General features: G+C 37.2%; 47 protein-coding genes and 1 pseudogene (1 of these 48 running past the window's edge). 14 read left to right on the top strand and 34 right to left on the bottom strand.

The window, feature by feature from the left end:
• A pseudogene (locus CD138_RS06115) lies at nt 1–542 on the top strand (metal-dependent hydrolase); the annotation flags it as partial.
• An 879-nt stretch (nt 543–1,421) separates the two neighbouring features.
• On the opposite strand, the gene CD138_RS06110 reads toward CD138_RS06115, so the two are convergent.
• The 5 genes from CD138_RS06110 to sgtB all read right to left on the bottom strand — a co-directional run bounded on the left by CD138_RS06110 (nt 1,422) and on the right by sgtB (nt 5,877).
• Nucleotides 1,422–2,225, bottom strand: a complete 804-nt coding sequence (locus CD138_RS06110) for a teichoic acid translocation permease (RefSeq protein WP_241538846.1) — start codon at nt 2,223–2,225, stop codon at nt 1,422–1,424.
• A 3-nt stretch (nt 2,226–2,228) separates the two neighbouring features.
• A complete protein-coding gene (locus tag CD138_RS06105) occupies nt 2,229–3,758 on the bottom strand; it encodes an ATP-binding cassette domain-containing protein (RefSeq protein ID WP_019169379.1) in 1,530 nt (509 codons plus the stop codon).
• 15 nt (nt 3,759–3,773) lie between these two features.
• The gene (locus tag CD138_RS06100) at nt 3,774–4,088 is read right to left on the bottom strand and encodes a YfhH family protein (protein ID WP_019169378.1); all 315 of its coding nucleotides are present in this window, start codon (nt 4,086–4,088) and stop codon (nt 3,774–3,776) included.
• Nucleotides 4,081–4,884: a recombination regulator RecX gene (gene recX / locus CD138_RS06095; RefSeq protein WP_019169377.1), complete on the bottom strand. Its 804-nt coding sequence runs from the start codon at nt 4,882–4,884 to the stop codon at nt 4,081–4,083. The genes CD138_RS06100 and recX overlap by 8 nt, the downstream gene beginning before the upstream one ends.
• Nucleotides 4,885–5,070: 186 nt before the next feature.
• Complete coding sequence (gene sgtB, locus CD138_RS06090) at nt 5,071–5,877, bottom strand: monofunctional peptidoglycan glycosyltransferase SgtB (RefSeq protein ID WP_019169376.1); 807 nt, start codon at nt 5,875–5,877, stop codon at nt 5,071–5,073.
• 199 nt (nt 5,878–6,076) lie between these two features.
• Here sgtB and CD138_RS06085 point away from each other — a divergent pair, with 199 nt between their 5' ends.
• Nucleotides 6,077–7,822, top strand: a complete 1,746-nt coding sequence (locus tag CD138_RS06085; protein WP_019169375.1) for a pyruvate oxidase — start codon at nt 6,077–6,079, stop codon at nt 7,820–7,822.
• Between the two features lie 722 nt (nt 7,823–8,544).
• Here the strand turns inward: CD138_RS06085 and CD138_RS06080 are convergent.
• Together CD138_RS06080 and CD138_RS14155 are read right to left on the bottom strand one after the other, a co-directional pair.
• On the bottom strand, nt 8,545–9,060 hold the full coding sequence (locus CD138_RS06080; protein WP_096560026.1) for a type 1 glutamine amidotransferase domain-containing protein: 516 nt from the start codon (nt 9,058–9,060) through the stop codon (nt 8,545–8,547).
• A gap of 74 nt (nt 9,061–9,134) precedes the next feature.
• Complete coding sequence (locus CD138_RS14155) at nt 9,135–9,296, bottom strand: SE1561 family protein (RefSeq protein WP_019169373.1); 162 nt, start codon at nt 9,294–9,296, stop codon at nt 9,135–9,137.
• 115 nt (nt 9,297–9,411) lie between these two features.
• On the opposite strand from CD138_RS14155, the gene yfkAB reads away from it, so the two are divergent.
• A complete protein-coding gene (yfkAB, locus tag CD138_RS06075; protein WP_019169372.1) occupies nt 9,412–10,551 on the top strand; it encodes a radical SAM/CxCxxxxC motif protein YfkAB in 1,140 nt (379 codons plus the stop codon).
• Between the two features lie 119 nt (nt 10,552–10,670).
• Here the strand turns inward: yfkAB and CD138_RS06070 are convergent, their stop codons facing one another.
• Genes CD138_RS06070 through CD138_RS06060 form a run of 3 tightly spaced genes read right to left on the bottom strand, consistent with a single transcriptional unit; the run spans nt 10,671 to nt 12,655 of the window.
• The gene (locus CD138_RS06070) at nt 10,671–11,180 is read right to left on the bottom strand and encodes an acyl-CoA thioesterase (RefSeq protein ID WP_019169371.1); all 510 of its coding nucleotides are present in this window, start codon (nt 11,178–11,180) and stop codon (nt 10,671–10,673) included.
• Nucleotides 11,181–11,197: 17 nt separating this feature from the next.
• Nucleotides 11,198–12,430 (bottom strand): aminopeptidase, encoded by a 1,233-nt coding sequence (locus CD138_RS06065; protein WP_019169370.1) that lies wholly within the window; start codon nt 12,428–12,430, stop codon nt 11,198–11,200.
• Nucleotides 12,431–12,451: 21 nt separating this feature from the next.
• A complete protein-coding gene (locus tag CD138_RS06060; RefSeq protein WP_019169369.1) occupies nt 12,452–12,655 on the bottom strand; it encodes a DUF1128 family protein in 204 nt (67 codons plus the stop codon).
• A 132-nt stretch (nt 12,656–12,787) separates the two neighbouring features.
• On the opposite strand from CD138_RS06060, the gene CD138_RS06055 reads away from it, so the two are divergent.
• The 4 genes from CD138_RS06055 to CD138_RS06040 all read left to right on the top strand — a co-directional run bounded on the left by CD138_RS06055 (nt 12,788) and on the right by CD138_RS06040 (nt 15,715).
• Nucleotides 12,788–13,246 carry a low molecular weight protein-tyrosine-phosphatase gene (locus tag CD138_RS06055; protein WP_019169368.1) on the top strand — a complete coding sequence of 153 codons (459 nt, stop codon included), beginning with the start codon at nt 12,788–12,790 and terminating at the stop codon, nt 13,244–13,246.
• A 7-nt stretch (nt 13,247–13,253) separates the two neighbouring features.
• The gene (locus CD138_RS06050; protein WP_019169367.1) at nt 13,254–13,541 is read left to right on the top strand and encodes a YtxH domain-containing protein; all 288 of its coding nucleotides are present in this window, start codon (nt 13,254–13,256) and stop codon (nt 13,539–13,541) included.
• A 213-nt stretch (nt 13,542–13,754) separates the two neighbouring features.
• Nucleotides 13,755–15,101, top strand: a complete 1,347-nt coding sequence (locus CD138_RS06045) for a YihY/virulence factor BrkB family protein (RefSeq protein WP_019169366.1) — start codon at nt 13,755–13,757, stop codon at nt 15,099–15,101.
• Between the two features lie 32 nt (nt 15,102–15,133).
• Entirely contained in the window at nt 15,134–15,715 is a 582-nt protein-coding gene (locus tag CD138_RS06040; RefSeq protein WP_019169365.1) for a beta-class carbonic anhydrase, read from the top strand.
• 408 nt (nt 15,716–16,123) lie between these two features.
• On the opposite strand, the gene vraR is transcribed toward CD138_RS06040, so the two are convergent.
• The 5 genes from vraR to map all read right to left on the bottom strand — a co-directional run bounded on the left by vraR (nt 16,124) and on the right by map (nt 19,745).
• On the bottom strand, nt 16,124–16,753 hold the full coding sequence (gene vraR, locus CD138_RS06035) for a response regulator transcription factor VraR (RefSeq protein ID WP_019169364.1): 630 nt from the start codon (nt 16,751–16,753) through the stop codon (nt 16,124–16,126).
• On the bottom strand, nt 16,743–17,786 hold the full coding sequence (gene vraS, locus CD138_RS06030) for a sensor histidine kinase VraS (protein WP_019169363.1): 1,044 nt from the start codon (nt 17,784–17,786) through the stop codon (nt 16,743–16,745). The genes vraR and vraS overlap by 11 nt, the downstream gene beginning before the upstream one ends.
• Nucleotides 17,783–18,484: a cell wall-active antibiotics response protein VraT gene (gene vraT / locus CD138_RS06025; RefSeq protein WP_019169362.1), complete on the bottom strand. Its 702-nt coding sequence runs from the start codon at nt 18,482–18,484 to the stop codon at nt 17,783–17,785. Before vraT ends, vraS begins: the two co-directional genes overlap by 4 nt.
• Nucleotides 18,485–18,496: 12 nt before the next feature.
• Nucleotides 18,497–18,886 (bottom strand): hypothetical protein, encoded by a 390-nt coding sequence (locus tag CD138_RS06020; protein ID WP_019169361.1) that lies wholly within the window; start codon nt 18,884–18,886, stop codon nt 18,497–18,499.
• A 97-nt stretch (nt 18,887–18,983) separates the two neighbouring features.
• Nucleotides 18,984–19,745: a type I methionyl aminopeptidase gene (map, locus tag CD138_RS06015; RefSeq protein WP_019169360.1), complete on the bottom strand. Its 762-nt coding sequence runs from the start codon at nt 19,743–19,745 to the stop codon at nt 18,984–18,986.
• Nucleotides 19,746–19,841: 96 nt separating this feature from the next.
• Between map and CD138_RS06010 the strand changes: the two genes are divergently transcribed.
• The gene (locus CD138_RS06010; protein WP_019169359.1) at nt 19,842–20,840 is read left to right on the top strand and encodes an FUSC family protein; all 999 of its coding nucleotides are present in this window, start codon (nt 19,842–19,844) and stop codon (nt 20,838–20,840) included.
• Between the two features lie 670 nt (nt 20,841–21,510).
• Here CD138_RS06010 and gatD read toward each other — a convergent pair.
• Nucleotides 21,511–22,236, bottom strand: coding sequence for a lipid II isoglutaminyl synthase subunit GatD (gatD, locus tag CD138_RS06005; protein ID WP_019169358.1), 726 nt, complete (start codon nt 22,234–22,236; stop codon nt 21,511–21,513).
• A 1-nt stretch (nt 22,237) separates the two neighbouring features.
• Entirely contained in the window at nt 22,238–23,548 is a 1,311-nt protein-coding gene (gene murT, locus CD138_RS06000; protein WP_019169357.1) for a lipid II isoglutaminyl synthase subunit MurT, read from the bottom strand.
• A 195-nt stretch (nt 23,549–23,743) separates the two neighbouring features.
• Between murT and CD138_RS05995 the strand changes: the two genes are divergently transcribed.
• Together CD138_RS05995 and CD138_RS05990 are read left to right on the top strand one after the other, a co-directional pair.
• On the top strand, nt 23,744–24,247 hold the full coding sequence (locus tag CD138_RS05995) for a ferritin (protein ID WP_019169356.1): 504 nt from the start codon (nt 23,744–23,746) through the stop codon (nt 24,245–24,247).
• Nucleotides 24,248–24,513: 266 nt separating this feature from the next.
• The gene (locus CD138_RS05990; RefSeq protein WP_019169355.1) at nt 24,514–25,074 is read left to right on the top strand and encodes a 3'-5' exonuclease; all 561 of its coding nucleotides are present in this window, start codon (nt 24,514–24,516) and stop codon (nt 25,072–25,074) included.
• Here CD138_RS05990 and dinB read toward each other — a convergent pair.
• The 7 genes from dinB to gatC form a co-directional block, all read right to left on the bottom strand.
• On the bottom strand, nt 25,069–26,139 hold the full coding sequence (gene dinB, locus CD138_RS05985) for a DNA polymerase IV (RefSeq protein WP_019169354.1): 1,071 nt from the start codon (nt 26,137–26,139) through the stop codon (nt 25,069–25,071). The genes CD138_RS05990 and dinB overlap by 6 nt on opposite strands.
• A gap of 114 nt (nt 26,140–26,253) precedes the next feature.
• Nucleotides 26,254–26,784 (bottom strand): metalloprotease family protein, encoded by a 531-nt coding sequence (locus tag CD138_RS05980; RefSeq protein ID WP_019169353.1) that lies wholly within the window; start codon nt 26,782–26,784, stop codon nt 26,254–26,256.
• A gap of 93 nt (nt 26,785–26,877) precedes the next feature.
• Complete coding sequence (gene rlmD / locus CD138_RS05975) at nt 26,878–28,239, bottom strand: 23S rRNA (uracil(1939)-C(5))-methyltransferase RlmD (RefSeq protein WP_019169352.1); 1,362 nt, start codon at nt 28,237–28,239, stop codon at nt 26,878–26,880.
• A gap of 172 nt (nt 28,240–28,411) precedes the next feature.
• The gene (locus CD138_RS05970; RefSeq protein WP_019169351.1) at nt 28,412–29,344 is read right to left on the bottom strand and encodes a diacylglycerol kinase; all 933 of its coding nucleotides are present in this window, start codon (nt 29,342–29,344) and stop codon (nt 28,412–28,414) included.
• A gap of 684 nt (nt 29,345–30,028) precedes the next feature.
• Nucleotides 30,029–31,456, bottom strand: coding sequence for an Asp-tRNA(Asn)/Glu-tRNA(Gln) amidotransferase subunit GatB (gene gatB, locus CD138_RS05965; RefSeq protein ID WP_019169350.1), 1,428 nt, complete (start codon nt 31,454–31,456; stop codon nt 30,029–30,031).
• Between the two features lie 13 nt (nt 31,457–31,469).
• Nucleotides 31,470–32,930, bottom strand: a complete 1,461-nt coding sequence (gatA, locus tag CD138_RS05960; RefSeq protein WP_019169349.1) for an Asp-tRNA(Asn)/Glu-tRNA(Gln) amidotransferase subunit GatA — start codon at nt 32,928–32,930, stop codon at nt 31,470–31,472.
• Between the two features lie 2 nt (nt 32,931–32,932).
• Nucleotides 32,933–33,235, bottom strand: coding sequence for an Asp-tRNA(Asn)/Glu-tRNA(Gln) amidotransferase subunit GatC (gatC, locus tag CD138_RS05955; protein WP_019169348.1), 303 nt, complete (start codon nt 33,233–33,235; stop codon nt 32,933–32,935).
• A 364-nt stretch (nt 33,236–33,599) separates the two neighbouring features.
• Here gatC and putP point away from each other — a divergent pair, with 364 nt between their 5' ends.
• Complete coding sequence (putP, locus tag CD138_RS05950; RefSeq protein ID WP_019169347.1) at nt 33,600–35,153, top strand: sodium/proline symporter PutP; 1,554 nt, start codon at nt 33,600–33,602, stop codon at nt 35,151–35,153.
• 230 nt (nt 35,154–35,383) lie between these two features.
• Nucleotides 35,384–35,593 carry a hypothetical protein gene (locus CD138_RS14015; RefSeq protein ID WP_142302760.1) on the top strand — a complete coding sequence of 70 codons (210 nt, stop codon included), beginning with the start codon at nt 35,384–35,386 and terminating at the stop codon, nt 35,591–35,593.
• 117 nt (nt 35,594–35,710) lie between these two features.
• Here CD138_RS14015 and CD138_RS05945 read toward each other — a convergent pair whose 3' ends face one another.
• The 10 genes from CD138_RS05945 to CD138_RS05900 form a co-directional block, all read right to left on the bottom strand.
• Nucleotides 35,711–36,916, bottom strand: a complete 1,206-nt coding sequence (locus CD138_RS05945) for a CamS family sex pheromone protein (RefSeq protein ID WP_019169344.1) — start codon at nt 36,914–36,916, stop codon at nt 35,711–35,713.
• Nucleotides 36,917–36,927: 11 nt separating this feature from the next.
• Nucleotides 36,928–38,931 (bottom strand): NAD-dependent DNA ligase LigA, encoded by a 2,004-nt coding sequence (gene ligA, locus CD138_RS05940; protein WP_019169343.1) that lies wholly within the window; start codon nt 38,929–38,931, stop codon nt 36,928–36,930.
• A gap of 3 nt (nt 38,932–38,934) precedes the next feature.
• Nucleotides 38,935–41,127, bottom strand: coding sequence for a DNA helicase PcrA (gene pcrA, locus CD138_RS05935; protein WP_019169342.1), 2,193 nt, complete (start codon nt 41,125–41,127; stop codon nt 38,935–38,937).
• Nucleotides 41,127–41,816, bottom strand: coding sequence for a heptaprenylglyceryl phosphate synthase (pcrB, locus tag CD138_RS05930; protein ID WP_019169341.1), 690 nt, complete (start codon nt 41,814–41,816; stop codon nt 41,127–41,129). The genes pcrA and pcrB overlap by 1 nt, the downstream gene beginning before the upstream one ends.
• A 274-nt stretch (nt 41,817–42,090) precedes the next feature.
• On the bottom strand, nt 42,091–42,393 hold the full coding sequence (locus CD138_RS05925) for a YerC/YecD family TrpR-related protein (RefSeq protein ID WP_019169340.1): 303 nt from the start codon (nt 42,391–42,393) through the stop codon (nt 42,091–42,093).
• 67 nt (nt 42,394–42,460) lie between these two features.
• Nucleotides 42,461–43,756, bottom strand: coding sequence for an adenylosuccinate lyase (purB, locus tag CD138_RS05920; protein WP_019169339.1), 1,296 nt, complete (start codon nt 43,754–43,756; stop codon nt 42,461–42,463).
• Nucleotides 43,757–44,177: 421 nt separating this feature from the next.
• Complete coding sequence (locus CD138_RS05915; RefSeq protein ID WP_019169338.1) at nt 44,178–44,366, bottom strand: NETI motif-containing protein; 189 nt, start codon at nt 44,364–44,366, stop codon at nt 44,178–44,180.
• Nucleotides 44,356–44,925, bottom strand: a complete 570-nt coding sequence (locus tag CD138_RS05910) for a DUF2179 domain-containing protein (RefSeq protein WP_019169337.1) — start codon at nt 44,923–44,925, stop codon at nt 44,356–44,358. Before CD138_RS05910 ends, CD138_RS05915 begins: the two co-directional genes overlap by 11 nt.
• Before the next feature lie 58 nt (nt 44,926–44,983).
• The gene (gene nadE, locus CD138_RS05905; protein WP_033193866.1) at nt 44,984–45,817 is read right to left on the bottom strand and encodes an NAD(+) synthase; all 834 of its coding nucleotides are present in this window, start codon (nt 45,815–45,817) and stop codon (nt 44,984–44,986) included.
• Entirely contained in the window at nt 45,810–47,285 is a 1,476-nt protein-coding gene (locus CD138_RS05900; protein WP_019169335.1) for a nicotinate phosphoribosyltransferase, read from the bottom strand. Before CD138_RS05900 ends, nadE begins: the two co-directional genes overlap by 8 nt.
• A gap of 647 nt (nt 47,286–47,932) precedes the next feature.
• Between CD138_RS05900 and CD138_RS05895 the strand changes: the two genes are divergently transcribed.
• Nucleotides 47,933–49,003, top strand: coding sequence for a nitric oxide synthase oxygenase (locus tag CD138_RS05895; RefSeq protein ID WP_019169334.1), 1,071 nt, complete (start codon nt 47,933–47,935; stop codon nt 49,001–49,003).
• A 43-nt stretch (nt 49,004–49,046) separates the two neighbouring features.
• Nucleotides 49,047–49,108, top strand: partial view of a prephenate dehydratase gene (locus CD138_RS05890; RefSeq protein WP_019169333.1) — the start only. The gene runs 742 nt beyond the window's last position; the window shows 62 of its 804 coding nt (coding positions 1–62); its start codon is at nt 49,047–49,049; the stop codon falls past the right edge of the window.

The following is a 49,108-nucleotide window of genomic DNA, read 5'->3' as shown; positions in this document are numbered from 1 at the left end:
CTATTTGGGCCATAGGTGTACATCCTTATATTGTATTTATGCCAGTTTTAATCATCCTCATTGTGTATTATATATTAAGATTTCAAATGCGCAGTTGGTTAAAAAAACAAGCTTTAAATCAAGTGGAACATCTCGGCACGCCTATTAAAGTTTTTGTAGCACCGACCCTTCGTTTTATGCAATGGCGTATTGCAATTCAAACGGAAAAGCATGATTACGTTGGTCGTAGTTTTGGACGTAATATTGTGTTTAGCGACAAAGTAGAGCGTCAACCTTTTCCAAGTGATGCGATAATGAAGCATGCGCAATATGATGAAAATGTGATGGCCTTTTTGAACTTTTCTTCTATTTATCGTTGGCATGTGAGACATATTGATTCGCATACGACTGAGTTGCGTTTTATTGATTTGCGTTATTTGAAGGATGGGCATTATCAGTTTGTGGCTATTTTACATCTTGATGATGAGATGAAAGTGAAACATTCGTATACAGGATGGGTATTTAGTGAGGAGAAGTTGATGAAAAAATTACTTGCACATTAATACAAAGTTTGTGAGCATTAATATTTGCACAATGTATGGATACAGTTCTCCGATTGTAAGAACCATTCTTTGCCATATTTTTTATAGCCTTTTAATTGCCATCTTAGGCTCGCGTTCCTAGGCGCTGAAACTACAACTTACTAACGCTTTGATTTTGCTATTACATTGGTTGTAGCGTTAGTAGATTTTGGGAGCTGTACAGAAATCTCTTGTGCAACAAAGATTTCGTCGTACTGCCCCCGCAAGGCTGACTAGACTTCTCAAAAGCACACGCATTGAGAAGTCAGACAGCTACTGCGATAAACAGTAGTCACTGTTAAATATTAGAAATCATATTTAAAACTTTGATTCATCCCTAAGGAGTCTCGCCTGATTCGCAATTTTAAAAGGCTTTTTTATATAGTTGAAGAATCGTTCTTACCTTCTCTTAAATAGGTAACCATACTTATTTCTTTAATTTAAACAATCACTTGTATTCATTCTACTTTTCTTATGAATGAAAAATTTTTTCTCAGGAGTCATGCTCAGCTTTGCACCTATAAAGGCTTTTTGTTTTCGGAGTGAAGCATCGTTCTTACTTTCTCTCATTGTGTTTTCAATATCGTGACTTTATGTTAAATAGGACACCCTGTATTTATTGTTGCTCGTTGTCCTCTTTATTAAGTCACGAGCCACAGTTTTGATAGTTTTCTAATCGATACATACGACTTAACTATTGAGTCTCTTGTAAAAATTCATTTATATCAGTTCATGTGTACCTATACCATCATGATTCCACTCACTCGAGATATCTTTAATATTGACACTCTCATTCAAAAGAATAGTGCTAATCAAAAAAGCTGTATGTAACGTTGGTATGTCGTTACATAACAGCTTTTGTTAATTTGATTCATCTTCTTTTAATTTAGACTGATGGTGTTCGTTAGGTCTGAGTTGTGAAACATAATCTTTCAATGCAAAGCAAAAGACAACCATTAACCCAATGAAACAAATGAAATAGATGTGGTAACCGATGTGATTCATCGCTTCACGACCAACGATTACAGCTTGTTGCATGCCATTAACTAAGTAATACATTGGGTTGAGCATCATGATATGAGTCACAATACCGTTACCATTCGGTGGAATATAAAGGATTGGCACGAGTAAAAATGTCAATATCAGAATCAAAGTAAAAACACGATCCAGTTTTGGGTATAACACATACACTAACCCAAGTAAAAATGACATAATAACGATAAAAATGAATGACATCACACTATAAAAGAAGACGCCTATCCATGTTGTATCTGTATTGAGTGGTTTTAGCCACCCCATGACACTCATTAATACAATTAATATCACCGTATGCATCAGACTCGATAAGACGATATGAAAAAAAGGACTCGTATTAAAGTGACGGGTAACATAATAATCTCTTGGAAAAAAGCGATAATGGATATAAATTGTAATCCATATCACACCAAAAACAATAAGGCCTGTTAAGCGATAGTCAAATGTCGCTTGTGTCACTTCCACGATATCTAAAAATTGAAAAGCAATCGCGCTTAAAATCATTAAACCGAAAGCGATTAAAAAAGTAAGTGCCGTCCATTTGCGATGTTTTTGAAGGCGATATTGGCTGTGTCTGAACAATCTCGTACGATTTTGAAAAAAATGAATTAAGTTTTCTAACACGCTCATCACCTACAATTCTATGTAAATCCATTTGGAATGTTTAAGATCCGCAATGAAATAACCTGAATCTGTTTTACTCATCCAAATATCGGATTTAATATTAAATTCATCTTTAAATTTATCTTGCTTCACAATTGGAAATGTATACCCGATTAAATGATTGCGATCATCAAACAACATAGCAATCGGTTGTTCCACAATCGGTTCTACAAATCGTTGTTGATGTTCGGGTACGAGTGTTTCGTTCACCTTTTGATGCGATTTGTGTAGTGCACTGTTAAAATAATCGACATAGTTAATATAATTGTCTTTCATATAAGGTGCTAACTGTTTACGATCGACTTCTTTATAAAGTGCGGCAGGATTCAAATAAAGAAATTTATCTTTGTTTGCTTTATAGCTTTTTCCATCGACTTCGATTCGGTATGTCGTTTTGTTCTCACCTGTAATCAGCGCAACTGCATCTTGTGGTAGTTGCACATCTTTCCCTTTATGATCTAATGCTGATATTGTCAATTTGTTTTCATTCACAATGCCATAAGCTAATTTATCAACATACGGATCAGATGTCGATTTTGAAATGGTTGCTTGCGTTGCTAATGGTGCGCTCGCAATTTTACCTAAGTTGGTAAATATCAACACACTCGCCATACACATGCCTATAAAAAACAGAGCCAACCATGTCCAAATCCGTGACAAAAAGACAGGTGGTTGCGCGTGTCGATAACGTTCAATACGTCTAAAATTATATGTAAGCTCTGGCATGCGTAAACGACTTCGCTTCCAATCTTCATCAAAATGTTCGCGTTCCTCTGCGGTTGTTAATGATGCCATATCACGTTGATGTGATATGAAATACGGTAAGACTTGTTTGATTGAGCCTTCTTTACGTAGTTGCCCATGTGATATCCAAGCGAGATAGTTACTCACCGCTTTTACTTTTTCAACATCATTATCTATCGTCACCCAAGTCCATTCTCGATCGACATAATCCTCTACCATTAGTTTTGCTTTTTCAAAAAATCCTTCATCTAAATAACTCAATATATGACTTAAAATCACAATTTTCGCTTCTGATGCGCGCGCTAAACTGAACAACAACTGTGCATACTGTGCATCAGTTAAATCTTTCACCGGTTGTTCTTGCACATCTTCTAAATGCGCATATTTAATCACTTGTATGGCTTTATGGTCTGGCGCATCGTAAGGATACAGTTGAATGACATCTTTCACATAATCAATGACTTGAATATTTTCAACTGATTTTTGATTCATATTCGCATAAAACATTGATGCTGAACGTGCGATTCTTCCTTTATCTGGTTCAACAGTTCCAGCCAATATTTCACCGATTAATGATTTAGATGATTCAGCTTCACCGATTATCCCTAACGCTTCTCCTTCATAAATATGTAGAGAAATGTTATTCAACTCAATATCTTCAGGTTGATAACTAAAAGGTTTAAGCACATTTTGCTTTTTTTGATTGCGATAATAATGTGTGACATTAATCATCTTCAAGACAATTGAACTACCCATGCGCTAAAATCCCTTCTATATGTGTAATAATGAAATTGGTAAACCTTCTTCAGCTTCCGCACCATTAATACGGTAGCCCCATGCGAATACACCTTTGAGACGTTCTACTTTAAAATAATTTCCAGTTCCATCTTTAAGACGATAAATTTTACCCATTTCAATTTCGTTCGTATCGACTAAATAACTTTCTGCAATGACGACTTTATTCGCATATACATCATATTCATTCATGATGCCGTTCATTTCAGCTTTTCGCATTTTTTCTTTGCTTGTCTGGATGACATGTAAAATTTCTTGTCTATCCATCTCGCTTAAACGTTTTTCAATCATGATCAATACCACTTTCTGTCAGTTTTCGTTGGATATCATCATACGAATACCCTTTTCTTAACAACGCTTCAATCGTTTTGTTATATAAAGTCTTTCCTTCATATTTCTTCTGATATTTATTATAGACTTTCTCTAAATCACGTTGCAATAAATTATCCACTGTTTCTGGATCTTGTGTAAAATCTAATGCATTCATCACTTTAAATATTGTATCTAAGTTGAATCCCTTTTGTTGTAATGATTGCTGTACTTTCACTTTCACCTTTGAAACAGGTCCCTTTTTCTGGTCCATTATTTTTTGAGCAATTTGCATGATGCGCTCGAAAGATTGTTCGTCTTCATATAATCGAACGCCTTCATCGATCAAATCCGCTTCAATCCCTGCCTGGTGTAACTTTTGACGAAATACTTCAGGACCTTTATCTGTTGTACGAAGCATCGTATTTTTTAAACTCAACATATAGTCACGATGATCAATCAGTTTGAGTCGCTCACAATAGGCAATCGTTTCATGGATGATGTCTTCTTCATAACCTTCTTTTTTGAGCTGTGTCGCAATTTCTTTACGCGTTCTTTTGCGATATGACAAATATTGAATGGCGTGATTGTTCGCTTGCTGTTGATGCTCACGTTGGGCCAAAGCCTTAAGTTCTGCAGTGTCCACTTCATCGCCTTTTTTGATATTAAATGCCACTAGCGTATCCATTGAAATGCCTAGCGCAAATTCGTTATCGATATAAATGTTAAAACGCTCATGGTGATTTTTTTGCACTTCAATTTTTGTGATTTTTGACATCGTTTCACCCCTTTAAATAACAAAAAAGGGAAGAGCTCAAATCTAAAAATATAATTAGATTCCAATGCTCTACCCCACTCTGATAATAGCGTCGTTAACAGCATTAAAGTTTGTGTAGTCATAGAAGTCATAATTAATCTCGTATTCTCTCTACACTTCATGTCCTTATTATGCCATAATCATGCATTAAGCACCAAGCTGTTGCAACGCTTCAGTATATTGTTGTTCATTAATATATTCTTGTTGTTTCATTTTTTCTAAGGTCATTTTCGTACGATTAATAAATGAAGGAGACATGTCATTTACATTGTACACAGAAGGCGCATTGACTTTACTCGCTAAAATTGCACTTTGTAACACTGTAATATGTGGTAATGTATAATTTTGTTCATTCGTTGTGACGCCAAAATAATAATTGGCAGCTGATTCAATCGTATAATGATTATCGCCGTAATAAATATTATTCATGTAGTAACTTAAAATTTCATCTTTATCGTAATGGCGTTCAATACGTTTTGCGACAAACATTTCTTTCAATTTACGTGTCACGGTCTGTTGGTTGTCATAATAATAGTTTTTGGCAAGTTGTTGCGTAATGGTACTTCCACCTTGCAGACGATCACTGTCACGCACTGATGCAAAAATGGCACGTAAGCTCCCTCGATAATCTACACCAGAATGTTTATAGAAGCGACGATCTTCGACAGCAATAAAAGCCCCTTTTGTATAGTCTGGCATTTGAGCAGCACTGACATAACTACTTTTTTGTTCAATACTTTTTAAGTCATCTATATCCGCGCGTTGGGCCATGAAATACATCGCGCCAATAAATAATGCCCCCGCTAAAACAAGCAGCAACAATAACGTACGAAAAATACGACGTGGCTTTTGCTTCTTAGGTGGTTGTCCGACGGGTTGATAATACGTATTATGATACGGCTCATTGTTTGGTGAATGCTTGGACTGCTGGGCTATTCGGTCTCTTCTTTTCATACATGTTGACCTACTTTCTCATTTTCAAATCACTTATTAATGTGAGTTTACCAAGTCCTTTAAAAATATGCTATATGTTTCGGCAAAAATCAGTCTGTAGAACGAGCTTGAGCACGAACATTGAAGTATGTTACTGAACGTGAAAAAATGGGTATGTAAATACATTAGAGAATACAAACAGAAGGAGCATTCATAATTTATGGGAAAAGTAAAAGCAAATATGGCTTTAGTGAAAGCTTTAAAAGCATGGGATATTGATCACGTTTATGGTATTCCAGGTGACTCTATCGATGCAGTAGTAGATGGATTAAAAGCAGTAGAGGACGAAATCGACTTTATTCATGTTCGTCACGAAGAAGTCGCGAGTCTTGCAGCTGCTGCTTATACAAAATTAACTGGTAAAATTGCAGTCTCACTTGCAATCGGTGGACCAGGTGCTATCCATTTGTTAAACGGGATGTATGATGCAAAAATGGATAATGTGCCACAACTTGTGTTATCAGGACAAGCAGACAGTCATAAGCTTGGAACAAAAGCATTCCAAGAAGTTGACTTACCAAAAATGTTTGAAGATGTTGCAGTTTATAACTATCAATTGAAAGACAGTGATGCATCACGTGTTTTCGAAATTGTTGACGAAGCGATTCGTACAGCATATCGCGAAAAAGGCGTTGCAGTATTAACTTTACCAAACAACATTTTAAATACAAAAGTTGAGGACAATTTCCCAACAGAAGTTGAACCGTATGTACCTGAACGTCGTCAACCTTTGAACCACGAAATTCAAAGAGCGGCACAGTTGTTCAATGAAAGCAAAAAACCTGTTATTTTAGTCGGTAAAGGAACAGAACATGCGAAAGCGGAAGTGCGTCAATTTATTGAAAAAGGTAAAATCCCAACAATCGTAACGTTACCTTCAAAAACTATTGTCGGTGATGATCACCCTTATAATCTTGGTAACCTCGGTAAAATTGGCTCAAAACCATCTTACCAAGCGATACAAAATGCAGACTTATTGATTTTAGCAGGTACAAACTATCCGTATGTCGATTATTTACCGAAGAAAAACATTCCAGCGATTCAAATTGATGAAAATCCTGATGCAATCGGTCACCGTTTCGATGTGGATGCGCCTATCGTTGGAGACAGTCAGCTAGCATTGCGTGCTTTAACTGATGCAATTCAACCTGTCGATAAGCGACCATTCTTAAATGAAATGTTAGATCATCTAGACACTTGGAAAGGCTGGATGACTGAAGATAAAAATAATGATGCTTCACCAATTCGACCTGAACGTTTGATGGATGCGATAAATAAAGTCATGACTGATGATACTGTCATTGCAGCAGATGTTGGTACATCAACTGTATGGTCAACACGTTACCTTAACTTAGGTGTGAACAACCACTTCATCATTTCAAGCTGGTTAGGTACGATGGGTTGTGCCCTTCCAACAGCCATCGCATCACGTATCGCCTTTCCTGGACGTCAAGTCATTGGTATTACAGGTGATGGTGCATTTGAAATGGTCATGCAAGACTTCTCAACAGCTGTGCAATACAATTTACCAATGGTGTTGTTCGTACTTAATAACAGCGAACTTTCATTTATTAAATATGAACAACAAGAAGCCGGTGAATTAGAGTACGGAATTGACTTTAGCGATATTGACTTTGCGAAATTTGCCGAAGCTTGTGGCGGTGTCGGTTACACATTGAAAGATCCAAAAGATATTGATTCAATCGTACAAACAGCAGTACAACAACATAAACCAACAATCGTGAATGTTTATGTTGATAAAAACGCTGCACCACTTCCAGGTAAAATCGTACCTGAACAAGCTATTAATTATGCAAAATGGGCATACCGTAGCTTAACAGAAGATCGCAAGTTTATCTTCAATGAAATGCCATCATTAACAACTGCAGTAAGACGTTTCTTATAATTGAAGTTTTCCACAGCATGGGTGAAATCACCTGTGCTGTTTTTTTATTGGAGTTTTAAATTACATTTTCACTGTTCCATTCAATGTAGATTTTAGAAATACTGAAGATACGTAAAGTCTAAAAATTTCATGTTCGGACGACCTAACCTAAAATGGTAATATCAGCAAAATATAAGCAACTAGAAAAATAGGAACGGATCAAGTCACTACCAGATAAAGATAAGAAGATATGGATTGTGAAAGTTACACACATGACTTAAGTCTTACTACACATTTTTACGACGTCAACCATGATTGCAAGAACTTCCCGAGACTCTTGAGGGATTATACACACCACATAGTTTGAGACAAAAGCACTAAAAAACACTCGACAATATATAGTGCAATCAACATCTATTAAAATAAGTAAGAAAGGAGTGAGCAATTAAAATATTTTGTTTTCGTATTGCCCCTTTCTCGCATTTCAGGTGTCACTCAAGATTGCAAGAACCGCGCAAGACTCCTAAGGCATCAGCTGAATCTGAAAATCCAATTCAGCTTCCTTGAATTATTCACTCAATAAAGCTGAATTTAGTTGAGGATTCAGCGCCTTGGAAAGCGTAGCACGGTTCAAGCAATCTGGTAATCCAGCCCACTCTAAATGTTACAAAATGTATTCAAAATAACATATATTAAAAAAGCGAACACTAGACAATGCTAGCGCTCGCTCAATCTATCACTACTTATTTAAATTGATTCACAATCTCTCTATTAAAGTCATCTAAATCATCAGGTGTACGACTTGTCACTATATTCTTATCCACAACAACAGATTCGTCAACAACATGTGCACCTGCGTTCGATAAATCTTTACGTACATTCAACACTGCAGTTAAAGTACGACCTTTTAACTCATCTGTGTCGATTAAAATTTGTGGGCCGTGGCAAATTGCGAATGATGGTAAATCCTCTTTAAGGAAATACTTCGCGAAAGTACCAAATCTTTGTTCTGCATCACCACGTAATAAGTCTGGTGAGAAGCCACCTGGTAATAATAAGCCATCGTAATCTTCTGGTTTTGCATCAGCAATCGATACGTCCACAGTCACTTTAGTACCGTGTTTACCTACAACTTCTGCATTGGCCGTTGTACCAATGACTACCGTTTCATGGCCCGCTTCTTCAAGTGCTTCTTTAGGGCTAGTGAATTCAATATCTTCAAATTCGTCTGCTAATAATACAGCTACTTTTGCCATAATTTGCATCACCTTTCATTTAAATATCTCGTTCTTGTTTACCCCAAAGAAAATCATCAAAACATATTGACCCAAGTTTATTTGCGTAATTGACTCACTTTCGCTTCAAGTTGGTCCAATAACTGAATCCATTCGTCAATATCCGCTACATTGACCTCATTCGGATCCGCACTTTCAATCTCTTCTAAAAATTGAGAAAGTCTCTCTTTCACTTGATTCATAGTTTGTGGCTCTTTCATACTTAACGATTCTCCTTTATAATTGCAGTTGTCATAGTTATATTAACATGAAATTGATATTCCTCAATGGTAAATATCAAATCTTCATGTATTTTAAGATGAGGAGTTTTTAAAGATGTTAACGACCCAAAAGGAGCCTATTTCAATATTTAATGACCCGTGGGAGCCTTATACAGATATAGAACAATACGGTCAATTGACGCTAAGCAACGTTGAATTCACGACAACGAATTTATGTAATATGCGTTGTAGTCATTGTGCTGTGGGCTATACATTACAAACGAAAGACCCCGATACATTACCGATGTCATTAATTTTACAACGTTTAGATGAAATTCCAACGTTGCGTACCATTTCTATTACAGGTGGCGAACCGATGTTTTCGAAAAAATCAATTCGAGAAGTTGTAAAGCCACTCCTGCAATATGCCTATCAACGTGGTATTTACGTTCAATTAAATTCTAACTTAACCTTACCATTAGAGCGTTATTTGGATATTGCAGAATATATCGATGTACTTCATATTTCTCACAACTGGGGAACGATTGATACATTTACAGAAGTTGGTTTTGGTGCGATGGACAAACAACCGCCATTAAAAGCAAAATTGAAGTTGTATGAACAAATGATTTCCAATGCACGTACTTTAAGTGAACAAGGCATGTTCGTCTCAGCGGAAACTATGTTGAATAAAAGCACACACCCACATCTTGCATCGATACACCGTGAAGTTGTCAACGATATGAAATGTCAACGCCATGAAATTCATCCGATGTACCCTGCTGATTTTGCAAGTCAATTAGAAGTACTCGATTTGAAAACGATGAAAGAAGCGATTTCACATTTATTAGATGTGCGCGATCCAAATACGTGGATGTTGTTTGGAACACTCCCTATTTTTCCTTGTTTGCAAGATGAAGCAGATGCGAAGTTGCGTCAAAAGTTAAAACAGGCACCAAATGTGACGATGCGGAATGACCCTGATGGCCGCAGTCGTTTAAATGTAAATGTGTTTACAGGTAATGTGATTGTGACAGATTTTGGTGATGAAACAGGTACGATTTCTAATATTCGACATGATCAATTGACGGATGTCTTCCAAAGATGGTTGGATAGTCCGTTAGCACAATCGATCAATTGTCACTGTCCGAAGTTTGAATGTTTAGGACCGAATATTCTCGTTAAAAATATGTATTATCCGAATGTTGATTTTAAAAAACAGGAAGCGCACATGCATTCAATTTTCAATCAATAAATAGACATGAAGGCTGGGAAACGTGTGTGAGCGTTTCCCAGCCTTTTGATGATTAAAAATATGGAAATGTAAAATCAATTATGACAATCAAAAGATTTGGTTTCAATTCAAACTATTACTTATTGTTTAAATTCTAATTCTGAAATAAATTGTAATGTTTGTTTACTTTCTTTACGGCGTTCAACACGTGCTTCAGCTGTTTCATGGAACCATTTTTCTGCTTCCGTTTCCGGATATACTGCAGGTACTTTTGTTGGTTTTCCATCATCATCTAACGCAACAAAAGTTAAAAAGCTGAGTGCTGCTAACTCTTGCTTATTGTTTGGAATGTCCTCAATTAAAATTTGAACACATACTTCCATTGATGAACTTCCTGAATATGACACCATTGCAATATACGTTAAAATATCACCGTTACGAATCGGTTTTAAGAAGTCGACTGAGTCTGTTGAAGCCGTCACGACGGTATGATTGGCATGTTTCATTGCACAAATCGCTGCAATTTCATCGATATTCGCCATCATCGTACCACCAAACAATGTCCCCAAATGATTCGTATCTTGTGGAAATACTTGTCTCGATTTATAAACTTTTGAATCTTGCATCGCTTTTTTATCTATGCTTGCCATGTGAACACCCCTATTTTTTAATGGACCCAATTCCCGTCTTTAAATACTTGTTCTTCTGTACCATCTTCTCGTACACCGAAAATATTCAGATCATTGCTTCCAATCATAAAGTCCACATGGGTTAAAGAATCATTCAAACCATGTGCTTTCAGTTCTTCAGCTGTCATTTCCGTTCCACCTTGTAAATTAAATGCATAAGCAGCACCTAACGCAATATGACATGATGCATTTTCATCAAACAATGTATTAAAGAAAATGGTATTTTTATTTGAAATGGGTGAATCGTCTGGCACTAATGCAACTTCGCCTAAACGACGCGCACCTTCATCCGTATCGAGTAAATCTGCTAAAACTGCTTCCCCTTGTGCGGCTTCAAAGTCTACTACCACACCATCTTTAAACGTCAATTTAAAACCGTCAATAATGGTACCGTTATAACTGAGTGGTAACTTATTAGTAACATAGCCGTTGACATTGTTGCAATCAGGGGCAGTGAACACTTCTTCAGTCGGAATGTTAGCAATAAAACCTTGACCATTTTCCGTATAGCTCATCGGTTCTTCCCAAATATGTCCTTTCGGTAAGCCAATATGTAAATCCGTGCCTTCTGAAACAAAATGAAGCGCTATATAAGCTTTGTCATTTAACATCGCTACACGTGCTTTTAAATTTTGTGCATGTTGTTCCCAGTTTTCGATCGGATCATTGCCATCTACACGGACAATACTTAAAATGTCTTCTAAAAATCGATCCATCGCTTCATCGTTACTCAACTCAGGATACACACGATTTGCCCATGCTTGAGATGGATAACTTGCAACTAGCCACGGAAAACTATTTTTTTGTGCAGCAATCATATAAGGTTTAAATGCTTTTGCATATTGATGCTGTGCTGCCTTTAATTTGTCAGACTCAATGCCATTCAACAAATCTGGGTCTTCTGATAACAGTGCTAACATACACGCACCACGGTTCACGTAATCCATGCGTTCTTCAATATCGTAACTTTTAACTTCTTGTTCAAAAAATGCTGTCGTCTCATTTTCATATTTCAAACGCTTAATTTGAGGATCCTCGTATTTCACTCTTACATCTGAGGCACCTGCTGCATAAGCTTCTTTTACAATCAAACGTGTAAAATCAACTGTTTCTACAGACGTTCGAATGTACACAGGTTGCCCTTCTTGAACGTTCATCCCCACACGTACGAGTAATTTAGCGTATTGTTGTAATCGTTTCTCAGTTGTCATATAAAAACCTCCTCATTGGAATTACTTGCGAATGTCACCTAATGCTTCAGTGATACCCGTCATTTCTCGCGGGGTAAAATCACGTTTCGAAGTGACAAACGCATGAATATCTTCTATATCTTCACGGTCATTTTCACTATAGTTCTCTGGATCAATTAATCCCGGGTTAACTAAATTCAAACGATCGCGTATTTCTATAATCATTTCTTCAATAGTTTTTGACATGTATCTCATCCTTTCGTCTCCAATATTTTATCAAAGTGATGAATATTTGAAAAATTTTTGTCGCTTTCACTTTCGAATTGTTTTAAAAAAGGCTAAAATGGGCATATAGATTAGAACATGGAGGTTATCTACATGACAACAGTTGCTTTTGTATGTTTGGGCAATATTTGTCGCTCTCCTATGGCTGAGGCAATCATGCGCCAACGTTTAAAGGATCGCAATATTGACGACATTGAAGTATACTCGAGAGGGACAGGTCGATGGAACTTAGGCGAACCCCCTCATCAAGGTACGCAACACATTTTAAAAGCACATGACATTCCTTTCGATGGGATGATTAGCGAATTATTTACAGAAACGGATGATTTTGATTACATTATTGCAATGGATCAAAGTAATGTAGATAATATTCAAGCCATTAATCCTCATCTTAAAGGTCAGTTGTACAAATTGCTTGATTTCAGTGATATGGATGAAACAGATGTTCCAGACCCATATTACACAAATAATTTTGAAGGTGTTTATGAAATGATACAATCATCTACGGATCATTTAATAGACCATATTCTAAAAGACACACGAAAGGGGTAACATCATTATGCAAAACAAATTATTACCTGGAATTTTAATTGGAGCTACAGTGGGTGGTGCGATTGCGTTAATCGACAAAAACACACGCCGTTCTGTAAAAACTTCAGTAAATAACATTAAAACAGGACAACGTTCAAACCAACCTTCTAAGTTCACTCAAGTGAAAGATGAAGTATTATACTGGAAAAATACGTTTGACGAAATCCGTCGTAACAATCCAGAATTAGAACGTTCTTTACGCAATGCAAAAGATACGTTTATGGAACGTAAAAACAACAAACAAATTGGTCTTTAATCGTTTGATTTGAGTTCAATTGTTGGATGACAGTCACACCTTAAGTACGAACAGCTGATATGCCTTACATTGATACGCAAACCTTTCAATGCATTGATGGTTCATGTTGTTCCAATGCTAAATGTCTCTGTCATACCCTGGGGCAATTTCAATGCACATTTTATGATGCCTTGGAGATTGCCCTCTTTTAATTTTAAAAAAAGGAGTTTAGTTATGTCTAAAAACGAACAGCAGTCAGAAGGCTTCATCGATAAAGTTAAAAGCACCATTTCTAACGATGAAAATGACTCAAATGAAAAAGAAGAAGCACCCTCTCCTGATCGAAAAGGAGATGCAACAGGTGAAACAGAAGATAAACATAAATTCGTGAAACCACAACCGTTTCAATCCAAAGAAGCACCGAAAGAAAATCAAACATTTTTCGTATCAAGAATCAATAAACCGGCTAAATATACCGATCGTCCGAACTTTTTCAATTATTTAATTTATCGAATCGGAAAAGACGATGCGTCAGGATTAGCAGCGCAACTCGCATATTACTTTATGTTGTCGTTATTCCCAATGCTGATTTTCATTTTATCTCTCGTACCACTCTTTAATATTGATCGGGATACGATTACAGCACAAATTTCAAACAATGCGCCCGCAGAAACCTCTTCCATCATTACCGGTATTATTGATGATGTCATGGGGAATTCCAGTGGTGGTCTACTCTCAGTCGGGTTAATTTTGGCATTGTGGACAGCTTCTAATGGGATGACTGCGATGATGAATGCATTTAACGTTGCTTATGATGTAGAGGATAGTCGTAACTTTATCGTATCGAAGTTGTTAGCTGTTTTCTTTACTTTGTTAATTGGCATCACATTACCATTAACCCTTGTCTTATTTACATTTGGTGAGCAAATCGGTAACTTATTATTTGGTCCACTCGGTCTTGACGAACAAATTCGTTGGGTGTTTAGTCTCTTACGTACTGCGCTTCCTGTATTAGCTGTACTGATTGTTTTTACAATTATTTATACACTCGCACCAAATGTGAAGATTCGTTTTAAATCTGTCATTCCAGGTGCACTCTTTTCAACGATTGTATGGATTTTAGGTTCACTGGCATTTGGTTTTTACGTATCAAACTTTGCCAACTACTCTAAAACTTATGGTAGTATCGGTGGGGTTATCGTCCTCATGTTATGGTTGTATATTACGGGCTTTATTTTGATCATTGGGGCTGAAATCAACGCGATTGTTCATCAGCGTAAAGTAATTAAAGGAAAAACACCTGAAGAAGAAACATATGATGAACTTGAGGCTCAAGATGAAGAAGCGTTAGCCGAAGCACATAATAACTATGGTGAAAAAGAAGGCAAACAAGTGGACGACCATCAAGAATCTCACGAACAACGTCATCACGAAAAAGAACAGAGTACAGATTCTGAAGCGAAACATGACGAGCCTAAAGATCAAACGTCAACAGACCGTGCGCCACAATACAAAGAACCTGAAGAAGTGGAACGTACGAATACAGGTCGTTCAAATCATATTAAAACAACTAAAGACTAATCAGCTCTAGACCAATCTTGGGAGGAAGTCTAATGACATTACTAGAACACATTTTAGAATATAACGAAGAATTTGTAGCGAATAAAGCGTATGAAGCTTATTCAACAAGTAAAACACCTTCAAAAAAAGCTGTCCTACTTACATGTATGGATACGCGATTACAAGATTTATCTACCAAAGCACTCGGTTTCAATAATGGAGATTTAAAAGTTGTAAAAAATGCAGGCGCAACAATCAGCCATCCATTCGGTTCAACAATGAGAAGTTTACTCGTAGGTATTTACGCATTAGGTGCAGAAGAAATTATTATTATGGGCCATAAAGATTGTGGTATGGGGAATATTAATGTAGATGAAGTGATGACAACGATGCAACAACGCGGTGTTGATCAACAAGTCATTGATATTCTCAATTACTCTGGCATTGACGTCTCAAACTTTTTAAAAGGTTTTGATGATGTGTATGATAACGTGAAGCACAATATCGACATGATTTATGAACACCCGTTATTTGATAATAAAGTACCTGTTCACGGTTTGGTGATTGATCCTCATACCGGTGAATTAGATCTTGTGCATAACGGGTATGCGCGTGCTGAAGCATATCAAAAATAAATCAGATAGTGTTAAAAGGAGCTAGGACATTATCATTTTTGATGTTATGAATGCAGTATTTTATTCAACTTGCCCTTCCTATGAGTTGTGGCTTCTGATTGCCCTTATGGCTTCGCGTTCCCAGGGGACTTGCCTCAACTAAATTCGGCTTGATTGAAGTGTACACTTGATGGAGGCCGAATTGGATTTTCGGCTGCGTCTGATCCCTCGGGAGTCTCAGCCACTGGGCAATTTTACATCAAATGCAGTCAACTTGGGAAAACTTATAAAATGGAGACAACCCCATAACATCCAATGATGACGTCCCATTCATCCTCATTTTTGCCTGTTTTATCACCATTAATCGATATATGTCCATAAAAAGGATAAGGACTGGGAAAACTTAATGTCCCAGTCCTTTGTGCTATGTTATTCAATTAAGCCGTGTTGGAAAGCGTAAATGACTGCTTGTGTACGATCTTGCACCTCAAGCTTACTTAAAATATTACTTACATGCGTCTTCACTGTCTTAATCGTAATATGTGACGCACTCGCAATTTCTTGGTTCGAATACCCTTTTGAAATCAATAATAAAATTTCCATCTCGCGCTCAGTCAACAATTCATATAATTCGGCACGTTGCTTCATTCGATTGCGCATCTTCACTAATACTTCCGCTTCGAACACAGACTCACCACGACTTGTTTTGCGCACTGCTTCTGCAATATCTTTGGCACTCGTCGTTTTCAAAATATAGCTATCTACACCGGCATCTAATGCGCGATACACTTCTTTATCCTCAATATAACTTGTCAGCATGACGACTTTAATGTGTGGCAAATCTTTCTTAATTTGCATCGTTGCATCAACACCGTCCATATCAGTCATCACTAAATCCATTAAAATTAAATCAGGTTTTAGTTCATGCGCCTTTGCAATGGCTTCTTTACCCGACGCCCCTTCTCCAACAACTTCGATATCAGGTTGTGTCGACAAATAACTAGAAATCCCAATACGTACCATTTCATGATCATCAACAAATAATACTTTAATTGTCATGGTGTTCCTCCTTTTCAAGTGGTGCTTTCACTTCAATTCTCGTCCCTGCATCAGGTAATGAAACAATATGGAATGTGGCACCAATTTCTATTGCACGTTCACGCATATTTTTTAATCCATAACTTTGTTCTAACTTATCATCGACATTAAATCCAATGCCGTCATCTTGTATTCTTAACAATAAATAGTCATTGCGGTTCAGCAATTCTACCGTCACCTGTGTGCCCTCAGCATGTCGTAATGTGTTGGAAATGGCTTCTTGTGTAATTCTAAAGAGGTGGTCTTCAATGCCTTTAGGGACTTCAAACTCATCAATTTCTTGAACGACTTTAATGGGTACTTTGCGCTGTAAATCCGTCACAAGCGACTTAATGCCCTCACCTAACGATTTATCTTTCAATCCGATTGGTCTTAAATGGAGTAGCAATGCACGCATTTCAAGTTGTGAATCTTGAACCATTTTTTCTAACGTCGGAATTTGTTGATCTAACGGCGGTGCTAAATCTGTCTCTTTAATTGCAGACAACATCATACTCGCCGCAAAAAGTTGCTGTGACACACTATCATGTAATTCACGTGCCAAGCGTTGTCGTTCATCTTCAATAATCTTTTTGACTTTTAAATCATTTAAATTATACGTTTCATTCGTTAAATTTTGCGTTTTAATCCGCATTTTATGTAGTTCTTGATTCAGTGGGACGAGTGCTTGGTATAATTCAATCGTTTCGTTGTATAACTCGAGCTGTTGGTCATTGATACCCACCGTTTCGCCTTCAAAAGCACGGACGATTTGCTGTTTAAGCCAATCATTTTGCTGGTTGATTTTATAAGCTAACACACTACCTACAATAATACATAAAAAAATGACGACTAAATTTAAAAAGATAAACACTGGAATCCCTAAAATTTGAGTATAAAACATGCCTTGAAAGAAAATAATATTTGTAAACACTTTATCAATAAAGAAAAACGCCGTGAGCATACTATATACAAGAACTAACATTGAACCTATCGCTCGAACGTAGTGATTCATCGATAAACCACCTCAACATCACCTATAAATGTTGAGACGAAGATGTTGACGGTATAGTTTTCAGGTTTATGTTGCGATTGCATCAAAACATTATTATTTTCAATTTTAAAATGTTGTTGATCTAAAGTGACATTGCCGTAAAATGCAGCCACATTCAAATTGACATTATAATTGAGTGGTACCACGACTTGTACTTTTCCGACAATATGACGGATGACGACATGATTTTGCATTTTTAAATTTGCTGCTTTCGTCATGTCCACAACAACGTCACCAATCCCATGTTGTATTTGCAAATCTTCCCATTTATACACATAGACGGGTGTTTTTTGTTCACCAAACCATTTTTGTTTAATAAATGAAGGCGTTTGTGCAGTGTCTTCTGAAGATATGATTTCAAGTGGTCGTCTTTTGTAAATCACGTAACGTACCGCAACAATAATCATAAACAAAAACAGTATGACGAGTGTGTATTTATTTGATAATAATGTAAATAAAATCATTAATGCGCCAATCCAGAAAAATAGTAATCCACGCACTTTATGAAAGTAAATATAACCGACATACATTAAAATACTGCCTAATAATAAAACGAAAAGGAACCCGATTTTCTCAAAAAAGATATAGTAGAGGTTCGCGATAATCATTAGCGCAGTAAAAATAATGAGTAACTCGGTCGAAATATATTTTTGAGTCATATTTCCACCTTTCTAGTATGCATACATTAAAGATTGAACAAAATCACATTCCCTCTTCATAAAACCTTTATCCTCTCTCAACTTGAGGAAGTAATTTTCTAATTGCGCATACTCTTTTTCAATTTGATTCAGATCATTTTTAATTGAATGAATATCTCCGCCCTCAATCACTTTCGCACTTGAGAGATGATATTCATGCATTAAGTCGATATATTTATTTTCCAATTCAATCGTTCTTCTGTCAATCATCATCTGCATTTGACACTTTTTGCGTTCGAGATAAGACAATGCAGAGTCAATGTTTTGAATTTTAATATCTAATCGATTTAAATATTGATGAAACAGTTGTTGGTATACATCATGAAAAAATTTTTCGAAATAGTTTTTTAATAGTTGTAACATATTTGAATCACCTCTAACGTTACTCCTATTATAAAATGGTTCTATAACCTTGATAATAGGCTACAGAACCATTTCCCATTAGGACTTAAGTCCGAAACTATTCATCACGGTCAATTTTAGTTGTCAATATAGGACCGTCTTTTGTCACAATGACAGTATGTTCGATTTGAGCGACATAACTTTTGTCTTTCGTTTCAAAAGCCCACTCATTTTTGCCTTCAGTCACATATGTCGCATTAGAAGAAACGAACGGCTCAACAGCAAGGACCATCCCTTCTTTTAACAACATTTTTTCATGTGGATCGAAATAATTTAAAATGTGTGCAGGTGCTTCATGTAAAGATTGACCTACACCATGACCTGTTAAGTTTTTAATGACCGTCAAATCATTTTTACGCGCCACAGCATGAACTGCTTTGCCGATTTGACTGATTTTAGAGCCTGGTTTAATCTTTTTCATTGCAGCTTCAAAAGCTTCTTCTGCAACATCACATACTTTTTGCTTCATCGGCTCACTCGTTTCACCTACAACGAAAGAAATGCCTGTATCGGCGTAATAACCATTTTTCAACGCTGAAACATCAATATTCACCAAGTCACCTTCACGAATGACACGTTGACTTGGAATCCCATGAGCAACTTCTTCATTCACACTAATACATGTCTGTCCAGGGAAGTTTTCGTCGTGAATTGGGGCTGAAATCGCACCCGCTTGTTCAAACATATCTTTAGCGATTTGATCGAGTTCTTTTGTCGTCACGCCTGGCTTTGTCGCTTCACGCATTGTATCACGAACCTCAGCACAAATCGCGCCTATTTCTTTTAATGCCTGTAATTCTTCGTCTGTTTTTACTATCATTGTTATCCCGTTCCTTCTAAAAGTTTATACAGTCCTTATTATAACAAAAATTTTTTGATATACTAATAATGAACTACGAAACAGGAGATACGAATTATGAAGGATAAATGGTATAAAAATCTAGTCGGTGCACGGACACTTAAAACAGGGTTAGCCACTTTTCTTACTGCCCTTTTTTGTTTGTCACTTAATCTCAACCCTATTTTTGCAATTTTGTCAGCTGTTGTAACCATTGAACCCACTGTAAAAGCTTCCATTCGAAAAGGATACAAACGACTCCCAGCAACAGTGATTGGTGCATTCATCGCTGTCGTCTGTACTTACTTTTTAGGTGAAGACTCGGCACTCACATATGGTTTAACTGCAACTTTAACCATATTAATTTGTATTCGCTTAAACCTTCACGTCGGAATAACTGTTGCAACCCTTACCGCCCTAGCCATGATTCCTGATATTCATGAAGACTATTACTTTAATTTCTTTTCACGCTTATTAACCGCCTTCATTGGGTTAGGTACTGCAGGGTTGGTCAACTTTATCATTCTGCCACCGAAATACTACGACCAAATCGATGTGCTTATTGAAAAATCAGAACGTGAAATTTATCATTTGTTTGATACCCGTATGAAAGAGCTAGTCATCGGATTATTTCACTCTAAAAAAAGTGATCAAGCCGTACAAAAGTTACATGTATTGAACTCACGTATTGAAGAGTTACTCGGATATCAAAAAGATGAATTGAATTATCATAAGAGTCGCAGTCAATCTGATGAATGGTTGCGTTTAAGACGATTGACGAATCGCGCGCATGAAAATCGATTAATGATTACACATTTGTCGAATATTATTTATTTACCGAATGATGCGATGATGATTTTTACGGACGAAGAAAAAATTGCGATGATTTCGATATCGCAGCGGATGGATCAAATTTTTAATTGTGGTACGTTTATGCCTGAGCGTAAAGCAGCCTCCACATTGAAGAACTCAGTGAAAGGTTTAAATGAATTTGATGATAACCAAGTTAAAAGCCATACCATTTACGAGATTTTGTTAATTTATCGTATTCTACTGTTGCGCTATAAAGTGAAGTAACAACATTGATGTAAAAATTTTGCAATATCTTACAGCTGAATTCAACCGCAATGTTTCTCATATCAAATTGGGTTTTCATGATTGCCCTTATGGCTTCGCTTTCCGAGGCGCTGAAGCTTCAACTAAATTTGCCTGAGTTTGATAAAATAATGTGGCAGGCAAATTGGATTTTCAGCTTCAGCTGTTGCCTCAGGAGTCTCAGCCTTCAGGCAATCTCACTCCAAATACAGGAAACAGAGGGCAAGTTTCTGAAATGAGGACAATCTATATCATCATTTTTTATGTCCAATTCATCATTATTTTTCGAGGATACGCTCATCAATAATGGATATAAGTCCGTCAATAGAAAAAGACTGGGATGACGTAATGTTTTGCTCCCAGTCTTTTCTTTCCAATTAAAATGAAACAACGACAGTAAAAATAAAATCATGTTTTTCAAGAAATGATAAAAATTTTAGATAATTATTGAATTTGCAAAATGATTGCCTAATTGGGTGAGACTCCCGAGGGATGAGCTGAGCCGGAAAATCCACCAACGCGACTACAAATGTAAAAGTTAAATCATGGCGTTGGTTAGTTGTAGGATCAGCCCCTGGGAACGCGAACCCATGATGGCAATCACCGAAATAGAAAATTTAAGTCAATCAAAATTTTATCTAATCTTTTTCTATTAACCTTTATTTTTACGTGCACGGTCTATTAATACTTGTTTCGCTTGTTCTTCTTCCGCATTATCAATATGGAGCGGTTCGAACGGAATGCCTTTTCTTTCGGCAGCAGCTTTTAATAAATAGTCAGTCATTTCATGGTTTTTCGGTAAAATCGGCCCATGTAAGTACGTCCCTAACAAGTTTTTATAATGAATGCCTTCTTTAAAGTCGGTATCATTATTACCATAGCCATGTGTCACTGTGCCTAACGTATCGTAGTTGTGATACGTGCGTCCACCATGATTTTCAAAACCGACAATTGTGCCAAATGTATCACTTTCGATCACGATATCACCTGTTAAACGCTCTTTTTTAGATTCTGTATAAAAGTCTAAAATGTGTAGCCCTTCAAGTTCTTGACCCTCTGGCGTAATGTACTTTTCACCTAAAAACTGATAACCACCACACACAGTTAATCCTGGCAAACCATCTTCAATTGCTGCTTTCAGTTCGGTTTTAATTTTGCGCAATGACTCAGTGGCTAAACTTTGTTCACGGTCACTTCCCCCACCAATGAAGAAAATATCTGCTTTAGAAAGGTCGACGTTTTCAGTATCATTTACATCAACCACATTGAGGTGAATACCACGCTTTTTAGCACGGTATTTCAACGCCATAATGTTGCCAATATCACTATATAAATTCAATTTATCTGGCATAAAATGATAGACAGTCAGTTCGTGCATATTAATCGACCTCCTTGAATGAACGGTTCAATTGTTCAAGCATTGGCGCTAAAGATGTGTAGTTCGGAATTGCAACCGTAAAGCTATTGTAGTCCATCGTCATTGCCGTCGCTTTATGAATGTCTTTTTCTAGAATGATTGGCGCCGTCACTTCCGCAAGTTTTAATCGAAGTTGTAATTCTTCCGCACGTGAACCTGTCACAATAATCGCTTCAATTGTTTGCTCGTTTAACTTTTCAAAGTCAGCATCATAAATCCATGATGTATCTCGACCATCTGCTGCAAAGTCATTTAAGCTCAACACATACACTTTTGATTCTTCTAACTTTTCACCCATCGCAATCGATGCATTCATACCGGCAGGGTTTTTCGCTAAGTTGATGAGCGCTTTTTTCTGTCCTTTTTCGAAATACTGCATACGACCATTATCCGATGTATATGTTTCAAAGCCTTTGCGAATCGACTCATCGTTAAGACCTAACTCACGTAATACCGTATAGGCTGCAAGAGCGTTATAAGCATTAAAGTCCCCTGCAATCTTCATGTTAAATGTCGTGTTATTGACCGTCATTTCTATAAACGGGTTCACTGTAAATGAAGAAATTTCATATTGTGGTGTTTCACGTTTAAAGCCACAATGGCATGTGTAATGACCAAGTTGATTGTAATGAATGTGAGAATAATTCAGTAATGCCCCACAGTTCGGACAATAGCGACTTTCATTCATCGTTGACTGTTCAAATTCATATGCGTTTGCTTGCATGCCATAGTATGTGACATGATCACTTGCGATTTTTAAACGTGTCACAAATGGATCATCCGCATTCAATAACAACTGAATCCCTTTGTTTTGAATCGCTGAAATAATTCCATTCACCATAATATCAATTTCACCAAAACGGTCCATCTGGTCTCTAAAAAAGTTTGTAAACACCATTTTTGTAGGTGTCATTTCATTTAATACACGCGGAATAGAGCCTTCATCAATTTCAATGATGGCAATTTTAGTTTGAGGTGTCGACTGGACGATGAAAGCTGAAGTGATCCCAGCAGCCATGTTCGCACCTTCATTGTTATGAATAATTTCGATATGATTTGCTTTTAGAGTGTGACCGATTAAGTTAGATGTCGTCGTTTTACCATTTGTACCACTGACAAACACGACTTCGTCAACACGACCAGCCAGTTTACGTAAAATATTTTGATCAATTTTGCGCGCAACTTGCCCTGGTAAATCTGTACCTTTACGCCCTGTTGCACGACTTGCTTTTCTTGCGAGCTTTGCCATATTAATTGCTGTCCATTGTCTCATATTCAACATTCTCCTCCGATTTCCTACAATATTATATCATGGTGACACAAATTACCAAATAAAAAGATAAGGCTTAACATTGATATACTGACTGTGCATTGCATCATCATCAACTTGAAAAAATTATTCTTTTTGAATATTGTCCACAATATAGGGTACAATGAATAAAGATTAAAGATTTTAGGGGTGATTGATATGTTAAATGAACAATTATTAAATGCACTAAATCGTCAAATGAATCATGAATTTTTTGCTGCTCATGCTTATATGGCCATGGCTTCTTACTGTGATTATCATTCGTATGAGGGATTTGCGAACTTTTACATCCAACAAGCAAAAGAAGAACGTTTCCATGGTCAAAAGATTTATGACTACATTAACGACCGTGGTGAAAAAGCTGTATTTAGTCAACTCGATGCACCAAAAGTTGAATTCAACAGTATTCTTGAAACATTTGAAGACGGCTTAAAACAAGAACAAGATGTAACACACCGCTTCTATGAATTATCTGAGATTGCTCATGAACAAAAAGATTATGCGACGATTTCATTTTTAAATTGGTTTTTAGATGAACAAGTAGAAGAAGAATCTATGTTTGAAACACACATCGATTATTTAAAACGTATCGGAAACGATTCAAATGCGCTTTACCTTTATGAAAAAGAGTTAGCAGCACGTAAATTTGAAGTTGAAGCATAAATCAATGAATGGATTGAGGCTAAAAATTTGTCTCAATCCTTTTCTTCTTACAGATATAGACCCCGGCTTTCTGACAAAAATATACCCCTATTACCTTCATATTCAGACGCGATTTTACTTAACATGTCCTTCAATTCTCGATAGTTATCAAATGTAGTGATTGAGATCCAGTTCATCTTTCCATAAAACACCTCAACATCATCTTGTTTTCAACTTACTTCCAAATGTGCTAATATTTATCTATCATTTTGAAGGGATGTAAGGCTATGACGAAAAATAGTTTTGTCGCGCTCGATTTTGAAACAGCCAACCATAAGCGGACGAGTATTTGTTCAGTCGGTATGGTTAAAGTTGTTGCTAATGAGATTGTAGAAACATTTTATACGTTAGTGAATCCGAACGACTTTTTTGCAACACGTAACATCGAAGTTCACGGTATTCACGCGACAGATGTTCAACATTCACCCGACTTTGCGTATGTTTATCCTTATATGTTGCAATTTATAGGTGACCTGCCGGTGGTTGCACATAATGCTGCCTTTGACATGTCCGTTCTGCATGCGAGTATCCAAGCCGAAAAGCTCATGACACCACCCATGACTTACTTTTGTTCATACCAACTCGCAAAACGTACAGTATCTGCGCGTCGTCACGGTTTAAAACATATGATGTCTCATTTCAAACTTGATTTTCATGGCCATCATGATGCTTTAAATGATGCAAAAGCTTGTGCCATGATCACGTATCGATTGCTGAAACACTATCCGAGCCTTGAAGATGTAATCCAGATTTATGGAAAGCAACTGACAGATAAAGATATGTTATAAAAAGTCATAGATTGTCATGTTTCTAAAAAATGCATCTTGTAATCCACCTACTGTCACACCAACTAAACGAATCGGAACTTCTGCTTCTTTCAATTCATAGTACAATTCATATGCAATGCGATATATTTCATCGGCATCTCGGACCGGCGTCATCAAACTCTGTTGTTTTGAAAAGTTTTCGAAACGATGGGTTTTAATTTTGACAGTGACTGTACGTCCGGCCTGATTGAGTTGTTCAAGTCGTTGTGCTATTTTCTCACTCAGCATTTCCATTTTTTGTAATATTTCTTCATCGTCATTCGTATCAAGAGAAAATGTCCGTTCCGCACCTACAGTTTTTCGAATTCTTTCGGCGTTGACTTCTCTATCATCATACCCGCGTACACGTTGGTATAATTGATGTCCTCGCTTACCGAACAAATAGACCAGTTCTCGTTCAGACTTTTCGTATAAATCTTGACCGTTATAAATCCCTTTTGCATGCATTTTTTCCTTAGAAGCTTTACCAATTCCTGGAAAATCCCCAATATCAAGTTGCATTAATATCGCATGCACATTTTGGTAATCAATCACCGTCAGACCATTTGGCTTGTTCATCCCACTCGCAAGTTTGGCTAGAAATTTATTATAGGATACCCCAGCACTCGCCGTCAGTTGCGTTTGGTCATAAATATCCCGACGAATATATTGGGCGATTTTTGATGCTGGGAGATCCGGACGTACGAGTTCAGTGATGTCCAGATAGGCTTCATCTAATGAAAGGGGTTCAACGAGATCGGTATAACTTTTAAATATTTCCATAATTTGTTGAGAAACTTCTCGATATGCTTCAAACCGTGGCGTGACATAATAACCATTGGGACACAGTTGATAAGCTCGCGCCATGGGCATTGCTGAATGGACACCAAGAGCGCGTGCTTCATAAGATGCGGTAGATACAACACCACGTCCACTCGCTTTTCCTCCCACAATGACCGGTTTGCCACGTAAACTTGGATTATCCCTCACTTCCACTTGCGCAAAGAAAAAATCCATATCAATATGAATAATCCGACGTTCTTTCATTCAAAGCCCTCCTCTCTAGACAACACGACGTCTACGTTGTTAATATACCCTTCAAAAACAAAGAACCTTCACACGCGAGTCAAACGTGGAAGATCCATCATATCAATCAGCAGTTCATTCAGAAGGTTTTTTACGATAAACCACTAACCCTGCTTCAGTCATTTCAAAATATTGTGCTTTTTTATCTCTTAACGCAATAAAGACTAAGTATAACGACAAAAGGCTATACCCCATATAAATCGCAAATGTAAAAATAATCGACGTATAGGGCAAGTTAATAAATACAATAAACAACAACATCCCTACTAACGCAATAGGCATTATCATCACGGTAGTAAAAGTCATTCGGTTGAAATAATAATGTGGTAAAAACGTTAATAAGACCCCGTTTTTCACTTGATACTGTCGTGACTTCACTGACATCATTTTTAGCAACATCGTTTTGATTCCTTCATGACATAGCACCACCACTATAAAACCGATGACCCCAATGAAGATATTCGTAATAAAGTTTTGTTCTTGTAATGTAATTGCCGCCATTGACCATTTATAACTTAATACAATGAACGCAAGAATGACAATAAATTGAAGTAATAAAAAACGTTTCATGATCTGTTGATTTTGAAAAAGATCAATTTTATACATGCATTCACCCTCTTATGATGTATCGTTTGGCTTCATGGTCACTCTTATTATACTTTAGCTATGCAAACAAATTGTGCGACTTGAGCCCTAAATTTATTTTCTTTCTAACAACGCCACTGTTTCCACATGTGTCGTATGTGGGAACATATCGACAGGTGTGATTTCTTTTAATTCATATTGCGCGCTCAGCATTTCGATATCGCGTAATTGTGTACTTGGATTACATGACACATAGACGATTCGTTTCGGTGCTAAAGCATTTAATGTTTCAATAAATGTCGCGTCACAGCCTTTACGTGGTGGGTCAACTGTCACAACATCTGGCTGTATCCCCGCTTGTTGCCATTTTAAAATGACATCTTCAGCAGCGCCAGCGACAAACGTTGTATTGTCCAATAGATTGTTGCGCGCATTTCTTTTCGCATCTTCTATTGCTTCTGGGACAACTTCAACACCATACACATGTTGTGCATGCGGTGTCATAAATAAACTGATTGTCCCAATTCCACAATACGCATCTAACACCACTTCATTGCCTGTTAAATTCGCATATTCCAACGCTTGACGATACAATTTTTGTGTTTGCGTCACATTGATTTGATAAAATGACAAATCGCCAATTTCGAAAGTCAAATCATCTAACGTATCCTCAATAATGTCTTTACCGTAAAGGGTTTTGGACGTATGCCCCATAATGACATTCGTTTTGTTCGTTTGGAAGTTCAACTTGATACTCACAATTTGTGGAAACTGTGCCGTTAAAGCAGTCACAATGTCGTTATGATGTGGAAATTTTTTACCGTTAAGCACAAAAATAACCATGACTTCATTCGTATAATAGCCTTTACGAATCACAACATGACGCACAAGACCTTGATGCTTTTGTTCGTTATAGGCTGGAATATGATATTGCTCCAGTAAACTTTTAATCACATTCATCATAGCGTTTTGATCATCATTTTGAATGAGACAATGGTCCATATCGATAATATCGTGACTCCGTTGACGATAGAAGCCCATCTGTAATGCGCCATGACGATTAGTCCCAACCGGAATTTGAGACTTATTTCGATAATGCCATGGTTCATCCATACCAATCGTGTCATGTATCGGCACCTCAGTCATTTTCCCTTTATGATGAAACAGATTAATCACTTGCTTCCGCTTCATCTCTAACTGCGCTGAATAGGACAAATGCTGGAGTTGGCAACCTCCACATTGTTGATAATACACGCAAGGCGGTGTCACCCGATCAGGGCTCTCCACTTTCACATCCAACAGCTTACCTATCGCGAAATTCTTTTTGACTTTGATCACTTTATATTGTACTTCTTCATCAATTAACGCATGAGGAATAAAAATGGGATAACGATCCTGTTTAATCACACCATGACCTTCATGTGTCAAATCTACAACTTTTCCTTCATACACTTCATTTTTCTTTACTAAGACCATCAAATTCAACTCACTTTTTATCTCAACAGTATCAACTTCAAAGGGAAAGGAGCAGGACCGAAAGCTTAACAACTGCGTTAAATTTCATCGTCCCGCTCCCACGAGAGTAACGTTATGTTATCATGCGGTTTCGCGTATACTACCTATTTAATTTCAGTACGCCTATTGATCGTTACTCCGATTGTGTAGGCTCATCAATTAATAATGCATTGTCTTCTTGCGCCGGAGAAAAAACTTCAATATGTCGAACTAAGTTTAAAAAGTTCGCTGGTAATTGGCCACCATATTCACCATCTACATTTAAAGGCATATCGCTAAATGATGAAATATTCACCGATTGCGCTTTATGATAATGCACTTTCGGATGTTTAGTATGCTCACCGCGTGAGGCAAGCGTCATAATGTGCCCCAATTCAGCAATATTTGCTTTTTCAACAATGAGTAAAGTAAACTTACCGTCATCGAGTTTTGCGTCAGGTACCAATTTTTCAAAACCAGCCATTGAATTGGTTAAGCCAAGTAAAAACAACATGATTTCACCTTCAAAGACTTGTGAATCAAACTCAATACGTACATCAACTGCATGCATTTGCGGCAACATTTCAAAGCCTTTAATATAATAGGCAAAAGGACCCACAATTGATTTCAATTTGCTCGGTGCCTCATACGAAACTTCAGTAATTTTACCACCGCCAGCTAAATTAATAAAATAACGGCTATTCATTTTACCAATGTCGACTTGAACCGTCTTACCATCTAAAATCACATCAACTGCATCGAAAATATCGTTAGGGAGATGTAGCGCTCTACCAAAATCGTTCACAGTCCCCATTGGAATCAACCCTAATTTAGGACGATTGGGTTTTTCAGCAATACCATTCACGACTTCGTTCAATGTACCGTCTCCACCAGCGACAATTAACAAATCGTACTGGGCCTCAATTGCTCGCGCTGCCTCTTCAGTCGCATCTCCTACTTTTTGGGTCGCATAGGCACTTGTTTCATAGCCAGCTTGCTCCATTTTGATTAGTACATCAGGTAATGCACGTTTAAACACTTCCTTACCTGACGTCGGATTATAGATTATTCTCGCACGTTTTCTCATTTATATCCCTCAATTTTTCAGTACTCACAACTTATATTATAGTAAACATAGATGTAATGAAAGCCATAAACAACTAAATTCTTAAAAATGATAAGAAAATAACGTCAACGCTGATTTTAAAAGCGGCAATATTATCATTATTAATGTCTATGCTCACCAAGCAAGTAAAAGAATAGACCTATCTCTACATTCCATCAAACAGTAGACACCTGAATAAAATGAGTGTAGAAGAAATATCAATAGCCACAATTGAATACAATGCTCCGTCTGTTTTGTAACAATTTCATTCGTCATTTTTAATCGTTTGTACATCAGAAACAAGATTGCTAGAACAAGCTCGCTTTCCCCCTATTAAGACAAATGATTGCCAACCTGGGCGCGACTCCTGAGGGATTAGCTGAAGCTGAAAATCCAATTTGCCTTCAATTTTATATTATTACCCTAAGGCAAATTTAGTTGAAGCTTCAGCCCCTCGGAAAGCAAGCCCAAAAAGGCAATCAATAATTAATCTCATTATGAAAGCGAGCCCTTGTTCTGCAATCGCAAGATGCCACAATCAATGCGTCATCATACATCATGTTCAAAAAACAAAATGTCACAAAAAACAAAATATCACAAAAAAGACGAGCATGACATTCAATCTTTACAATTGAACATCATTCACTCGCCTCTATTCAAAACAACCTATTGCTTATCCAACTCTTGTTTCAACAACTGATTCGCAAGCTGTGGATTCGCTTGACCTTTCGACAACTTCATAATTTGTCCAACTAAGAAGCCCATTGCCTTACCTTTACCATTCTTATAATCTTCAACAGATTGTGGATTTTCAGCAATCGCTTGTTGAACAAATGCTAGCACAGCACCTTCATCAGAAATTTGAACAAGACCTTGATCTTTCATAATTTGCTTCGCGTCTCCACCATTTTTCGCTAATTCAGGGAAGACTTTTTTCGCAATTTTACTACTCATTGTACCGTCTTCAATCAATTTGATCATACCGGCTAAGTTTGCTGGTGTTAAGCCTGTATCTTGTAACTCAATTTGGTTTTTATTGAGATATTCGTTCACGCCACCCATTAACCAGTTCGAAATCATTTTCACATCTGCGCCTTCTTCAACAGCCGCTTCAAAGAAATCTGACATCTCTTTCGTTAATGTTAAAACATGTGCATCATATGCTGGTAAGCCAAATTTTTCAACATATTTTTCTTTACGTGCATCTGGTAATTCAGGAATAGATTCACGAACACGCGCTTTCCATGCTTCATCAATATATAAAGGTACGATATCAGGCTCTGGGAAGTAACGGTAGTCATCTGAAGCTTCTTTCACACGCATTAAAATCGTTTTGCCTGTTGATTCATCAAAACGACGTGTTTCTTGTAAGATTTCTCCGCCATTTAATAATTCTTCTTCTTGGCGTTTAACTTCATACTCTAGACCTTTACGTACGTTGTTAAATGAGTTTAAGTTTTTAAGTTCGGCTTTCGTACCAAATTCTTTTTGACCATATGGACGTAAAGACACGTTCGCATCACAACGTAATGAACCTTCTTCCATTTTACCGTCAGATACGCCAGTGTATTGAATAATTGAACGTAATTTTTCTAAATAGGCATACGCTTCTTCTGGTGAACGAATGTCTGGTTCAGATACGATTTCAATTAATGGTGTGCCTTGACGGTTTAAGTCTACAAGTGAATAACCCTCTTTATGTGTAGATTTACCAGCATCTTCTTCCATGTGTAAGCGTGTAATACCGATACGTTTTGTTTCACCATTCACTTCGATATCGATATAGCCATTTTCACCAATCGGTTGGTCTAATTGTGAAATTTGGTAAGCTTTCGGGTTATCTGGGTAGAAATAGTTTTTACGGTCAAATTTAGATTCTGTTGCAATTTCCATGTTTAACGCCATTGCCGCACGCATTGACCAATCTACTGCACGACGGTTCACTGTTGGTAAAACACCAGGATACGCCAAATCGATGACGCTTGTATTTGTATTCGGTTCTGCACCGTATGCTACCGGCGCATTTGAAAACATTTTTGAGTCCGTTTTCAATTCAACATGGACCTCAAGTCCGATTATCGTTTCAAAATGCATTGATTGCCACTCCTTATAATTTTTGATATTGGTCGTGTAAGTTAAATTGTGTTTCGTATTGATGTGCGACGCGATATAACGTTTTTTCATCAAATGGTTTACCGATCAGTTGTAAACCAATTGGGCGACCATTTTCCGCTAAACCACACGGTACAGAAATACCAGGTAAACCAGCTAAGTTCACTGGTGTTGTTAATAAGTCATTGGCATACATTGTTAACGGATCATTGATTTCAGCACCTAAATCAAACGCAACAGTTGGTGTTGTTGGTCCTAAAATGACATCGTAGTCTTTAAAAACATTTTCAAAGTCATTTTTAATTAATGTACGTACTTTTTGTGCTTTTTTATAGTAAGCATCGTAATAACCAGAACTCAATACATACGTTCCTAATAAAATACGACGTTTCACTTCTTTACCGAAGCCTTCACTACGAGACAATTTGTATAATTCTTCTAAACTTTCCGCTTCTTTTGAATGGTAACCGTAACGAATACCGTCAAAGCGTGCTAAGTTTGATGACGCCTCAGCTGAAGCAATGACATAATATGAAGGAATACCATATGCCGTTCTTGGTAATGACACTTCTTCAACGATAGCACCTAAAGATTTGAACGTTTCTGCAGCTTTTAATACTGCTGCTTTCACTTCTTCGTCGACACCTTCACCGATGTATTCTTTAGGTAACGCAATTTTCATGTCTTTAATATCTTTACCGATATCAGCTGTAAAGTCAGTCGCAACGTCTGGTGCACTCGTAGAATCCATTTCATCTGCACCTGCAATTGCTTCTAACACTAATGCGTTGTCTTTAACATTACGTGTGATTGGACCAATTTGATCAAGTGATGATGCAAAGGCAACCAAACCAAAACGTGATACACGGCCATATGTTGGCTTTAATCCTACCACGCCACAATAAGCTGCAGGTTGACGAATTGAACCACCCGTATCTGTGCCTAATGTAAATGGAACGAGGCCTGCTGCAACTGCTGCTGCTGAACCACCTGATGAACCACCTGGCACGGCTTTATGATCAAATGGGTTCACTGTCTTTTTAAAATAAGACGTCTCAGTAGAACCACCCATCGCAAACTCGTCTAGGTTGACTTTACCGATGAGAATGCCGTTTTCATGATGTAATTTCTTCATTACTGTTGATTCATAAATCGGTACAAAACCTTCTAACATCTTACTGGCACAAGTTGTTTCTAAACCTTCAGTGATGATGTTATCTTTAATCCCCATTGGAATACCAAAGAGTTTACCTTCCATTTCACCTTTCGCTTGTAAGGCATCTAATTCTTCAGCTTTTTTCATCGCATTTTCTTTATCAAGCGCTAAAAATGATTGGATTGTCGGGTCAGTTTCTTCAATTGCGTCATAGATATCTTTTACAATTTCAGAAGGTTTAATTTGATTATCCTTGATCATCTTTTGTAAATTTTCAATAGATTCATAGCGGATGCTCATCTTTATGCGTCCTCCCTGTTCATAACTGCTGGTACTTTAAATTGTCCAGCTTCCACTTCTTTTGCATTCGTTAATGCTTTTTCTTGTGGCAATCCTTTTACAGCCACATCGTCACGTAATACATTTTGTAAATCTAATACATGGTTTGTAGGTTTAACTTGTTCTGTATCGACAGAATCAATTTGATGACAAAAATTTAAAATACCTTCTAATGTCTGTTGCATATCAGCAGTATCTTCTTCAGTCACATTTAAGCGTGCAAGATTCGCAATATGCTCAACTTGCTTTTTGGTAATCTCAGCCATGCCGGTAAAGCCTCCTTAAAAATACTCTTTTATCTATAAATTGTACCAAATTTCAGCATAAAAATCTAAAATATTTCAAACAAGGTGCGTCACAACACATTGTTGAGTCAATCACAGTACGTTTCAAGACGACATCCTATGTTGATTTTCACGGACGGTCTCTCACTCTATTCTATTTTTATATTTACAACATAAAACTGAATAAATATCTATATTTAATTCTTACCTATCACAACCGACAACTTAGCATTTCTCTTATCATTACAAAGGTTAAATTACACATAAACTGTTAAATATGACTTTCCTTTCGTATACATTTCTGTATAATAATCTTATGCAAGTGAAAACAAAAGGGGAGATCAATATGGTAGTATTTGGTTCTACTTTGTCCAGTCAAGTCAACCTTGATTGGCAAACATACATTATGATTGCCATTTATTTTATTATCTTGCTCGGTATTGGTTACTATGGCTATAAACAAGCAACAAGTAACTTGAGTGAGTATATGTTAGGTGGCCGTAACATTGGTCCATGGGTAACCGCCCTCTCAGCTGGTGCTTCCGATATGAGTGGTTGGATGATTATGGGATTACCTGGTGAAGTTTATTCAACTGGGTTATCTGCCATCTGGATTACCATTGGTCTGACACTCGGTGCTTATATTAACTATTTAGTTGTTGCACCAAGACTTCGTGCACATACAGAAATTGCCGGTGATGCGATTACATTACCAGATTTCTTTAAAAACCGGTTAGATGATCAGTCGAACTTAATTAAAATCATTTCTGGCTTAATCATCGTCGTGTTCTTTACATTGTATACGCATGCGGGTCTAGTATCAGGTGGTAAGTTATTCGACAGTGCATTTGGGTTAGACTATCACTTCGGATTAATTTTAATTGCGGTTATCGTCATTCTTTACACGTTTTTCGGTGGGTATCTTGCCGTATCGATCACTGACTTTTTTCAAGGGGTAATTATGTTAGTGGCAATGGTGATGGTGCCTATCGTCGTAATGTTAAAGTTAAATGGTTTAGATACATTCCATACGATTGCAGAAATGAAACCGACCAATTTAGATTTATTTAAAGGGACGACAGTGATTGGTATCATTTCATTCTTTGCTTGGGGGCTCGGTTATTTCGGCCAACCCCATATTCTCGTACGTTTTATGTCTATCCGTACAGTGAAATTATTCCCACTTACACGTCGTATTGGGATTACATGGATGATTGTTGGGTTATTGGGCGCTGTGTTAGTCGGACTACTCGGTATCGCATTCGTTCCAGCACAGGGTGTTCAAATTCAAGACCCAGAAACATTATTTATTTTGATGAGTCAGTTGCTGTTCCATCCATTAATCGGTGGTTTCTTACTCGCAGCGATTTTAGCAGCCATTATGAGTACAATTTCATCTCAATTACTTGTTACATCAAGTTCATTAACAGAAGACTTTTACAAATTGATTCGTGGTGACAAAGCCAACACCAAAGCGCACGAAAAAGAGTTTGTCCTAGTGGGTCGTATTTCTGTAATGCTTGTAGCAGTTGCTGCAATTGCGATCGCTTGGACGCCGAACAACACGATTTTAAACTTAGTGGGTAATGCGTGGGCAGGTTTCGGCGCGGCATTTGGTCCATTAGTCATTCTTTCATTATATTGGAAAGGTTTATCCCGTACAGGTGCAATCAGTGGGATGGTCGCTGGTGCGTTAACTGTTATTTTATGGATTGTCTTTGCGCATCCATACGGTGACGTGAATGATTTCTTTAACTTGTACGAAATTGTTCCTGGCTTTATCATCAGTTTAATCGTCACAGTCCTTGTTTCAAATATGACGCAAAAACCTGGTGCATTTGTGGAGGAAGATTTGAATCAAGTCGTAAAGCAATTGAATGATGCAAAATCAAAAAACTAAAACTTAATACAATCACAATGATTAATATGAGTCATTTGTATCATATGACTAAAGGCTAGGAGCTAATCCTGCCTTTTTCCTACGATTTGTCAGATTTTCCTGTACATGCGTATCCCCCTCAAAGTTATTACTCCACTCTTTTTAAATCATAAAATAGGAAATCATCAATGCATTTCGAATAATGAAAAAGGGTAAAATTATTATAAAAAATATTAAGAAAGTCAATATAAATGAAAAAGCAATACACGATGGAGGTGGCTACGATGTTGTTTATCAAAAGTAAAATTTCGTTCATCATAGGGCTTCTACTTTTCATTGCTATGTTTTATTTCAAAATGGCGCTCGGAGATTCTATCATTAGGCCATTAGGATTTGTTTTGTCAGGTGTTATCATGGGCTATGCTTTAGAAAATAAAGAAAAAGACATACTTCATTTATAAGACGCAATTTCACACTATATCTCGAGATGATGCTAAAAAAACGACCACTATCTTTTAGAGCGTTGAAACTCTCTGTATAGTGATCGTTCGTTATTCTGATTTTATTCACCATTTACATTAGTTTTGATAAATATGCACTTGTGGTGATTTTTCCTCTTTCGTTTTACTTATGAGTGCACGTGGCTGACTACCATCTTTAATATGAATCTCATATTGATCCACTGATTTAAAATCTTTTTCAGCAAGCTGTGTCACATATTGTGTAATACCAATTAACTCAGCTTTACCGTAATAATCAATAGGTAAATCCACAGTTAAATTTTGTACTTTTTTGTCTTTAAACTCTGCTTTGCCAACAGCTTGTGTAAAGTTTGAGAAGTATGATTGTAATGCACTGTTAAAGTCTTTGAAATTCGCATTAAGATTCTCATTCAAATCAGATGCTTCACTTGATGGTAACAGTACGGTCTTTTGATCAACTTGATGCCAGTCTGAGAGTTTTGACCCATTTTTCTCAGCTGTCGCATAACTTACGAAATGACCAGGAATAATATCTTCTTGACCAGACTGAATATAAATCGCAAATGTGATTGGAATATTTTTCAAATCATCATTTTCTCTTAAACGTAATAACATTTCTTCAGCCATTTGTCGTCCTTGTTTTTTCACTTCTTTTTCATCAAGCTTTTTGTGATACGTTTCACCATATTTTTCTTTTTGATAATAATATACGCTATTCATCGCTAAACCAATGGTCATACCTTCAATCTCTTCACCTTTAGTATCACCGTTGTCGTAAAAGTCTTGCTCTAAAATATTAGATAAATAGGCCGGCGAATTTTTAGCGATTTTTTCTTCATCTGTTTCACCGTTGACTGATGGATTTAAACCTAAGTTAGCTGTCGCATTTTTATTTTCTTTCTCTTTATCGCTCATTTTATCAAGTTCTTTTTTCGTATATTTAGGACGCAGATACGCTCTGATTGTATCCTTATCCAAATATTGACCATCTTGATACAAGTATTCGTCAGTCGGATACACTTCTTTACTAATATTGAGCAAGCCATCTTCAAAATCTTCACCATTGTAACTATTGGCCATGTTTTCTTGAATGAGCCCGCGCGCCTGACTTTCTTTAAAAGGCAAGATTGTTCGATAATCTGTCCCTTGTACATTTTTGTCTGTAGCGATTTCTTTTACTTTATTGTGGTCTCGTTGTTGCGCTTCTGTTTTCTCTTTTGAGGGCTTTGAATCATCTTCATCTGGACCACAAGCTGATAATACAAGTGATAAACCTAAAAGAAGTACTATTGACTTTTTCATCGCCTATCCCCTTACTTATTAATTTCATTTTGCTTATCAATAAAATCTTGTTCTGTCCAAATCATTGTACCAAGTGATTCGGCTTTTGTTAATTTTGAACCTGCATCTTCACCTGCAATGACAAGATCAGTGGACTTCGTTACACTACTTGTCACTTTTGCACCTTGTAATTTCAACCAATTGGATGCCTCTGTGCGTGTCATTTGTTGAAGTTTACCTGTTAAGACAATCGTTTTACCTGCAAATTCTGGATGTCCTTCAATTTGCGATAATTTTTGCCCTTTAAACGTCATATTGACACCTTTTGATTTTAACTTTTCAATCAGTGCGCGAATATCTTCATTTTCTAGATATGTCACTAATGATTGTGCTAACTTTTCACCCACATCATAAATTTCCACTAATTCATCTTCAGTGACGGTTAACAGTCGATCCATCGTTTCGTACTTTTCAGCTAACACTTGACTCGCTTTGACACCTAAATGACGAATACCTAGTCCAAATAATAAGTTTTCGAGAGAGCGCTCTTTTGACGTTTCTATCGCATCCATTAATTTTTGCGCTTTTTTGTCACCCATTCGTTCTAACGGCAACAAATCGTCCTTGGTAAGATAGAAAATGTCAGCTACATCTTTAATCAATTCGTGTGTATACAACTGTTCGATAATTTTAGTCCCTAAACCGTCAATATTCATCGCTTGTCGAGATACGAAATGAATTAACCCTTCAACGAGTTGGGCCTGACATTTTGGATTGATACAACGTAATGCCACTTCACCCTCAATACGTACAAGTTCATGATCACAGCTTGGACAATGGGTTGGCATATGATATGTTTCGGCATCTTCAGGACGACGGTCTAAAATCACACGCACAACTTCTGGAATGATGTCTCCCGCTTTTTTAATAACCACACTATCACCAATACGAATATCTTTCTCATGAATTAAGTCCTCGTTATGTAACGATGCTCTCGAAACGGTTGTGCCTGCCACACGTACCGGCTCAAGGATAGCGGTAGGTGTCACCACACCCGTACGTCCAATACTCAACTCAATATCCAGCAGTTCTGTAATGACCTCTTCAGCTGGGAACTTGTATGCAATTGCCCATCTCGGTGATTTTTGTGTAAAGCCCATTTCCTCCTGATGTTCAAGATGATTCACTTTAATGACAATCCCATCAATATCATAAGGCAATTGATCACGCTGTTTTGTCCACTTTTCAATGTATTCAAGGACTTCATCAATCGAACGCACTTTTTCACGTTCATGATTTGTTTTAAATCCAAGTGCATCGAGTTCGTCTAACGCTTCACTTTGGGTAGAGGCATCAAGTTCTGTAAAGTCATTAATGCTGTATAAAAAGATGTCCAGTTTACGTGCTGCCGCGAGCTTTGAATCAAGTTGACGCAATGACCCCGCTGCCGCATTTCTCGGATTGGCAAACGGTTGTTCATCGCGCGCTACTTTTGCCTCATTCAACTTCAAAAATGATTGCCTTGGCATATAAGCTTCTCCACGTACTTCAAAAGAAATATTTTTGCTTAAAGTAAGTGGAATCGCGTAAATGGTCTTTAAATTTTCAGTAATATCTTCACCGGTAGTCCCGTCACCACGTGTTAAACCTTGAACGAGCTTTCCATCGACATACTTTAATGATACGGCTAAACCATCAATTTTCAATTCACACATATATTCGACTTCACCGACTGCATCACGTATGCGTTGATCGAATTTTCTTAAATCCGCTTCATTAAATGCGTTAGATAAACTTAACATCGGTGTATCATGATTGACTTTTTCAAAAGATGACTGCGCCTCTCCTCCTACACGTACAGTAGGCGAATCTGAAGTTTTTAGTTCAGGATGTTTCGTCTCAATATCAATCAATTCGTGTAATAATTTGTCGTATTCACTGTCTGGGACACTTGGGTTATCTTTGACATGATATTCATAGTTGTATTGGTGTAATAATTTGTGCAATGTTTCAACACGTTGTGCTAGAGATGACATCCATTAATCCTCCTTTTTTTCAATTGGCGCAAATTGAGCAAGTAAACGTTTCGGACCTTCAGATTTGAAAATAATGTCTAATTCAATCGAACCATTTTTGTCATTAACATTCGAAACCATGCCTTCACCCCATGATTTATGCATCACTTTATCGCCGACTTTCCAATTTGACGCTGATGATGCAGTTGCGTTTTTCACTGCACGCTGACTAAAGCCACGTTTTGCCGGTTGACGCTTTTTCATACCGATTGTTGTTGCTTGTTGACGTTCAGGTAAATCAAGCAGCGCTTCTGGAATTTCATTTAAGAAGCGTGAACGTGCATTACTTTGAGGACGTCCAAATAATGTACGCGAAGTGGCATGTGATAAATAAAGCTCTTCTTCAGCACGCGTAATCGCAACATAACTGATACGTCGTTCCTCTTCCATTTCGTGATCATTATCACTTTTAATCGCGCGAATATGTGGGAAAATCGATTCTTCCATACCAATAATGAACACAATTGGAAACTCTAGCCCTTTCGCTGAGTGCATCGTCATTAATGTCACGCCATCTTCTAAGTTCGCTTCGTCTACATCCGCAACTAATGATAAGTCTGTTAAGAAATTAATCAGTGACTGTTCCTCTAATGGCGTGTTTTTTTCATAATCAACAGGCACAGACATAAACTCATCAATATTTTCCAAACGGCTACGTGATTCTAATGATTGATCGCGTTCTAACATTTCACGATAACCTGATTTTACTAAGACTTCATCGACAATTTCTGAAATCTCTAGAAATTCTTGTTCTTGCATCAAATTCGACATCAATTGATAAAATTCTGCTGCTGCTTGTGTCACCTTTTTCGATAGACCGATAAAGTCGACTTCTGCTAATGCATCAAACATCGTCAACTCGTGATCTGCGGCATATGCTGCAATTTTTTCAACTGACGAAGGACCGATACCACGCTTAGGCACATTGATAATACGCTGTAAACTGATATCATCTGCACTATTCGCAATTAAACGCAAGTAGCTGAGTAAATCTTTAATCTCTTTACGGTCATAGAACTTCTGTCCGCCAACCATAACGTATGGAATATTGGATTTTAAAAAGGTTTCCTCGAGTACACGCGATTGGGCGTTTGTACGATAAAGTACCGCCATATCTTTATAACGTTTTCCCTTTTTTTGTTGTTTAAAAATTTCTCGCACAACATACTCAGTCTCATCACGTTCACTCATCGCTTCATAGTAATGAATCTTTTCACCTTGTTGATTGGCTGTCCATAACCCTTTAGGTTTACGCTCTGTGTTGTGACGAATCACCTCATTCGCCGCTTGTAATATCGTTTTAGTTGAACGATAGTTTTGCTCTAAAAAGATAGTACGCGCATTCGGATAATCATTTTCAAAAGATAAAATATTGTGGATGTTTGCGCCACGCCAACCATAAATAGATTGGTCTGAATCCCCGACAACACACAGATTTTTAAACTTTTGCGCTAACATGTTCACTAATGTATATTGCGCGGTATTTGTATCTTGATATTCATCAACATGGATATATTGAAACTTATTTTGATAATAATCCAAAACATCTGGCACGCGCTCAAACAATTGAATCGTTGTCATAATCAAATCATCAAAATCTAATGCTTGGTTACGAACGAGTTGTTGTTGATACCCTTTGTAAACCGTTGCGACCATCCGTGAAAAAAAGTCATGTGCTTCAGCTTCTGCTTTTGCAGGTGTCATTAATTCATTTTTAAGATTACTGATTTCTCCGATAAACATTCTTGGTTCATATTTTTTTGGATCGATATTTTCTCTTTTTAATACATCTTTAATGACTGATTTTTGGTCAGTTGGATCGATAATTGTAAAGTTACGTTCAATACCGATACGATCTGCGTCACGTCGTAATATACGCACACACATCGAATGGAAAGTCGACATCCAAATGACTTCTGCTTCCTCTCCCACGAGCGCTTGAACACGTTCTTTCATTTCTTTTGCGGCTTTATTTGTAAACGTAATTGCCAATATATTGTATGGAGATACATCTTTTTCATCTAATAAGTAGGCAATTCGGTGTGTCAGTACTCTTGTTTTCCCTGAACCTGCACCTGCCATAATTAAAAGCGGTCCCTCAGTCGTGCGCACCGCTTCACTCTGTTCTTTATTCATATTTGCAACGAGTGGATTCATTATGTTCTCTCCTTTATTTTCGTCGTTTTAAGTGCTGCTTTGATATCTTCATAAATCACATTGCCCACAATAATCGTATCTGCTATTTGTGCCATTTCTATCGCTTTATCGATATGATCAATCCCACCACCATAAAACAATTGTGTATTCGAAAGCGATTGTTTTGCTGCACGCACGATTTCAGGATTGCCGTATTGCCCACTGTATTCTAAATAGAGCACTGGCAAACGATAAAATGAATCAGCCATTTGCGCATAAGCCACGACATCTGATTCGTTTAATGTCGTCTGTGCACTTGTCTTTGTTGCAACCTTACTTTCGGGATTCAACACGACATAACCTTCAAACACCATTTCATCAAAATCAATCATATGTCCATAGGCTTTCAGCGCGCTATGTAATAATCCGTTATGATATGTCACATCTGTACTATTCAATACTGTTGGCACAAAATAAAAATCAAATCCTGGCATCGTACTCTCAAGATTTGAAATTTCTAACGCTAACGGTAGCGGATAACGGCGGACACGACTCATTAAATGAATCACATTATCTTCTGTGACATTATCTGTGCCACCAATCATAATGGCGTCTGTATTTGACATACAAATCTGTTCTAAATCGGCGTCTGAAATCTCTTTAGCAGGATCAAGTTTAAAGATGTGACGCCATTCCTTGATATCATACATAGTTGGTGACTCCTTTAATTTTCGTAACTTTTATTATAGCACTTTTACTTATTGATATCTAAAGTTCATACGTATATCGTGCACATTTTTTAGTTGGTGTCGTTGCTAATTAACATAACGACTTATTACTTTTTCTAAAATCGACTAACAGACTGCTTTCGGTTACTTTATATCTACTTTTAGCCTTTTACCAAAACAAAAGACTCCTCCCTATACCAACTTAAAACTCAAGTCAATATAGCGAGAAGTCATTTCATGTTACTGTAAAAATTACTTACATCTTAGTTTCAATGTTCATTCGGTCTAGAATCATTGTATAGGCATCATTGCCCCATTGTAATGAACGTTTTACACGAGAAATCGTTGCCGTAGATGCACCTGATTCCTTTTCAATCGTTGCGTAAGTGTAACCTTGCTTAATCATCTTCGCAACTTGAAGGCGTTGTGATAAAGATTGTAACTCATTCACTGTACATAAATCATCAAAAAATTGATAGCATTCTTCACGCGTCTCTAACGTTAAAACTGCATCGAATAGCTCATCTAAAGCTTTTCCACGTAATTTTTCTATTTGCATGCGAACAACCCCTATATTCATAATCTATTACCATTTTAACGGATTAATAGATTAAAGTGTAGTGAAATTATTCTAAACCGACTCTTTTAAATATTGTATCAACTTGGTTCAAGTGATGTCTAGGGTCAAAACAAGCATCGAGTTCTTCTTTTGAAAGCTTATCTGTAATGTTTGAATCCGCTTCTACAAGCTCTCTAAATGGCGTTTTTGTTTGCCAAGATTCCATTGCTTTTGGCTGTACTGTATCATACGCTTCTTCACGTACCATCCCTTTATCAATAAGCGCAAGCAATACACGTTGTGAATAAATCAAACCAAAAGTTTTATTCATGTTTTCAGTCATGTTTTCTTCATAAACTGTTAAACGATCAATAATATTTGTGAAACGATTTAAAGCATAATCTAATGCAATCGTCACATCTGGTAACATAATACGTTCTGCTGAAGAATGTGAAATATCACGTTCATGCCATAATGCGACATTTTCATATGCCGTCGTTAAATAGCCACGAATGACACGTGCAATACCTGTAATGTTTTCTGAACCGATTGGATTACGTTTGTGCGGCATTGCAGAAGAGCCTTTTTGTCCTTTTGCAAATGCTTCTTCTACTTCACGCGTTTCTGTTTTTTGAAGATTACGCACTTCAACAGCAAATTTTTCAAGAGAAGTTGCAATTAAGCTTAAAGTCGCAATGTAGTATGCGTGACGATCACGTTGTAACGTTTGTGTTGAAATTGGCGCAGTACCAATACCTAAATGTTTACAAACATAAGCTTCAATTTCAGGTGGAATGTTCGCAAATGTTCCAACTGCGCCGCTCATTTTACCGACTTCGATTTCAGTTCTTACATTTTTGAAACGTTCCATGTTACGTTGCATTTCTGCATACCATAACGCCATTTTTAATCCAAAAGTAGTCGGCTCAGCATGCACACCGTGTGTACGGCCCATCATTAATGTCGTTTTGTACTTTTTCGCTTTCGCTGCTAATACATCAATGAAACGTTGAATGTCTTGCTCTAAAATGTCATTTGCTTGCTTAATTTGATAACTTAACGCTGTATCTACAACGTCTGTAGAAGTTAAACCATAATGTACCCATTTACGCTCTTCACCTAAAGTTTCTGACACTTGACGTGTAAAAGCAACAACATCATGGCGTGTTTCTTGTTCAATTTCTTTCGCACGGTCGACATCTACACGTGCATGTTGGCGAATCTTTTTCACATCTTCTTTCGGGATGTAACCTAACTCACTCCATGCTTCACTCGCAAGGATTTCCACTTCTAACCAAGCTTCATAACGATTTTGATCCGTCCAAATTTGAGCCATTTCTTCTCTTGAATAACGTTCGATCATGTTTAATAAACTCCAATCTTGTAATGTTAGTTTCATTGTATCAAAACAATTAATCATGTACATGTATTATTCAAACAAATTTATCGTTCGTAATCAAGCCTCAAATGCATTTTCGTATGAATTTGTTGATTTTGACATCACTCTCGGTCAATCACATCCCAGTCATCCCACCGAAATATTGATATTACAAAGTTTTTCGTACTTTTATTGACGTTTAATCTTCACTGACCCCCACTTTCTTCATTCTTTCTTAGATACAACAAAGACGAACATTTTGAAATAAAACTTAAAAAATATTCGTCATTCATCGTTGCATTGTCATGTTATTCTACAACCTATTTTCAATTAATTGATACACATCTTTCCCATCACTCAATAGCTAAAAAGAGCAGCACATGTCAATCATGCGCCGCCCTTTCTTTTATGATTCAAATGTATCTGGTATTTTTTTACCTGTAAATTCAATCTCTTGTCTTAACACTTTGACTTCACCGTGTTCATTCTCAATAAACACTGGCTTTTCAAATCGCTTAACTGGCATATACCCTGCCGCTTTCATTCTTGCTAAACAGTCTTGAATGGTTTCATCAGGTTCAACTTTAAATTTCATCTGTATCATACGCCTTTACTTTTTTACTTCGTACGCCTTTAACCCAGAAACCACCATGAATATTCCGAGGTTCGTACGCAATAATAAATGCTTTAGGATCCAATTGTTTAATCGTGTCCATTAATTTCAATTCATAACGACGCGGTGTTAAAATTTGCATCACTAATCGGTCACCATCGCGGCCATGTGCACCAAAGTGCGTCACGCCATATCCGAGTGCACGTAGCTGTCGCGGTAAATCTAACTCGTAGTCTGCTGTCGTTACATTAACCACCGAGTAACCGAGTGCGAGTTTTTCTTCTATTTTCATACCTACAATAATCCCCACAGAAAATCCGAGGGCATAGGCAATAATATTTTGAAATTGATCTAAGCTCGACATCACCAAACCTAAACCGATAATATAGACAAACACTTCTACAAAACTTACAAGTGCCGCAACATAACGGTAACCTTTTAACGTTAAAATCACCCGCATCGTCAGTGCTGTGACATAGGCAACGTTAATGACGAAAATGGCAATGAGCATTAGCCAAGGATTGTCATTAATCACACTCATACGCACCCTCTTTTCCTTTAAAAAATTTAGCTCATTGTATCAAGTTCTTTAATATTTGTCATGACTTTTCTGATTTAGGCCATGAAAAACGTGTGTATGCCAATTCACGCTTATGGGCATTTCTGACGTAGTGACGCTCAATCACCGCTGCATCTTCTGGTGAAACGACTTTACCTTCAAGATAATCATCAATTGCTTCATAAGTCACACCTAAAGCTTCTTCGTCAGGGAGTTGCGGTTTGTCATCTTCTAAATCCGCAGTAGGCACCTTTTCATATAAATGCGCGGGTGCGTCTAAATATTGTAACAGTTGACGACCTTGACGCTTGTTCAGACCGAAAAGCGGCGCAATGTCTGCAGCACCATCTCCGTGTTTTGTGAAAAAGCCGGTAATGTTTTCTGCAGAATGATCAGTACCAACGACAATACCACTTGTATTTGCTGCAATGGCATATTGTACTTTCATGCGTTCTCGTGCTTTTTCGTTTCCTTTATGAAAATCGCTTAATGTGATTCCCGCTTCTTGTAATGATTGCACACTTTGGTCGACAGCCGGCTTGATATTCACTGTAACGGTGCGGTCAGGATTGATAAAGTTCAATGCATCCTCGACTTCATCTGCATCTTTTTGCACCCCATACGGCAACTTCACCGCAATAAATTGAACATCGCGACCTGAAGCTGTTCTCATATTTTCTACAGCTAATTGCACAAGTTTTCCCGCTAATGTGGAATCTTGGCCTCCAGAAATTCCGAGGACTAACGTCTTTACGAACGTGTGTGCATGGAGGTATTGTTCAATAAAATGTTGAATTTCCTTAATCGTTTCAGCACTATCTATAATCGGTTTCACTTTCATTTCTTCTACAATCAACGTCTGCATTTCACTCATGGTCATACGTGTCCTCCATCTCTTTCACATTTTCAGCCACTTCAAAAATACGCTTTTGTTTATTTTCCCAACATAATGTACTTAAATCAACAGGATATTCTTCAGGATTCAAGTAACGCTTGTTTTCTTCCCATAAATATTCCAAGTTGTTTTTCAAATCTTCTTTTGCTTGCATTTCTGTCGGACAATCATAAACGAGTTGGCCATCTTTAAAAATATCGTGATGTAAATCAACAGCTTTAAAGTTTTTGATGCGTTTCATTTTATATGTGTGAATTGGGTGGAACATTTTTAAAACCTTTTCTTCATTAGGGTCTTCATGATCTAAGGTAATATAGTCCCCTTCTGCTTTATTCGTTTTCGTATTAATAATGCGATACACTTTTTTCTTACCTGGTGTCGTCACTTTTTCAGCATTGTTAGACAATTTAATCCGATCGACCAGTTGCCCTTCATTATTTTCTACAGCCACTAATTTGTATACAGCACCTAATGCGGGTTGTTGATATGCGGTAATTAATTTTGTACCGACACCCCACGAATCAACCGCAGCCCCTTGTGCTTTCAAGCTACTGATCGTCTGTTCATCTAAATCGTTTGACGCGATAATTTTTGCATCTTTAAAACCTGCTTCATCTAGCATTTGACGTGCTTTTTTCGATAAATATGCAATATCACCTGAATCTAAGCGAATACCAATAAAATTAATACGATCGCCGAGTTCTTTTGCGACACGTATCGCATTGGGCACGCCTGACTTTAAAGTATGGAACGTATCGACAAGAAATACACAATTGCGATGACGCTCTGCATATTTTTTAAATGCTGTATATTCATCACCATATGTCTGTACAAATGCATGTGCATGTGTCCCAGAAACTGGAATATTAAAAAGTTTCCCTGCACGTACATTACTTGTTGAGTCAAAACCACCAATAATCGCAGCACGAGCGCCCCATAATGCAGCATCAAATTCATGTGCCCGTCTAGTACCGAATTCCATTAATACATCATCTACAGCAACCTGTTTAATAATACTTGCTTTCGTTGAGATGAGCGTTTGGAAATTAATGATATTGAGCAATGCGGTTTCAATGAGCTGCGCTTGAATCAGTGGCGCTTCAATACGCATGAGCGGCTCATTATTAAAGCAAAGTTCGCCTTCTTTCATTGAACGAATGTTGCCTGTGAATTTGAGATTGGCCAAATAGTTTAAAAAGTCATTTTGGTAACCGATTGATTTAAGGTATTCAATGTCTGTGTCAGAGAAGTGGAGGTTTTGGACAAATTGAATGACACGCTGTAAGCCATTGAAGACGGCATAACCGCTTCCGAAAGGCATATTTCTGAAGTAGAGGTCGAATACTGCTTTACGTTCATGGATACCATCAAACCAATACGATTCGGCCATATTAATTTGATACAAATCATTATGTAACATGAAACTGTCATCTTTATATTGATACATGATTGACTCCTTTATGTTTTCTTATTATTGCTATCATATCACACAATAGGAAAGGTTTCTTGGGTTTAATCATTTCGTTTTTAAGGCCTCTAAAATAAAATTTATGCTTTATACTTATCTTACAGATTGCAGAACCCGCCCTCGCTTTCCTAGGCGCTCACTTCAACTAACCAACGCTCTGATTCAACTGTTACAGAAAGGAAAGCGTTGGTGGATTTTCAGTTTCGCTTTGATGCCTCAGGAGTCTCGGGCTGTTCTGCAATCTTTTCGCAACGCACCTTGTTTATGCGAATACCTTATCAATTATGATATGCCCTATTCATTCTTATATGTCTCGCCTTAATCTTTCAAAATAATCATCAACTATGTATCTGTGGCTATTCAAAATTGGTGATGGATTTTCAGGTTCAGCTATTCCCTCAAGCGTCTCGAATGGTTGGCAATCTTTTTATATACAGGTCCTATCTAAAAAAATTTGATAACTGAATACAACAATGTCTGATACAAGATCTTTACTCCACCGTTAGATTTAAAATTGATTTATTTATCACTTTTTTAATCGTTAAAGTCAAACAATATTATGACAATTATCATATTCGTTTCAAAGCTCACTTAAATTTCATTATAATAACGTTGAGGTGGGGAATATGCTCAAAGAAGCACAAGCATTTATTAAACAAATGTATGATGAATTAGAATTACCTACAACTGAACGTGATGCGCGATTAGCAGAAATAGAACAAGCCATTCATACGACAGGGACATATCGACATACAACAGAGGAACTGACATACGGTGCGCGTGTTGCTTGGCGTCATTCTAATCGCTGTATCGGTCGTTTATTTTGGGAAAGTTTGAAAGTCATTGATGCTCGAGAAGTTAAAACAGAAGCGCCATTTCTCGAATCAATTGAAACACATATTAAAACAGCGACTAATGGGGGGCGTATTAAACCTTGTATTACGATTTATGCGCAATCAGATGAAGCTGGACCGAAAATTTGGAACAATCAACTGATTCGCTATGCGGGCTATGAATCAAAAGGTGATCCGAGTGAAAAAACTATCACACAACTTGCACAACATTTAGGATGGACAGGGAAACACACAGACTTTGATGTATTGCCATTGATTTATCAGCTCCCTGACCAACAAGTGAAATATTTTGATTATCCGTCAGATTGGATTATGGAAGTGCCGATTCATCATGACCAGTTTCCAAAAGTGTCAGAATTAGGGCTCAAATGGTATGCTGTGCCAATCATCTCTAATATGGACTTAAAAATTGGGGGTATCACATATCCAACAGCACCTTTCAATGGTTGGTATATGGTAACAGAGATTGCTGTGCGTAACTTTACAGATACATATCGCTACAATTTATTAGAAAAATTTGCGACAGCGATAGGCTTTACTGATTTACGCAATGCAACTTTTAATAAAGATCGTGTGCTTGTCGAAATAAACGATGCCGTTTTACAATCGTTCAAAAAAGCCGGCGTATCGATGGTCGATCATTTAACAGCATCAAAGCAGTTTGAAAAATTTGAGGATGCTGAAGCACGTAAAGGGCGAACGGTCACAGGAAAATGGTCATGGCTCGCACCACCGCTATCACCTACTTTAACTACAAATTATCATCATGGTTTTTCAAATGAAACACGTGAACCGAACTTTTTTTATAAGAAAAATACATCAACGGGCTGTCCTTTTCACTAACATCATGTAAAATAAAGTCAATTCATGTGAAAGGAATGATGTCATGACACTTTTCTATCTTGGTCCTAAAGGTACATTTTCATATTTAGCCGCTTTAAAATTACA

Source organism: Staphylococcus intermedius NCTC 11048 (assembly GCF_002902385.1).
Lineage (GTDB): Bacteria > Bacillota > Bacilli > Staphylococcales > Staphylococcaceae > Staphylococcus > Staphylococcus intermedius.
Note: the sequence above shows the minus strand (reverse complement) of the source record. Positions and strands in the feature narration are given on the sequence as shown.

What these genes read in the sequence shown, in the direction of transcription:
- CD138_RS06020 (WP_019169361.1), bottom strand. Translation starts at nt 18,886, where the DNA reads ATGTTACAACTATTAAAAAACTATTTCGAAAAATTTTTTCATGATGTA.
- ligA (WP_019169343.1), bottom strand. Translation starts at nt 38,931, where the DNA reads ATGTCATCTCTAGCACAACGTGTTGAAACATTGCACAAATTATTACAC.
- rlmD (WP_019169352.1), bottom strand. Translation starts at nt 28,239, where the DNA reads ATGGTCTTAGTAAAGAAAAATGAAGTGTATGAAGGAAAAGTTGTAGAT.
- CD138_RS05895 (WP_019169334.1), top strand. Translation starts at nt 47,933, where the DNA reads ATGCTCAAAGAAGCACAAGCATTTATTAAACAAATGTATGATGAATTA.
- CD138_RS05900 (WP_019169335.1), bottom strand. Translation starts at nt 47,285, where the DNA reads ATGTATCAATATAAAGATGACAGTTTCATGTTACATAATGATTTGTAT.
- CD138_RS05915 (WP_019169338.1), bottom strand. Translation starts at nt 44,366, where the DNA reads ATGAAATTTAAAGTTGAACCTGATGAAACCATTCAAGACTGTTTAGCA.
- gatA (WP_019169349.1), bottom strand. Translation starts at nt 32,930, where the DNA reads ATGAGCATCCGCTATGAATCTATTGAAAATTTACAAAAGATGATCAAG.
- CD138_RS06100 (WP_019169378.1), bottom strand. Translation starts at nt 4,088, where the DNA reads ATGATTGAAAAACGTTTAAGCGAGATGGATAGACAAGAAATTTTACAT.
- CD138_RS06070 (WP_019169371.1), bottom strand. Translation starts at nt 11,180, where the DNA reads ATGGCAAGCATAGATAAAAAAGCGATGCAAGATTCAAAAGTTTATAAA.
- CD138_RS05980 (WP_019169353.1), bottom strand. Translation starts at nt 26,784, where the DNA reads ATGTATAAAATTGATCTTTTTCAAAATCAACAGATCATGAAACGTTTT.
- gatB (WP_019169350.1), bottom strand. Translation starts at nt 31,456, where the DNA reads ATGCATTTTGAAACGATAATCGGACTTGAGGTCCATGTTGAATTGAAA.
- sgtB (WP_019169376.1), bottom strand. Translation starts at nt 5,877, where the DNA reads ATGAAAAGAAGAGACCGAATAGCCCAGCAGTCCAAGCATTCACCAAAC.
- CD138_RS06065 (WP_019169370.1), bottom strand. Translation starts at nt 12,430, where the DNA reads ATGACAACTGAGAAACGATTACAACAATACGCTAAATTACTCGTACGT.
- CD138_RS05970 (WP_019169351.1), bottom strand. Translation starts at nt 29,344, where the DNA reads ATGAGAAAACGTGCGAGAATAATCTATAATCCGACGTCAGGTAAGGAA.
- CD138_RS14155 (WP_019169373.1), bottom strand. Translation starts at nt 9,296, where the DNA reads ATGAAAGAGCCACAAACTATGAATCAAGTGAAAGAGAGACTTTCTCAA.
- CD138_RS05945 (WP_019169344.1), bottom strand. Translation starts at nt 36,916, where the DNA reads ATGAAAAAGTCAATAGTACTTCTTTTAGGTTTATCACTTGTATTATCA.
- pcrB (WP_019169341.1), bottom strand. Translation starts at nt 41,816, where the DNA reads ATGTATGATATCAAGGAATGGCGTCACATCTTTAAACTTGATCCTGCT.
- yfkAB (WP_019169372.1), top strand. Translation starts at nt 9,412, where the DNA reads ATGTTAACGACCCAAAAGGAGCCTATTTCAATATTTAATGACCCGTGG.
- vraS (WP_019169363.1), bottom strand. Translation starts at nt 17,786, where the DNA reads ATGAATCACTACGTTCGAGCGATAGGTTCAATGTTAGTTCTTGTATAT.
- CD138_RS06085 (WP_019169375.1), top strand. Translation starts at nt 6,077, where the DNA reads ATGGGAAAAGTAAAAGCAAATATGGCTTTAGTGAAAGCTTTAAAAGCA.
- recX (WP_019169377.1), bottom strand. Translation starts at nt 4,884, where the DNA reads ATGTCAAAAATCACAAAAATTGAAGTGCAAAAAAATCACCATGAGCGT.
- purB (WP_019169339.1), bottom strand. Translation starts at nt 43,756, where the DNA reads ATGATCGAACGTTATTCAAGAGAAGAAATGGCTCAAATTTGGACGGAT.
- CD138_RS06060 (WP_019169369.1), bottom strand. Translation starts at nt 12,655, where the DNA reads ATGTCAAAAACTATTGAAGAAATGATTATAGAAATACGCGATCGTTTG.
- CD138_RS14015 (WP_142302760.1), top strand. Translation starts at nt 35,384, where the DNA reads ATGAAAAAGCAATACACGATGGAGGTGGCTACGATGTTGTTTATCAAA.
- murT (WP_019169357.1), bottom strand. Translation starts at nt 23,548, where the DNA reads ATGAGACAATGGACAGCAATTAATATGGCAAAGCTCGCAAGAAAAGCA.
- CD138_RS05910 (WP_019169337.1), bottom strand. Translation starts at nt 44,925, where the DNA reads ATGAGTGTGATTAATGACAATCCTTGGCTAATGCTCATTGCCATTTTC.
- CD138_RS06045 (WP_019169366.1), top strand. Translation starts at nt 13,755, where the DNA reads ATGTCTAAAAACGAACAGCAGTCAGAAGGCTTCATCGATAAAGTTAAA.
- CD138_RS05995 (WP_019169356.1), top strand. Translation starts at nt 23,744, where the DNA reads ATGTTAAATGAACAATTATTAAATGCACTAAATCGTCAAATGAATCAT.
- CD138_RS06040 (WP_019169365.1), top strand. Translation starts at nt 15,134, where the DNA reads ATGACATTACTAGAACACATTTTAGAATATAACGAAGAATTTGTAGCG.
- CD138_RS05925 (WP_019169340.1), bottom strand. Translation starts at nt 42,393, where the DNA reads ATGCAAATAGAAAAATTACGTGGAAAAGCTTTAGATGAGCTATTCGAT.
- dinB (WP_019169354.1), bottom strand. Translation starts at nt 26,139, where the DNA reads ATGAAAGAACGTCGGATTATTCATATTGATATGGATTTTTTCTTTGCG.
- CD138_RS06105 (WP_019169379.1), bottom strand. Translation starts at nt 3,758, where the DNA reads ATGGGTAGTTCAATTGTCTTGAAGATGATTAATGTCACACATTATTAT.
- CD138_RS05990 (WP_019169355.1), top strand. Translation starts at nt 24,514, where the DNA reads ATGACGAAAAATAGTTTTGTCGCGCTCGATTTTGAAACAGCCAACCAT.
- gatD (WP_019169358.1), bottom strand. Translation starts at nt 22,236, where the DNA reads ATGCACGAACTGACTGTCTATCATTTTATGCCAGATAAATTGAATTTA.
- CD138_RS06110 (WP_241538846.1), bottom strand. Translation starts at nt 2,225, where the DNA reads ATGAGCGTGTTAGAAAACTTAATTCATTTTTTTCAAAATCGTACGAGA.
- CD138_RS06050 (WP_019169367.1), top strand. Translation starts at nt 13,254, where the DNA reads ATGCAAAACAAATTATTACCTGGAATTTTAATTGGAGCTACAGTGGGT.
- nadE (WP_033193866.1), bottom strand. Translation starts at nt 45,817, where the DNA reads ATGAGTGAAATGCAGACGTTGATTGTAGAAGAAATGAAAGTGAAACCG.
- pcrA (WP_019169342.1), bottom strand. Translation starts at nt 41,127, where the DNA reads ATGAATCCACTCGTTGCAAATATGAATAAAGAACAGAGTGAAGCGGTG.
- map (WP_019169360.1), bottom strand. Translation starts at nt 19,745, where the DNA reads ATGATAGTAAAAACAGACGAAGAATTACAGGCATTAAAAGAAATAGGC.
- CD138_RS06010 (WP_019169359.1), top strand. Translation starts at nt 19,842, where the DNA reads ATGAAGGATAAATGGTATAAAAATCTAGTCGGTGCACGGACACTTAAA.
- putP (WP_019169347.1), top strand. Translation starts at nt 33,600, where the DNA reads ATGGTAGTATTTGGTTCTACTTTGTCCAGTCAAGTCAACCTTGATTGG.
- vraR (WP_019169364.1), bottom strand. Translation starts at nt 16,753, where the DNA reads ATGACAATTAAAGTATTATTTGTTGATGATCATGAAATGGTACGTATT.
- gatC (WP_019169348.1), bottom strand. Translation starts at nt 33,235, where the DNA reads ATGGCTGAGATTACCAAAAAGCAAGTTGAGCATATTGCGAATCTTGCA.
- vraT (WP_019169362.1), bottom strand. Translation starts at nt 18,484, where the DNA reads ATGACTCAAAAATATATTTCGACCGAGTTACTCATTATTTTTACTGCG.
- CD138_RS06055 (WP_019169368.1), top strand. Translation starts at nt 12,788, where the DNA reads ATGACAACAGTTGCTTTTGTATGTTTGGGCAATATTTGTCGCTCTCCT.